General features: G+C 46.3%; 44 protein-coding genes (2 of these 44 running past the window's edge). 4 read left to right on the forward strand and 40 right to left on the reverse strand.

All coding sequences use genetic code 11. The features are described 5' to 3' along the window. From ACSQ8O_RS34150 to ACSQ8O_RS34170, 5 genes are all read right to left on the reverse strand, one after another. A protein-coding gene (locus ACSQ8O_RS34150) for a peptidase domain-containing ABC transporter (protein ID WP_436245335.1) crosses the window boundary here: on the reverse strand, positions 1-1851 show its 5' portion. Its footprint begins 1191 nt before the window's first position; only the first 1851 of its 3042 coding nucleotides appear in the window; the start codon lies at positions 1849-1851; its stop codon lies beyond the left edge, outside the window. 34 nt (positions 1852-1885) lie between these two features. Next, complete coding sequence (locus tag ACSQ8O_RS34155; protein WP_436245336.1) at positions 1886-2644, reverse strand: peptidylprolyl isomerase; 759 nt, start codon at positions 2642-2644, stop codon at positions 1886-1888. Positions 2645-2707: 63 nt separating this feature from the next. Further along, a complete protein-coding gene (locus ACSQ8O_RS34160) occupies positions 2708-2875 on the reverse strand; it encodes a hypothetical protein (RefSeq protein WP_436245337.1) in 168 nt (55 codons plus the stop codon). 930 nt (positions 2876-3805) lie between these two features. After that, positions 3806-4360 carry a 2'-5' RNA ligase family protein gene (locus ACSQ8O_RS34165; RefSeq protein ID WP_436245338.1) on the reverse strand — a complete coding sequence of 185 codons (555 nt, stop codon included), beginning with the start codon at positions 4358-4360 and terminating at the stop codon, positions 3806-3808. 574 nt (positions 4361-4934) lie between these two features. Beyond that, complete coding sequence (locus ACSQ8O_RS34170) at positions 4935-5705, reverse strand: YheC/YheD family protein (RefSeq protein ID WP_436245339.1); 771 nt, start codon at positions 5703-5705, stop codon at positions 4935-4937. A gap of 130 nt (positions 5706-5835) precedes the next feature. On the opposite strand from ACSQ8O_RS34170, the gene ACSQ8O_RS34175 reads away from it, so the two are divergent. Beyond that, positions 5836-6834, forward strand: a complete 999-nt coding sequence (locus ACSQ8O_RS34175; protein WP_436245340.1) for a CapA family protein — start codon at positions 5836-5838, stop codon at positions 6832-6834. 412 nt (positions 6835-7246) lie between these two features. Then, positions 7247-8452, forward strand: coding sequence for an IS110 family transposase (locus ACSQ8O_RS34180; protein WP_436245341.1), 1206 nt, complete (start codon positions 7247-7249; stop codon positions 8450-8452). 1088 nt (positions 8453-9540) lie between these two features. On the opposite strand, the gene ACSQ8O_RS34185 is transcribed toward ACSQ8O_RS34180, so the two are convergent. From ACSQ8O_RS34185 to ACSQ8O_RS34265, 17 genes are all read right to left on the reverse strand, one after another. Beyond that, on the reverse strand, positions 9541-11994 hold the full coding sequence (locus ACSQ8O_RS34185) for a hypothetical protein (protein ID WP_436245342.1): 2454 nt from the start codon (positions 11992-11994) through the stop codon (positions 9541-9543). Positions 11995-12298: 304 nt separating this feature from the next. After that, complete coding sequence (locus ACSQ8O_RS34190; protein ID WP_436245343.1) at positions 12299-12502, reverse strand: aspartyl-phosphate phosphatase Spo0E family protein; 204 nt, start codon at positions 12500-12502, stop codon at positions 12299-12301. Between the two features lie 209 nt (positions 12503-12711). After that, complete coding sequence (locus ACSQ8O_RS34195; protein ID WP_436245344.1) at positions 12712-13119, reverse strand: sugar phosphate isomerase/epimerase family protein; 408 nt, start codon at positions 13117-13119, stop codon at positions 12712-12714. Beyond that, a complete protein-coding gene (locus tag ACSQ8O_RS34200) occupies positions 13116-19460 on the reverse strand; it encodes an Ig-like domain-containing protein (RefSeq protein ID WP_436245345.1) in 6345 nt (2114 codons plus the stop codon). The genes ACSQ8O_RS34195 and ACSQ8O_RS34200 overlap by 4 nt, the downstream gene beginning before the upstream one ends. 174 nt (positions 19461-19634) lie before the next feature. Then, positions 19635-21137 (reverse strand): sulfatase-like hydrolase/transferase, encoded by a 1503-nt coding sequence (locus ACSQ8O_RS34205; RefSeq protein WP_436245346.1) that lies wholly within the window; start codon positions 21135-21137, stop codon positions 19635-19637. 40 nt (positions 21138-21177) lie between these two features. Then, the gene (locus ACSQ8O_RS34210; protein WP_436245347.1) at positions 21178-22053 is read right to left on the reverse strand and encodes an SMP-30/gluconolactonase/LRE family protein; all 876 of its coding nucleotides are present in this window, start codon (positions 22051-22053) and stop codon (positions 21178-21180) included. Then, the gene (locus ACSQ8O_RS34215) at positions 22050-23360 is read right to left on the reverse strand and encodes a neutral/alkaline non-lysosomal ceramidase N-terminal domain-containing protein (RefSeq protein ID WP_436245348.1); all 1311 of its coding nucleotides are present in this window, start codon (positions 23358-23360) and stop codon (positions 22050-22052) included. The genes ACSQ8O_RS34210 and ACSQ8O_RS34215 overlap by 4 nt, the downstream gene beginning before the upstream one ends. Continuing rightward, complete coding sequence (locus ACSQ8O_RS34220; RefSeq protein WP_436245349.1) at positions 23357-24133, reverse strand: IclR family transcriptional regulator; 777 nt, start codon at positions 24131-24133, stop codon at positions 23357-23359. Before ACSQ8O_RS34220 ends, ACSQ8O_RS34215 begins: the two co-directional genes overlap by 4 nt. 45 nt (positions 24134-24178) lie before the next feature. Next, positions 24179-24967, reverse strand: coding sequence for an AAC(3) family N-acetyltransferase (locus ACSQ8O_RS34225; RefSeq protein ID WP_436245350.1), 789 nt, complete (start codon positions 24965-24967; stop codon positions 24179-24181). 28 nt (positions 24968-24995) lie between these two features. Further along, a complete protein-coding gene (locus ACSQ8O_RS34230; RefSeq protein WP_436245351.1) occupies positions 24996-25379 on the reverse strand; it encodes a RidA family protein in 384 nt (127 codons plus the stop codon). A gap of 27 nt (positions 25380-25406) precedes the next feature. Beyond that, entirely contained in the window at positions 25407-26240 is an 834-nt protein-coding gene (locus ACSQ8O_RS34235) for an amidohydrolase family protein (RefSeq protein ID WP_436245352.1), read from the reverse strand. Next, entirely contained in the window at positions 26237-27340 is a 1104-nt protein-coding gene (locus ACSQ8O_RS34240) for a hypothetical protein (protein WP_436245353.1), read from the reverse strand. The genes ACSQ8O_RS34235 and ACSQ8O_RS34240 overlap by 4 nt, the downstream gene beginning before the upstream one ends. A gap of 26 nt (positions 27341-27366) precedes the next feature. After that, on the reverse strand, positions 27367-28488 hold the full coding sequence (locus ACSQ8O_RS34245) for a mandelate racemase/muconate lactonizing enzyme family protein (protein WP_436245354.1): 1122 nt from the start codon (positions 28486-28488) through the stop codon (positions 27367-27369). Further along, a complete protein-coding gene (locus ACSQ8O_RS34250; RefSeq protein ID WP_436245355.1) occupies positions 28485-29255 on the reverse strand; it encodes an amidohydrolase family protein in 771 nt (256 codons plus the stop codon). Before ACSQ8O_RS34250 ends, ACSQ8O_RS34245 begins: the two co-directional genes overlap by 4 nt. A gap of 27 nt (positions 29256-29282) precedes the next feature. Then, a complete protein-coding gene (locus ACSQ8O_RS34255) occupies positions 29283-30023 on the reverse strand; it encodes an amidohydrolase family protein (RefSeq protein ID WP_436245356.1) in 741 nt (246 codons plus the stop codon). After that, the gene (locus tag ACSQ8O_RS34260) at positions 30020-31048 is read right to left on the reverse strand and encodes a Gfo/Idh/MocA family protein (protein WP_436245357.1); all 1029 of its coding nucleotides are present in this window, start codon (positions 31046-31048) and stop codon (positions 30020-30022) included. The genes ACSQ8O_RS34255 and ACSQ8O_RS34260 overlap by 4 nt, the downstream gene beginning before the upstream one ends. A gap of 15 nt (positions 31049-31063) precedes the next feature. Next, the gene (locus tag ACSQ8O_RS34265) at positions 31064-31996 is read right to left on the reverse strand and encodes a hypothetical protein (protein ID WP_436245358.1); all 933 of its coding nucleotides are present in this window, start codon (positions 31994-31996) and stop codon (positions 31064-31066) included. A gap of 132 nt (positions 31997-32128) precedes the next feature. Between ACSQ8O_RS34265 and ACSQ8O_RS34270 the strand changes: the two genes are divergently transcribed. Both ACSQ8O_RS34270 and ACSQ8O_RS34275 read left to right on the forward strand, forming a co-directional pair. Further along, complete coding sequence (locus ACSQ8O_RS34270; protein WP_436245359.1) at positions 32129-32923, forward strand: creatininase family protein; 795 nt, start codon at positions 32129-32131, stop codon at positions 32921-32923. A gap of 46 nt (positions 32924-32969) precedes the next feature. Further along, complete coding sequence (locus tag ACSQ8O_RS34275) at positions 32970-34418, forward strand: aldehyde dehydrogenase family protein (RefSeq protein WP_436245360.1); 1449 nt, start codon at positions 32970-32972, stop codon at positions 34416-34418. A 43-nt stretch (positions 34419-34461) separates the two neighbouring features. Here ACSQ8O_RS34275 and ACSQ8O_RS34280 read toward each other — a convergent pair whose 3' ends face one another. The 18 genes from ACSQ8O_RS34280 to ACSQ8O_RS34365 all read right to left on the reverse strand — a co-directional run. Beyond that, on the reverse strand, positions 34462-36906 hold the full coding sequence (locus ACSQ8O_RS34280) for a hypothetical protein (protein WP_436245361.1): 2445 nt from the start codon (positions 36904-36906) through the stop codon (positions 34462-34464). Between the two features lie 160 nt (positions 36907-37066). Further along, positions 37067-37324: a hypothetical protein gene (locus ACSQ8O_RS34285; RefSeq protein ID WP_436245362.1), complete on the reverse strand. Its 258-nt coding sequence runs from the start codon at positions 37322-37324 to the stop codon at positions 37067-37069. Between the two features lie 11 nt (positions 37325-37335). Beyond that, a complete protein-coding gene (locus tag ACSQ8O_RS34290; RefSeq protein WP_436245363.1) occupies positions 37336-38235 on the reverse strand; it encodes a Gfo/Idh/MocA family protein in 900 nt (299 codons plus the stop codon). Then, entirely contained in the window at positions 38211-39500 is a 1290-nt protein-coding gene (locus ACSQ8O_RS34295; protein ID WP_436245364.1) for a DegT/DnrJ/EryC1/StrS family aminotransferase, read from the reverse strand. The genes ACSQ8O_RS34290 and ACSQ8O_RS34295 overlap by 25 nt, the downstream gene beginning before the upstream one ends. A 24-nt stretch (positions 39501-39524) precedes the next feature. Then, the gene (locus tag ACSQ8O_RS34300; RefSeq protein WP_436245365.1) at positions 39525-40550 is read right to left on the reverse strand and encodes a Gfo/Idh/MocA family protein; all 1026 of its coding nucleotides are present in this window, start codon (positions 40548-40550) and stop codon (positions 39525-39527) included. Between the two features lie 105 nt (positions 40551-40655). Further along, positions 40656-41834: an N-acetylglucosamine-6-phosphate deacetylase gene (locus ACSQ8O_RS34305; RefSeq protein WP_436245366.1), complete on the reverse strand. Its 1179-nt coding sequence runs from the start codon at positions 41832-41834 to the stop codon at positions 40656-40658. 63 nt (positions 41835-41897) lie between these two features. Continuing rightward, the gene (locus ACSQ8O_RS34310; RefSeq protein WP_436245367.1) at positions 41898-43481 is read right to left on the reverse strand and encodes an extracellular solute-binding protein; all 1584 of its coding nucleotides are present in this window, start codon (positions 43479-43481) and stop codon (positions 41898-41900) included. Between the two features lie 93 nt (positions 43482-43574). Continuing rightward, entirely contained in the window at positions 43575-44447 is an 873-nt protein-coding gene (locus ACSQ8O_RS34315) for a GNAT family N-acetyltransferase (RefSeq protein WP_436245368.1), read from the reverse strand. Positions 44448-44479: 32 nt separating this feature from the next. Next, positions 44480-45223 carry a creatininase family protein gene (locus ACSQ8O_RS34320; RefSeq protein ID WP_436245369.1) on the reverse strand — a complete coding sequence of 248 codons (744 nt, stop codon included), beginning with the start codon at positions 45221-45223 and terminating at the stop codon, positions 44480-44482. 4 nt (positions 45224-45227) lie between these two features. Continuing rightward, the gene (locus ACSQ8O_RS34325) at positions 45228-46916 is read right to left on the reverse strand and encodes a hypothetical protein (RefSeq protein ID WP_436245370.1); all 1689 of its coding nucleotides are present in this window, start codon (positions 46914-46916) and stop codon (positions 45228-45230) included. Positions 46917-46982: 66 nt separating this feature from the next. After that, positions 46983-48260: a DegT/DnrJ/EryC1/StrS family aminotransferase gene (locus ACSQ8O_RS34330; RefSeq protein WP_436245371.1), complete on the reverse strand. Its 1278-nt coding sequence runs from the start codon at positions 48258-48260 to the stop codon at positions 46983-46985. A 39-nt stretch (positions 48261-48299) separates the two neighbouring features. Further along, positions 48300-49295: a Gfo/Idh/MocA family protein gene (locus tag ACSQ8O_RS34335; protein ID WP_436245372.1), complete on the reverse strand. Its 996-nt coding sequence runs from the start codon at positions 49293-49295 to the stop codon at positions 48300-48302. A gap of 6 nt (positions 49296-49301) precedes the next feature. Beyond that, positions 49302-51044: a hypothetical protein gene (locus ACSQ8O_RS34340; RefSeq protein ID WP_436245373.1), complete on the reverse strand. Its 1743-nt coding sequence runs from the start codon at positions 51042-51044 to the stop codon at positions 49302-49304. 54 nt (positions 51045-51098) lie between these two features. Continuing rightward, positions 51099-54818, reverse strand: coding sequence for a hypothetical protein (locus ACSQ8O_RS34345; protein WP_436245374.1), 3720 nt, complete (start codon positions 54816-54818; stop codon positions 51099-51101). Between the two features lie 49 nt (positions 54819-54867). Continuing rightward, entirely contained in the window at positions 54868-55626 is a 759-nt protein-coding gene (locus ACSQ8O_RS34350; protein WP_436245375.1) for an SDR family NAD(P)-dependent oxidoreductase, read from the reverse strand. A gap of 39 nt (positions 55627-55665) precedes the next feature. Continuing rightward, positions 55666-56061: a Rid family detoxifying hydrolase gene (locus ACSQ8O_RS34355; RefSeq protein ID WP_436245376.1), complete on the reverse strand. Its 396-nt coding sequence runs from the start codon at positions 56059-56061 to the stop codon at positions 55666-55668. A gap of 5 nt (positions 56062-56066) precedes the next feature. Next, entirely contained in the window at positions 56067-57362 is a 1296-nt protein-coding gene (locus ACSQ8O_RS34360; RefSeq protein ID WP_436245377.1) for a M20 family metallopeptidase, read from the reverse strand. Positions 57363-57364: 2 nt separating this feature from the next. After that, on the reverse strand, positions 57365-57671 hold the end of the coding sequence (locus tag ACSQ8O_RS34365; protein WP_436245378.1) for a hypothetical protein. 1010 nt of this gene lie beyond the right edge of the window; only the last 307 of its 1317 coding nucleotides appear in the window; its start codon lies beyond the right edge, outside the window — the gene reads right to left on this strand; its stop codon occupies positions 57365-57367.

The raw sequence follows: 57671 nt of genomic DNA on the forward strand, positions 1-57671 counted from the left end.
CGAAAAGAGCAGCACTAGCATGATATAACACGGAATAATGGCAAACGCGATAAGCGACAACTTGATATGATAGATGAACATAAGCGTTCCGTAGATGAGGATCGTCAATACGTCAAGTAACATTTGGACGGCCCCAGTTGTCAGCATTCTGCGTATTTTCTGGTTTTCGCCCACCCGACTTGTCAAATCGCCGATCGTGCGTGCCAAAAAAAACGATAAAGGCAAGCTGAGCAAATGCTTGTAGAAATCTCCTAGCATGGTGATGTCGATACGCAGTGCGATTCGAGCTGCTAAAAAATTCCGGAACGAATTGACTACGATATAACAAACAGAGAGCCCAAGCATACCGATCAACAGCATTTGTAGAAGATCCGTCTGCTTATCTACGAGCACCATGTCTACAATGACTTGCGTAATGATCGGTATCGCAAGGGCGATCAATTGCACGAGCAATGACGTGACTAGGAGTGATAGCAGTGCTTTTTTGTTCGGCATCACGTATGCGATAAACCGCGTTATCGGACTGCGAATACGCTCATGAGATGCTAGTCGCTCCGTTGGCGTGAGCGTTAAGATCGCTCCGCTCCAACCAGCCTGAAAATCTTCTCTGCTCTTTTTTTCCAAACCATAAGCCGGATCACCAACAGTAACATGACTTTTGGTCACTTCATACACGACGATAAAGTGCTCGCCCTTCCAATGCGCAATCACAGGCAGCTTCATATCGGCAAGTTCATCGAGCTGTGTTGTGAAGCCTTGCGCAGCCAGACCGAGTGATTCCGCCGTCTCTGTCAAGCCGTACAATGAGCTTCCGGAACGCGACATTTCCGTTTGCTCCCGAATCCGATTCAGATGAATGCGCGAGCCGTAGTATGCCATCACCATGGCAAGACAAGTAGGACCGCAATCCATTTCATTTTGCTGCATGAGAATCGGATATTTACGCAGCTTGAATCGTCGTTTTGCAGGCTTCAATTCAGCCGTTTGCCAGAGAGTTGGTTTACCTGGAGCAGCCTCCAATTCCATCGTGTCGTCTTCCCCATACTTGGATGCGCTTGATACATAATTGGTGGATATGCTCTCGATCGCCGTTTTCAGAGCAGGGTGCTCCACAATCATTTGATCGAAATCATCCTTGCTTAACCGAAACAACTGAGCATCCTCGCTGGCTACAACCGTAGCTTTACGCTGCGCCCCTGTAAGCAGCGCTAATTCTCCGAAAAAATCGCCTGGAATAAGACGGTTTATTATGGTGCCGTCTTCTTCCTTGATTACCTCACAATGCCCGGAGTGAACGATGTAAAATGCATCTCCTTCGTCTCCCTGACGCACGATCGGCTGCCCTTTCTCCGCTTTGGTCACAGTCATCCGTTCCAGAAATGTCCGAATGGCTTGATGATCATCGAAAGATAGCAAAGTCGTCCGTTTTAAAAACATGGAGAAGGCGCGAGATGACATGTAGGTCTTAAGCAGATGCTCAAGTCCGGGATTATGCAGCAGCACTTCACGAAGCTTCTCTGTTGGAATGGCTAGCAGTCGTACATTCCCTGCAGCGCTATAGGTGATGGGGGTGCTTGGTTGCTCCATCTCACTACCCCATCCGAAGCTGTCCCCTCCCGACAATAGACCAAGGCTAATCTCCTTCCCGTTCGACTGCTCTTCGATCATCCGGACTTCTCCCGAGACGACGCAGTAAAGAGACTCCGATAAGTCGCCCTTTTCATGAATCGTCTGTCCGATGGAGAATTGCACGATCTCAGCATGTTGGGACACCCCTTGTTTTTCATCCGAACGAAGCACGCTAAATAAAGATATTTTTTCCATATAGGTGAACTGTTTATTTGTCTCCATCTCTCACCTTATCCCCAATGACCTAATCTTGTTCCTAAAGCAGAATATGTACGCTTGCTTGCTTACGTCTGGAAGAAAGCCACTCTTCGAACAAGATCTGTTCAATTCTCGATCGAATGTCGGCGTTCAGCTCCGCTGGATAAACTTCATCAACCTTAATCACGTAAAATTGTTTGTCGATTTCAAGAGGTCCGATAACTGTCCCGGCAACCGTCCCGAATGCTTGCGTATGTACCTCTCGGGGAAGCTCCTTTCTTTCCCTGCGACCGACAAACCCTCCCGCAAGCCTTGATAACTCATCCGTCGAATATTCGCGTGCAAGCAAAAAAAACTCGGCTCCCTCCATCGTCTTGAATCTAAGCTCGCGCGCAAGTCCCCGTTCGTTCACTAAGATTTGCGAAATGGCCACGGCATCGAACTCAGAACGATGTTCTGCAAAGTAGCGCTCTACCTTGCCGGATGCTACATGCTCGCGAACGCGAACCATCAATAACTTCATTCTGGCGTAGTCAGCCAAGTCGGAAGTTGAAAGCGAGCGTTCCGCCAGCCAGCCTTCTACTTCCGTGGCTTGATACAGCTCGTACTCTACTCTCCAGTCATTGACCGCCGTCTGGATCTCCTCCGGACTGGCTGTGAGTTGATGCTCTTGGGCATAGGCGGCGATAAGTACATTTGATACATAATCCTCAATCGCGCTGAAACGTCCACGCATTTTGGTGAAGCGCAGAACAGTCGCTAATGAATAGCTAGTTCCTTCTATGTGAAGGGCAATGACCTGATCCAGAGACATCATGGAACCCCCTTTATTTTCGTCCTATTTCTAGATAAAAACGCGGGGGAATCCCCCGCGCCTTGGTTAATATGAAGCACGTGATTGATGCTTAAATGGATCACTAACTCCGCCGGTCACATTCCTTGTTTCTTCCTCAGACAACTTTTTAGACAAATTATCAAGCTTTATTTCAGCAGCTTTGTTTGTCTCTACCGTTTCTTTGTTCAGATCCGTTTGCTTTTGCTGTTCCATTGTTTTCACCTCCTTTAGAATTCATAATGCAAGTTTACTACAGCCAAATAAAAGAATAATGAAAGAATTCGGCCATAAAATAGGAGAAACCGCGTAGCATCAAGCCTTCGCGGTTTTTTTATTGATGTAATTAATTAATTTCTATCAGGAAAAGTATGCCTTCAACAGTTCGATCCCTGTCGCCGATTCGAGGGACTTTATTGTCGCTCGTATGTTTTATAAGGATATTCATGTCGTTAGACTAGATGGAAGAATGGAAAACCGAATATTGAGGTTTGAATCATATTTTTGCCAAAACGGCAAGAAATTGCTTCAAAGAACCCGAGGTAAAGTAATGCTTCAAACCAAAATAAAATCGGAATCTGCATCTGCAAATCCCGGTTTACTTCATTCCAAGTTTACTTCATTCCACTAACGTTCTGCGTTAGTAGAATGATATATCCAGTTAGACAGGTAATTTTTTTCTTTTTAATCGTAGAATCAATTTATCAATTAAAAAACCCAATAGGAAGTAAAACAAAATATGAACACAGTAGGATAAAAACGTTAACTGCAATAGGAAACTACTGCCTGCTTTCCAGTTATTGTTATCATAATTAAAAATCATGTGTCTTATCGATTCAATATCGCCAAGAGCATTTATTGGAGGAGTAATTCTAATCAATGCATTGGATAATCCACTGTCTAAGTAATCACTTAGACATACACTGATACTTAAAATAGAAAGCCAGAATGAAAAATTTTTCGAAAATGACAACACGATCACCATCCATTTAAAGAATAAATATTGATCCAACAATGTCCCAATACTCAACACAAATTAACAGGGTTGTTCCTTGCTGCATAACAGAGTACACAGAGTCTATATCACCGTCATCCCGCTTGCTCTTTGTTTTGGAGCTATAGTTCTGCGTTAGCGCAACGATTTGATTAGAACAACTTGGCAAGTTTGATATCTTCTAAAGGTACGTTTGTTTTGATATCAAATACCCGCACGAATGTTACATCGAAGCTTGGAAAAGGATGTAATGCTTCTCTCGTAGCCAATTTCATTTCTATAATTTCTGCTTCATTCATGCCCCATTTTGTTTGACCCAAAGTCAAATGTGGAATGAAGTTATCCAACTCTATATTACTGTCAATAAGTTCGGGCGGTGGGGAAACCGCATCTACTAAATTCTTGTGTAGATTATATATCTGTTTCGATTCAACGCTAAGGAATGTAACCGCTGTTCCAAATGTTCCTGGTTCAGACAAAGTTAACTGGAAGATTGGAAATGAAGAACAAGTTTCTCTTATCTTTTCAAGCCAATTCATATCCTCCGTAAGTCCATTTGAGAGTTTTACAGTAATATGAGGCTCCACAGGAGCCCTAAATCCGTTATTATCCCATCGATTTCGAAATGTCTTAGCCCATTTATTACGAAATACAAAAATTTGTTCTTTATAATCTTCAGGTGGAACGATTCCTATGAAAAAAGGCATTTTTACACCCCTTTATAAAATAATATGTATTTTTCTCGGAGCATTCCTATTCATTTCAATCATCAACTTTCCGAACATTTATGTTTTAGATAGTTTTCCTCAAATATTTTCCAAATCCTGCTTTAGTGTTAAACTGCCCGTTAGTTGAGAAAAGGCAACCGATCCCTCGTGGCGAGTTGCTCCCTGGATATTTCGCTATCGTTTTCAGTTACTTTAATTAAAACACAGTTCAATGAGTAATGTGACTACGTCAGGAATGTTACAATATTCTAGTTACCCATCGGGAATGTTATTAAGTTCTTGTCAATTCGTCGTGACAAGAACTTAATAACATAAAACAAAAAAACCGCAATGTATGCGTCATTTAATGCTACTATGTTCTTGTCACCCGACAAGTAGTAGTAGAAGCGGCGTTATATTGTGTTGTCGGATGACCAGAATTTTTTCCGATAAATGAGCTTTCTTAATCAATCGGAACAACTTCCAATATAGCACACCTCACTAAAATTGGATATTTTAACCACTCCAATTTAAATCTCACTCCCGTAATAGACAGCCCTTTTGTATTAGTTATTCAAGGAATTTTGACTGAGATGTTCTTTTTGTAAAGCTTCCTCATACATTTCCAACAAATTTTCTCGGGTCTAGTGTTCACCTCAATAACCCATGGTTTTAAGTTTTGATCCATGCCAATATCAATCCCAAAAAGCTGAATACCAGGATAATTTTTTTCGAGCTGCTTGCATATACGACTTCCCAATTTATTTAAGTTCATGATGACTTTTTTTTGAGTAGTTGGATTGGTATGCGAGGCTAACAGGTCCTCGACGGATAATGCGGTACCTCCACTGCGGATATTCGTCACAATTTTTTTGTGATGCGCAACGCGACCAACAAAGCCTTCATTTCGCCAAGTATGATCCTTTTGTTTTGTAATCATTAAGCGAAGGTCAAACGGGCGTTTGTTCCATCGGAGCAGGTCTATGCCTTGTTGGATGAGATAATCGGCGTTCACTCTTTTGCCCAAAAAAAAGGCATATACTTCTTCTTTTGCTAGAAACTTATGTTGCTGGGTTCCTGAATGGATACGAAAATACGGTTTTTTTTCATGCACAATCCTTCGAACCTGCATGACCCCCACTCCAAAAGCTCCTTGATTAGGTTTCAAATAAACAGTCTTATAACGAGAAAGCATTGCAAAGAAAGATTGTTTATTTAGTTTCATCGTTGCGGGAAGGTGTCTGTTAACCTGGCTGTTCTTCATTAATTCACGATGTTGCTCCCACTTTATACCTTTTGTAGGTTTTTTCGGTTTGATAGGAACGGCGGCATTACTTTGTCTCATCGATTAGTCTCCTCACACTAGTATTTCCATATCATATTCAGCTAGCTGTAACAGGCTTTAGGACATCGCCTATTCTGCAAACAATAATTCCTTTCATTGAATAAATTAGTCAGGGAAGGAGTGAGTGCATGTGATCAAAATAACGATTGCCGCTGTCGGAGATTTATTGATGAAAAGTGAAATCATTGCCTCAGCTAAAAGATCAAGCGGATATACGTTCAGTCCTATTTTTGAAAAAGTTAAACCTTATCTAAAAAAACACGATTTAACGATCGGGAATCTGGAAACGACGTTCTCCGGTAAAAGGAAATTGGGCGTTATCGGAAGCCATCCAAAATGTAACTGTCCGAGAGAGCGAAGGAATCCGAAAACTGGTTTTCCATTATTCAACTGCCCTGATGCGTTGGCGTCAACTTTGAGAAATGTCGGGTTTCATGTATTAACTACTGCAAACAACCATTGTATGGACGGAGGAGTAACCGGTTTAAAACGAACACTGAATGTCCTCGATAAACAAGGACTCAAGCATACGGGAACCTTCCGTTCCATCCAAGAATCTAAGCGTCATCTGATTATGCGTGTAAAAGGAGTGAATATTGGGATTCTATCGTATACGAAAGGCACTAATTCCATTCAAGTACCTAATCGGTGGTTGGTTAACCTTATCGACCAAAAGAAGATGATAGCGGATATCCGTGAAATGAAAAATAAAACAGATTTCATCGTTGTTTACCTCCATTTCGGGAGAGAATATCGGCCATTTCCGGGCAAAAATCAAAAACAATTGATGCATTTACTTTTTAAACAAGGCGTGAATGTGGTTTTAGGTGCACATCCTCATCTGCTATACCCGGTAACTCAGGCAAAGGTGAAAGACATCTATGGTCAAGTACGAAATCGAGTGGCAGCTCCTTCTTTAGGTAACTTTGTATCAACGAGGCTAATAAGAAATAATAATACGATTCGGGGAATGATTTTGTCACTGACTCTATCTAAAAATGAACGAGGGATAACAGATATCTTAAAAATTGATCGTATTCCTACGATTGTGGAGAGGAGAAAGACTAATAAGAAAACTTTTACAGTTATCCGAAGAAAGGAACATAAACATGTCGCTCAACGGAATTAAGAGTATAAACATTCCTTTTATCCTGAGCAAATAATTACTGGATTCTGAGGTATTAGAAGAAGAAATAAACCCTTTAAAATCTAACTTATTGAGCTCCTTAACCGAATTTATGTACTTAACACCGGAAGTAATACCTACCACATATTGCAACTAAACTGCCCGTTCGTATTATGAGGTTAACCAGTTTTTACTGGTTGACCTCTTTTGTATTTTAGAGGTTTAGTAACGGTAGCCGGGGTCGAACGTCACTGCCCGTGGGACCGTTATCCCGTCAGCTAAACTGTTCACCCCCTACTTGTAGAAACATGTTTGAGGCTGGTTGAGACAATGATCTCGAATAACAAGCGAAGCTATGACACTGCAAGAAGGACTAGGGGCTACCGGCAAATTCAGTTTTAGGAGGGATCAAAGAATGAATCCAGTAATTGGTCTGGATATTGCAAAAGGAGAAAGTCAGGGACAGGCCTTCTTAGATAAAGGACAGCCCTACGGAAAGAGCTTTACGATCATTCATACACGAGAGGGACTGCAGCTTTTCCAACAGCTTTTAAAGGATCTTGAAGCCACGACTGGACAAAAACCTACTGTTATTCTAGAAGCTACAGGCCATTACAATGCTCCTGTCACCCAGTTTCTAGATGCTCAGAACTACTTCTACATTGTTGTTAATCCGATTCTGTCTTATCAATCTAAAAAGTCTTCGAGCCTACGTAAAGTAAAAACAGATGCCATTGATGCCTATGCCTTATGCGAATTCTTTTATAAGGAGGACTTCGAGCATCGTAAGACTAGAGGTGTGCAGTTACTAAATCTGCGCAATCTCACAAGACAGCATGAATCGGTAACGGGACAATTCGTTCAGATCAAACTTCAATTCCAGGCGGTGTTAGATCAGGTATTTCCGGAGTTTAGGGGCGTTTACGGGGCATTGTACTCTGTGGTGTCACTGCAAACCTTGTTAGCCTTTCCAACTTCTGAGGACGTTCTCAGTGCCGGTGAAGCTAAATTAACCGAGAAGATTTCGGTATTATGTACAGGTCGTTCAGAAAAATGGGCTAAAGAAAAGGCTCAGAAGCTCATGGCAGCTGCAACTCGAAATCCGTTCCGAAAAGCGCCATATCAGAGTCACTTATTTAGTATAAATATGTATATTAGAATGCTCCTCCATTATAAAGAGCATCTATTGACCCTAGAAAAGCAAATAGATGCACTCGCTAATGAAGTTGAAGAATATGAAATTATCCAATCCATCCCCGGCATCGGTGAGAAAATCGCGGCAACGATTATCTCTGAAGTTGGTGAGATTGATCGGTTTAATCATCCTAAAAAGCTCGTTGCCTTTGTTGGCGTAGATCCCAGTGTACACATCTCGGGAAAGTTTACGGCTACGATTAATCGGATCACAAAACGTGGCTCCAGTAGACTCAGGCACGCCTTATACATGGCTGTGCTCTGCGGGCTGAGGAGTACTGGGAGTAAGAAGCTGAAAGCTTTTTACGACAAAAAAATGGCCGAAGGAAAACCTCACAAAGTAGCGATGATCGCATGTGTGAACAAGTTACTGCATTGGATATTTGCCATGCTTAAAAGAAAAGAAGCATACCTAGAGTTGATTTGATTGGAAATCAAACGAAATCAATGAAAAACTTTCCAAAGCAATTTTGGAGGGTTATTTGGCATGCTCAGTAATTAGTATAGCACCATCTTCTCGATTTTCTATTGAAAAATCTTGACAAGTTATTAGCTGGTTTAGTTGAGCAAGTTACCGGTCACTCAGTCTACTGCTTATCGGCAATCGGACAAAGTTCTTGTCACGAATCGGGAATCGGCTCAAGTTCTTGTCATCGCCAAATGACAAGAACTTGAGCCGATAATTAAAAAAGCCCGCGGTTTACGCGGACTTCATTCGGACAATGTTCTTGACAACCGACTTATACTTATTCGTACTTTTGCCGTAAAACTCCATAATACTTTAATTCGCGCTTTGTCATCCTCTTAACATCAGCCTGTGATTTTACCAATCAAGATTTTGTATAGTATCCACCCGAGAAATAACGCAATAAATATCCCAATAACTAACATTATTTTAATTTTTCTGGATAAACCGTTCCTCCCAAGTTCTACCCATAATCCTTTAATATCTCTAGGTAAAATCCCGAAATTCAACATGGATAAGAAAAACAGAATTAAAAAAGCGATTAATCCGACAATAATTCCCATTATAACTCCCATACATACACTACCATTCTATAGTTCCCTTTATTATTGGTATACCCCAAATAGTCTGAAAAACACTCCAAAACTATGAGGGATCAACCGCCTCTTTTTAATATATATTTATGCCAAGCCTGATCGAAAAGCTAATATACTCCCCCACCCTTAAATTACATTTATATTAACATTACCACTTGGGTCAATAGGCTCTTTATCGAATCCATGGAAAGTATCCCGAGTGATAAATCGCCCTGCCCCTGCATCATAATAACGAGCATTGAGGGGATTAGCTGTTTGTTTGCAGGTATCCGAAGCCGCAGCTGTAGGCTGCCTAAGGTAAATATACCCATTCACATGGTAGCGAATATACGTTCGTTTGTATTGAGGGATTTGATGTTAGAACATTATGCAACTGAGTGAGTAAAATTGTTACACATCAAAAAGAGATCGCCAAGGGAAATACCCTTAAGACGATCTTCAATAGAAGCTGTATTAACGATAATCAGCACGTATGCTGAGCTTGCCTGTAAGTCCTGTCAGATCAATTGTCTCGTTATTAGCATTGAATTTAGTGTAAGTCTGTCCGTTTATCTTGACGTCGATTAGCTGTTTGTTTGCAGGTACCCGAAGCCGCAGCTGTAGGTTGCCAATTGGTTTCTGACTAGGAATATCCATGTCAGCCATTACTTGATTATGGTCGATTTTGGACGTAATGGTATAGCTGACCGGTCCGAATAAGGTAGGAGCATCCTTAACTTGAATTTTCTTATCTTTCTCTAGCCAACCCCTTGGGGTGGAAAATCCCAGCTGCAAGCTTTGCGGCTCCCCTTTGTTGTTGGTCACTTCATTGATCAGCATAAGCCGCAATAATCTCAAAAAGAAGCCGTTGTTGGCGGTGTTCGGCGAGAGGTACATTCCCCGGTAATACTCGTTTGAACCCCAGCCGGCATCAAAGCTAGGCGGCGGGCAAGGATCTTTTGCACAGATGCCGAACTGCTTGGGCCATTTGGAGGCAAGTGGGCCAACATTAGCTGCTTCGCCGGTAATAAAGGTGTTTCTTGTCATACCGTGAGCCAGTTGATTGTAAAGGCTCAGGACCATCTGATCGGGTTGGTCGTTATCTGCCAAAAACTTAATGTGCTCAGCCTCGTAAACATTGTTGATCGCGCCGTCCCGAACCTTCAGCAGCCCCATTAAACGAGAACCATGGTTATAGAGATATTGGAGCGTTGCTTTCGCTTCAGGAGTTCCAGGCGTGTATACCTGAGCTGCAAAACCGTAATGAGCAACCAGATTCCAATAACTGCCTAGTACAGTTACTGGCAGATGGTCATAAGGATCTTCCTTATCCAGAAGCATCGCCTGCGTGAATAGGCTGCCATCCGACATTAAAGTGCTAGATTGTTTTATGGCTTTATCAAACCAGTCTCGCAGATCGTCTGCAATCGGGCCGTATTGGTTGGCCAGATCTGTTTGACCAAGTTCTCTCCATACGGAAACCATATTTTGCAAACCGAAAAGTGCCGTCCCGATTTGGTGCAGTCCATAGACTTTGTTCGGAACATCGCTGGAGTATTGCTGACGTTCAAGCAGATGATTGGTATCTACAGCATGTTGGGTTGCTAGATCGATTGCATAAGCTTTGTACGCATCCAGATTTTCGATAATCAGAGAAGAGTCGCCCGTTAATCGGTAATAGTCAGCAGCATAAGAAAGTTTCTCCCCAATTTCCCAGTTACGACGGGTGACGCCTTTGGATTTGGGCAATAAGTCCTGCAGCGCTTGTTTATAAACGTTGGTGAATCCATAGCGTCCAAGCGTCCCCATTGTGGTACTGCTTTCAGGCTGATAAAAAGCCTCGTAAGCATTTCCCAAGCTATAGCGCCAATTCATAAGCAAATCCTGAATCAAAAGGTTACGCTGGGCATCCATGATATTACTCTCAGGGACTTGGAATATCTTACCTTCCGACAACCTATTCTCCCAGTATGTCGTAGAATCATCCCGGGCCTGTTCCTGTCCGCTTTTATCCGCTTGGAGCGCGGGAGCATTGGCGATCGGGGTGACCGGTCTCACGATGTAGACGGAGTCACCAATTCCATTATTTAGTTTATCGAGGTTGTAGACCAGATCAGAATTGCTGAACGTGGCACCGGGGCTGAAATAAAGATAGGTGCGCCCCTGATCGTCGATCAATTGATTCCCCTCTTGATGAAGATTACAATTGCTACATACCTGAAATCTGATGTTAGTAGGCTTGTGGTCCGTTTTTCCATGGCCGCGTTTGGCAGTAATTTTTATGTAGCTGGCTACAGTAACGGTACCTGGCAAGTTGGTTGCAAGCGACTCCTCTTGATACTCGATCCCGTCATGATCCCGGTATTGCAGCTGCAGGATCGGAAGATATCCCTTGTATAATGCAGGAGTGCTTAGGTTGGCTAAACAAGAACCGAACTGTTCTTCACCACTCGCACCAACAAAAATTCTCGTGCTAAGACTTAGGTTATCAGCTTTGTTCGAGAAAATCTGACTACCATCGGCTACGGTCAGTGCCAAGTCTCCGCGCTCGGTTGGCTGTTGCGGCTGCCCAAAGGGGATATAGTAGACTCCTGTATCCGTTAAAAATCCTCCCTGTGCAGCCGGTGCAATTGCGTACATTATGGGTGTGAAAAAATCCTTCACATTGTCATAAGTGGATCCTTCAGGTTTGGCAAGAATCTGTTGGCCGTAAACATCTTGAGTCGTAGTTAATGCATCGACTATACGATTCTTGTAATCGGTGCTCAGAGTTGGTTGCTCTGTACCGGGCTGGCATCCAATATTCCCAGGTTTAAGTCCTATCACGATAGGCGATTCTGATCCTGCCGCAGAAGCTGAAAAAGTTGACGTTAGGAATAGGCATATAAGCACGAAGCTCATGAAAATTGATTTGACTACTTTTTGCATAATTAAAAATCACTCCTCTACATGAAGGATACATAGTTCAAAGGCAAAAGCGACCAATTTACATGGCTGATCACATCCCTTCATCCATACATGAGTCAAGAATTATTGTTAGTTACCGATATATTCAGAGTAGTCAATGAGAGTGGGTTTGAATATGTTTTTTAGCGGGTAAAATATGTCTTTTTGTGTTTCTAAAAGTCTGTATAAAATATAAATGACCCGAAAGAGTGCACTCTTTTCAAAGAGTCCAACTTTTGGGTCACAGTTCAACCTTTATAGATTTATGTTCTTGTCCTTTATATGCCTAGTATGAAACTAATATCTTCTCATTTTGTTTGGGCACTCGTATAGCAGTACCCAATATTAGTTTCTGATATAAAGCGATGTATCTATCCAATTCGTGGCTAATTGCAATAACATTTTCATGTGTAAGATTGCTATGCTTAAATGATTCTTGAACCATTTGAAGACGCAGTGTTTCTATTTTTTCTAAGATGAAATGCTCCATTACATATCTCCCGTTCCTTGTTCAATAAGTCGACAAAGATATTATAAAACAGATAGTTTCAATAAAGCTGTTACTATTTGTCGAATATCTAAAATAAAATTTCGAATAAAAATTAACGTTTTGAATTTATGTTTCAAACTATTTTGTCGAATAAAAAAGAAATAAAGAGCATATCAGCGTGATATCCTCTTTATTTCTTTTTTATAGCTTTAATTTTGTTGAACAAGACCTTTCAAAAACTGTATAGATCGGTTCACGTTCTCGATCATCGATCGCTGTGGGTTCGTCTTTTGAGTAAGCCATAATTCCAAGCCCATCCATCCTGTGTATCGGATATCACGCAAAATGCCGAAGATCATGGGGATGTTAATTTCCCCATCAAGCAAATCCTCAGTCGGTGTAGTGCCAAACTGATTTCTTAAATGAAAGGCTGATATGCGCTCAGGGTAGCTAAGCACCCACTGAATCGGGTCATGTCCCGCTGTATGCGCCCAACCCGTATCTACACATAGCCCTACAAGCGGATCGGAAAAGTCGACGACGGAGCGCAAGTCTCCCTCAGCCAACGCGAAAGCAGCTGCATGATTGATGTAAAGTACGCAGTTAAACCGAATCAAGGAGCATATTCCAGTAGTAATCGCGGAGCTAAATTCGAGTTATTATGGTCAATAGCATAGTCTCTGGAATAATAAATTACTTTCCCACTTGCTCCTTCATCTGTCTTTTTAATTAGCCACCCAAAGCCAGCTCCAGCTCTAACATCTTCAATAACATCCCAAGTGACGTAACCACTTAGACCGTTATAATGACTAAAACCAGCTGCAGTAGCATCGGCATATTTCCCTCCTTGCTTGCTCACTTTTCCTGGATTGAGCATATTCCATTTGTTCCCATCATCATTTTGATTACTTATGTCTGTATCACTTGGGCTGTTCCATGTCACTCCATAACCGGTCCCACGAACCTGCGGGTTAACTTCATCATTCGAACCATTACCCTCCGTCCAATTCTCTAGGAGGCGATGTGCATCTACAGTGCGAGCGTCGTTTCTTCCCCAGTTATCTGAATTGTCCATAATAGTAAGTACGAGTGTGGCACTTTTCAAGCCGACCGTATTTAGTTGATCTAGACCTTCAAATCCAACCAGGACACGGTTATTACCACTTGCTTGAAGGGTCAGATTTGGATTTCCACCTTCGTTGGTATTAGGTGAGCCTTGTCGTAAATAGCTATCCTTACTACTGAGGAGATTCCCGTTTACCGTGATTGTAAAACTGCCACTTGCTGTGTTACCAGCGTGGTCTTGAACCGAACAGTTCACTGTTGTAATCCCCAATGTGAAGGTGGAACCAGGGCTTTGAGTGCAGGCTACAGCGATTGAACCATCCACGATGTCATTGGCTGTTGCAGTAAAGGACACTGCAGCACCTGTAGGACCGTAAGCCTCAGCTGTCATATTTCCCGGAAGAGAAAGCACTGGCGGTGATGTGTCCAGAACACCTTCCGTTTTGAAGGTCGAACCAACGGCAATCGTATTCACAAATGAATACGGTATTGAAGTCGGAGCTGGTCTGACATGTCTTAATACGTTTGGCTGAACTTCAACATAATAATCCGTATTCCGTTTAAGTTCATTCGGAAAGCTGACAACTAGCTTCTTATCTTTATACGTATAGCCTACCCCTGTCTTGAACCTAACCACATAGTCAGTTCCCTCAACAAGCGCTGTACCGCTATTACTTGTTCCTTTGTAAACTTTCACAATCCCTGCGAAATTAGGTCCTTCCAAAACTTGCGGCGTGCTTGTCGGTTCGATCTTGTTGATGTCGCCAATCCCATCCCTGTTCAGGTACTCGACATTAAAACCGATCTCGACATTTGCTTCTACCGATACCCCGTTCGTGCCGTTAGATGGGGTTATAAACACATCGGGAGTATTGTCATAATCCCATACATCCTCCCACCTTGCAGAGTTTAACTGTCTTGTTGTCAATACAGCATACGAATTCCCCTTAATACCTGTAACCTTATAGACGCCTCCAGTGGCATTGGAAGATTGCGCTGACGCTGTACCAGATGGGGAAAGCTCGCCCTTCTCGGTTATCTTGCCATCACCGTTCTCGTTCCACATATAGACATAGTAGGTCTTGGAAGTGTCAAGGCCTTCGACACTTATGTTGGTTACCGCCGTTGTAGACTGATTAAGAAGGAAGAAACTTTGCTCTGAACCGTTCGGGCTCTCAAGGGCCGCGACCATTTTATTATTGGAACCGCCGTCACCAGTACCACTACGGACTTTTACGTTATTCCAGCCCGATTCCGACGTCATGGATTGCAGCAAGAACGCCCAATACTCAGGACGAAGCTCATACCCATCCCTTGCGTCCCTAATCATGCTGTGGTCCTGAATGTCCCCGTCATATTTGGCATGGTAGATGTCCCATTTGCTAGTGCCGTCAAAGCCTAGCGCAGCAGACATAATATTAAAACCTGATGTCTCGTAGGCGTATTTGATCAGATTAGCCTGGCTTCCGCTGTAAGCTGCGTTCATATAACCTTTATTTGGACCAAACTCAGTGATTTGAACCGGCTTGCGCTGGTTTTCGGGCAGAGCGTTAATAATCGCCTGTACAGTGAGCAGCATGTTGTATCTCGTTGAACCGTCGAACCAATATCTGTGGATCGAGTATTCGTCTACCACGTCGTTAAGATTCTCCCCCATCAGCTTAAACCATGCCGTCTGGTTTCCAGTTAATAGGTCGCCGCCTACAATCTTAACCAAATCTCTTATCCCCTCGTTCTTAAGAGCTATGTCAAGCGCCCTGTAAACCTGCACATACTTATCCATTGGAATGCCGTCGTTCGGCTCATTGTAAATCGTGAGGGCTTTAATGTTGGTAAATCCTTTATCGACAATAAGTGTCTTCAGATGTCTGGCCCAACGCGACATACCTGTGCTGATATCCCAACTGGTATCACTGCTAGCCACAACCTGACCGTTCAACTCTGTGGCTGGATGCCAATAAGTGAGATTGACGGCCGAGTGAGTGTCCAAAGCAAGCTGTAACGTTTTTTCGAGCGATTCGAAATTCAAGTCGCCGTAGAGCGCTGTATATCCCGAATTGCCGCCAGCAGCGTTATTGACATATGGAACCGCCCTTTGCGGGTCTGGGTCATAGAAAATGCGTGTATACTTCGGATTCAGATTAACGAGTTTATCTTCGAGATTCTTAAGATTCGCATCTGTAGCGTCGTAAACCGTCCGATTGAGGTCGGAGAAAAGCTGATGGTTGTACTGTCCACCCCAGCCCATAAAGTCTTCAACTAGGATATTGTTGTTGATCTCTTGCGAAACGGCTGGCTTGTAGACAAAGTTTGCGTTGGTCCCTTCAAGGGCCGAATCAGGTGCAGTCGGCGGATCGCCGTCAGGAGCAATAGCCTGTAAATCAAGTATATTCGCAAGATATGGCTTCGTAATCGGCAACGGCGATAAGCTGAAGTCCGCTATGTTGGTGCCGTTTGCCAAAGTATTGTAAGGATTAGAACCCCATGTGTAAAGGATGTCGCCTTTCCAAGCGATTGCAGTATCATTAATTCCGTAGAAACCTTCTACGTCCTTAAGTGCGGTATTTTCGGTAGCAAACGGAACAACAGAAGTGTTGCTAACGTCAGCAATACCTAGACCAAGCTTGGCGCTTTGGTTACTGCCCCATACGTAGACCCTGCCGTCGGAAGTCTTGACCATATAGGTGACATTGGTTCCGGTTCCGAAGGCCAAGATATCGTCAAAAATAAGACTTTCAGCATTCGGTATGCCGTTAGAAGCGTTGTAGATGGCAGTATGCTTCTGTGGAACAAGACTTGTTTTATTGTTCGCGAAGTTGCTGGCAAATAAAGCATAGACCTGACCAATATCGTCAAGCAAGATCGCCGTGCCGCCCACTGACGCACTGATCTGGACAAATTTGCGTCCCGAAACGGGGTGAGCTACCTTCGCAAAGCGATTAGCTGGATCGGATGAGAATTGATTAGTACCTGTTCCTCCAAAAGCGTAAATATTTCCGTAATTTGTCAAAATAAATGCCGAGGTCGTGCCAGCACCTGCTAACTCGATTGCTTTTTCATACGGATCAGAAGTGAATACAACTTTTCCGGGCTTGGCCGAATACCATGCTTTACCTGCATCCAAGTATTTGATCCCACTGGAGGCTTGCGCTTCCCAAGTTGATCTTAATACGCCTGGAGCTACAGAAATTCCTGTTAGGTCACGACCAAGCCGATAGTCATTCGTCCATCCGTTGGACTCATTGCCACCGTTGGCGGCCGATGCTTGACCCCACGACCATACCGCACCGTCCTTGTCTATTACATAAGTGCTGCCAACACTTGCTGTAAGAGAACGTCGACTTCCCGCAAAGTTAATGGGAGTACTGTGGAAGGTAGATTGCGTTGCCCACTGAACAGATGCAGCGGAGTTCAAAATACCTGAACGCTCAAAGCCGTTTTTCCCCCAAGCATACAGTTTATTGTTTTCATCATCCCAAGCATAAAGCAGATTGCCCTGGGATGTGTAAATCATGTCAATACTGCTAAGTTCGACTCCCATACTCGTATAAGCTGGTCTGAATACGCCAGTTAATCCGCCATTCGGCATTGAAAGTGAACCGTTCGCATAGATGCCGTTAGCGTTATTGCCGTTGACATATACTTTGCCGTCGGTAGTTAGAAGCGCAGTTGCGTTTCCGTCGGAGTCCGAGCCGCTAAAAGTAACAGCCTGCTTGATGACAGTTGATGAGAAAGCTGGCGGCGCCGTTGTCGTAAACTGGAAAACCATGTCTGTCGTTGGATACATCACATTATTGGGATCTTTAAATGCGCTAGCCTTAAGGACAATAAAATAGTCCGTATTATAGGAAAGCGCGGATTCAGGTGAAATTCTCACTACAGTGTTCTGAGATTCAAACGATGTGGTTGATTGGACTAGCGATCCAGCGGAAGTGCCCTGGCGCAGCTCAACCGATGTATTAAGGTTGCCAATGTTTGTTAATGCGCCTGTGAAAGTAAGTGAAGGCTTTATATGGATGGAGACACCAATTGTATTGTGAGCTGGCTGAGCTGCAGCCGATAACTGTCCAACTGTTTTAAAGGTTGACCCTTGTGTCGCAACGGCTGCCCCTTTAAAATCCTTGAGTGTCCCCCCTTGAATTTCTATATAATAATCGGATACTTCTTGAAGCGCGTTTGCAAATCTAACCGTGAGTACTTTACCAGAATTGGTAACCGTATAAGCACTGGGGGCAAGTAAAGTTCCTGTATGATTCGTACCCTTATATACCTTTACTGTATCGGCAAGCGAACTTCCGTTGGCAAGATAAAGGATCTTATTAAAAGTAATACTCGGAGCAAAATCAAGAGCAACTCCATTTGTATTATTTGCGGGCAAATAGGAAACTGCAAGCGGCAATTCGTCATTCACATGCGCAGCGAGCGATGGAATATTCACAAGTGCCGCTTCGTTAATGGGCTTCGGTGTACCTTGTGAAGCGGTTGTGCCTATACCAGAGCCGTTTCCAAGTTGATCCACGCCTGCATTATATCCCCACGTATAAATGACATTGCCCTTTACCGCGGCAGCCGTTGTCCGGAACATACTCATAGATTCAGCATCTTGTAAATAATCGTTTTTTACCGCAGTTGATATGTCTTTACTTACCGCTGTCCCGTCGCCGAAACGTACGCCATGCGGAGCCCCGCCATTTGTCGATGAACCCCATTCATATACCGTGCCGTCGTTTGCTATGGCGAACATGATATGGTTGTTCGTTGGTCCGATCGCATACACATTTTTAAATGTTATACCTGAAGCTGCATTTCCGTTAATACCGCCAGTTGTCCCGTTGCCATAGACAGCAGAAGGACGCGTTGCGGTGCTCGCTGCAGCCGAATACACATTATTTGCGCTGCCTGAGTTAAATGTCGTATAGATATAACCCTGATCGTCAAGCAGAATAGCTATTCCACTGGAGGATACACTCATTTTTACAAATTTTCTGCCTACATCTTTGTCAGGATGCTCGACTTTAACAAATATCGCGTTACCCGAGGTTGATAGCCCTTTACCAAACCCATATAGGGTACCTGTCTCAGAGAGGATATAATTGACGCCTGGCGTCTCGTCCGTACCGGCAACCGCTATCGCGCGCTCGTTTGGATTTCCTGGATTGAAGATAACTGGAGCTGGCAATACACTGCTAAGTGTTCCGTTCATCGTATAAACAGCTTCAGTAACACTGATGTCGCGACCGAGACGAAAGTCATAAGACGCCAGGGTACTGCTGCCACTGGAGCCCCAGGAATAAACCTTTCCATCGGTTGCGATTGTCATTATCGTGCTGGGCGTGGTGTTGGCAGAACCAGCTATGCCACCCAAAGTCTGTTCGTGAGATCCATCAAAGCTTATTCCGAGTTCCGATAGTGTCTTATTACCAAAAAACTTCATTTCGGTTGCATATGAAACATCTGCTGGAGTTGCACCCGTACCACCGAGTACACCCAATTTACCTCCGTAAGCGCGCCCCCATCCATATAGTTTGCCATCGGTCTGACTCCACGCGTACATCGTACCGCTATTTTGGTAAATGCGCGTGATGTTGGTAAGCGGCGTACCTGCACCGGTTAAAACCTTTGTAAAGACTGTGCTTGCTCCGCCTGTCGTACCATTTCCAAGTTGTCCGTTCCCGTTTCCACCCAACATGTACACGCTTCCATCTACCAAAAGTGCCGTACTACCGAATGTAGCGGTGGAGTTCGATGTATTCGCAACGACTTGTTGGATATGCTTTGTTGTGCCATCTTCGTTAGATAGACTAGGATGCGCCGAGACGGGTATGACCATTGTCATTATAATGGCAATTGCAATGATCATACTAAGTACCTTACGAGTGAAACCTGCCCTCACGTTAAACCCTCCTTAAATAATCGTAGTAGACCTCCAAGCAGACACTTTCACCCCTTATCGTAAATCTCCCTCTTATTTTGAGGTATGGGTGAAACTTCAGAAGCATGGCATTTTATGAATTAATTTGAAAAAATGAGAAAAGGGACGACCCCCTTGGTCATCCCTAGTTATTGTTCACACTTCCCTCATTCGTTTGAAAAGCTTTAGCAATCCGTCTTGATGTTCGTTCATCCATTCTGTCAATTTTCCTCTCATTAACGCAAGAGAGGATGCGTATGTTGGATTTACAACTAGATTGGACATTTCATGTGGGTCCTGATCAAGGTCGTATAGTTCGTCTAAGTCACCACAGTTGAATACGTACTTTAGATTGCTGTGCCGAATCATCCGCTGTGTAAAGAGCACATTTTCAAGGCCGGAGCATTCCGTCACAACGCAATCCGGCCAATCGGTGACAGTTTCCCCTTCCAAAAGCGGCACGAACGAACGACCATCCCGGGAGTTTGCTGTTTCACGAGGTACCCCAGACAGTTCCAGAATCGTGGAATACAAATCGCAGGAGCCGACGAACCGATTTTCTCTTCGCATCTCTTGTTTGAACCCGGCTGGCTTTACGAGAAGCGGTATGCGGCAAGTCTCTTCATACATGAAGAACGCTTTATCGCTCAAGCCACCGTGTATGCCTAACGATTCGCCATGGTCGGCTGAGAAAATGATCGTCGTATGATCAAACAAATCGTGTTGTTTCAAATAATCAAGAAGTCTCCCAATCTGTTCATCAATCGAGCTCATAAAACCATAATAGTGCTTGACATAAGGTTCAAACGCCGACCAATCCTTGGAAATGGCCATTCGAGCTTTATGAATCGACGGCTTATTCTCGTTGTTGTCGTAAAAGTTAGGCCATGGTTCCAGCTGCTGATCCCGGTATAGATCGAGATGCTTCGTAGGTGCCATATAGGGCTCGTGAGGCCCCCAAAAATTCAAGGCGAAGAAGAACGGGCTCTTGCGCCTTCGGAAACGGTCGATGTAATGAATAGCCCTCTCGGTTAAATAATACTCCACTGTCGATTCAATTGGAGATACGACCTCCGATGCGGTATGTACGTCAAAATTGCCGGATAAAGTGTTTACCGTTTCGAATTTGAGATTGTTTTCCTCCAAGTAACGTAGATATTCCGGATAATCGTAACCACCGTCACCGTGCCCTGGGAAATCGTCGCCTTCGTACCCCAAGTCGGTGGGCAGGCTGCGGATATTGTATTGAAATTCGGGGAACGTAATCGATTTCTTGCCATATCGACGAAAATCCTCGGTTTCGACAATCTCTTTTCCATGGCCTAGATGCCATTTCCCGGTGTATCCAACACTATAGTCTTGCTTCAAGAGCTGGCGGCTGAGCAGCATCGGATCATCAGGCAGCTCGCGAATTAGACAATGAGCTCCATAAGTATTGACCTGCATGCCGACATTGAACGGATAATATCCTGTTTGTAAAGACGCTCTGGCCGGCGTACAGATGGGGCAGCTTGTATACGCATTATCAAAAATAATGCTCGCTTCCGCCAATTGGTCGAGATTAGGCGTCTGACATACCGTGCCCCCATAGCATTTCATCGTATCGATACGCTGCTGGTCAGTCAAAATCAACAAAATATTTTGCTGTTTCTCGTTCATTCCCGTTGCTCCTTTACCATCTAAATATGAGCTAAGAATGCTACCCTCTGAAGAGATGTATGGGGCGGCCTTTAATGCCGATTTTGGCGCGGAACAAACCGCCTGCCGATGGTTGTTCTGCGTGGGCAGCCTCATTTAAAGGAGAACTGGCTGACGTGATGTACAATTCGTCCATATCCTTACCGCCGAAGACGCAAGATGTTACATATTTTACCGGCAATTCAACGACGGCCAATCGCTCTCCTGTAGTAGGATTCCACCTGCTCACTTTCCAGCCCCCCCACTCGGCCACCCAGATCATCCCCTCTTCGTCAGATGTCATCCCGTCAGGTAAAATCTTCGTTCCCTCATAAGGGATCACCGTACGTTTACCGGACACTAGTCCCGTATCTATGTCGAAATCGAACGCATCCACTCGGTAAGCTAGTGAATCGATATAGTACATCGTTTTTTCGTTAATAGACCAAGTAATACCGTTGGAGCAACCAATGCCTGAATCTAATTGCCTGTAACTCCCGTCAGGATAGAAAACATACAGTGCCCCATCCCACACATTGCCCTTAGATGCAGTTCCTGCAAAAAAACGGCCCTTTGGATCACATTTTCCATCGTTGAACCGAGTATGGGGAAGGTGGCTTTCGGGATCACATACAAATTCCATAGTTTCATCTGCTGAATTGTAAAAAGCCAATCCTCGATCGCCAGCTATGAGGAGGCCTCCGCCCACCCTTAGTGCAAATGAAGCGACCTTCATGGGCAGCTTTCTTATGCGGTGAACCCCGCTCGAAGGCAAGTAATCGTGCAGTATGCCTTCGTCATAATCGATCCAAAGTACCTGTTGCTCGGAGGAGTCCCATATAGGCCCTTCACCTAAGGAACAATGTGCATCAACAGCAAGTTCAGCCGTGTATCTCATGGCGTCTCCCCTATTTTCAATTTTGACAATACGGTTTCCGCTGTATATTCAAACAATTGCTCAATGTTACGATCCCAACGAGACGGATAACCCCACGTCCTCCAAGCATCCACTTCGTAGCCCCCCTCATCGTACATGGATCTGCGCGGAATATAGCCGATCTGAGCGTGGCAATAACCTAACGTGATCAAACGTAGTTTGGGATGACGCTCCTTTAGACGCAGACCATATGCAGCTACAACTTCACCCGGATGACCTAGCATGTAAATATCGCCGAGTCGAAGTCCGTGAATGCGTGCTTCGATGTTCATTGGCCAGACGGGTTCTCCTGGATAGCGCTGCAAAAGAAAGTTCGCCCAGCGGGAATCTCCAACATGCTCCCCTTTTGCACGTTCTTCAAGTTCACTTCTCGTGGGAAAATGCTCAAAGGTCGGATAACAACTTTCGGTAAAGCCAGCCAGCGTATCGTCGTTCACAGGTTCCATTCGATGTGCTAATGTAAGCAGCACCTTCCAGGCTAAACTCCGTCCGGCAGCCTCTACATCCTCCCACTGATCTTGGAGAAGATAGCGTTCCTTCTCGCTGTTGAGTACACCAACAACGGCATCAGCCCCGCAGCCTTGAAGAAACATCGCTCGGGTACCTGGGATGCGTTTCTCAATTAAACTCCGCGCCACACCAGGAAATTCTGCAGAAATGAGAAGCCCATTGGTCATAGTAGGGTGACAGGCATAGCTAAATAGGACGAGTTTGCAGCTTCCGTCTGAGCGACTAGCTCTCACCACAGGAATTTCATGATCTACCACACCGTAAGGATTAGCGGCAAATACATTTTGACCGTCCACAGTGAGACGTCGGGAAACCGCTAAATCGCTGCTCCCCGTTCCGAAAAATAAAGAGACTGGTTCCATGTCGTCCCTAGCGGATCGGCTAAGTTCAATAATTGCATCTAGAAGTCCATTGAAATAAACCGATGAAAATACCGCGTGCTCAAAGCCCGGAGTTGGCTCCCGATACAGCGGAGCACAATGGGTGTGTGTCCAGTGAACCAACACTTGATCAGAACGAAGACCCCATTGTTTTTGGAGCCGCTCCTGAAGCGAATCTGTCCAACTTCGGGTTAAGCCAACTTGATCGACTACGACGACTACATGCTCTTCTTCACGATTTGATCTTTGCAGCCACATAACTTGAGCTCGTAGGTGATCTCTCACCCCTGTTGACGGTGACGTCCGGTTGGAAAAACCACCGAGCCAAATCCCAACGGGAGGTGTAACGGTGCATTCCGAAAATCCTAATTTTATCATCCTGTTCCTCCGAGTGCTGATGATATCTGCCTGGCCGTATGAATAATCTTAGAGCTGAGCTCGGAAAACCGAGATGTCGGCATGTCACGAGAAAGAGCGATGATGCTGATGGAAGCCGTCACATCACCTATGTGATTCCGTATTGGTGCTCCCATACAGCGTACGCCAAGTACTTCTTCCTCATCCTCAATCGCATAGCCTTTCTCTCGTACGGATTGCAGCATCGCCTTGAAATCGGCCAAATTAGCGGCCGCTTTTTCCGTTCCTCCTCCGAGACCTCGAGCTGCAAGGATTTCATCCGTTTGCGGTTCGGATAGAAAAGCGGCGATGGCCTTACCTACTGCTGTTAAGTGTATTGAGGAGCGCTTGCCAATATAAGTGTCGAAGCGGATGAAACTCGTGCCCTCGACTTTTTCCAAATAAACGACATCCAACCCGTCCAGCGAAGCAAGGTGGACCGGATAACCTGTATCGTCACGTAAAGCTGTCATAAAGGGGAGCGCGATCGCGCGAATATCCATACTTTTCAAAACTTGACTGCCTAAATGAAAAAGCTTCAATGTCGCCCGATATTTACCCTCGGACATTTTCTCCACGTACCCTTTCATCTCCAAGTTATCTAGGAGTACAAAAGCGCTACTTTTAGCAAGGGAAAGTCGTTCATAAATATCGACAAACCGAAGGCCGTCAGGGGAGGCACTTAAAAGCTCAAGAATTTTGAAAGCTCGATCAACATTTGGGATTAATTGGGATTTTGATACTCGTTTATTCATTTGAACCCACCTTCTCTATCTCTATGTTGCGATTAAACCAACGTTCTATCTCCATAATCTCTCACGACTCCTGCTGCAGCGATAACAAGTTGGATCACTGCAAAGAAGGGCTGCATCGTCTACGCGTAAAAGCTCTATCGTGGCAGAAATGACTTCTTCGCCCGGTATCCACTGGACTAGCGCTTTGCCAATAAGGCCATCCTGAATGGCGCTGCGCTTCCGTAGTAAAGCCTCAATGACGCCAAAAGCTCGGCTGCACCCAGGAGGATCAAGTAATTCCACGTCCATTTGAACGGAGCCGAATATCGGAATACGACTTGAATCACTCGGACGAAAAGGAATGTCCAAATAGGGCATTTTGGCATAAGCTTCACCTACATGGACCGTTGAATTGCTCGTATGACCAACACCAAGTAAAAGAATTCCGCCGCCCATTTTAGCCACTAGATCTAACGGACTGTCTATACCAAGGCCTGGTTTCAAAAAATGATTTTCGCAAAGAGCGGCAGCCCCGTCCCCTATCGCAGTAACGGAATGCGTAGGATGTAGGGACCGCACAGCACCGGGGCGTTTGCGAAGCACTTCGGATAATATGCCAGTTTTACTAGGGGAAATGGCTGGATTAAATCCTTCGTTCTGGTAGGTAAACGTCGGCATTACAAGCAAGCCTTCGCTGCCGACACAAGATAATAGTGCATCTATGACAGTATCTGCACCGCCGTCAATAGGTCCAAGATTCCGCAATGAACTATGGACGACAAGACGAGTTCCCGTATGAATCCCCAAGCTTCTAAAAGACTTGATAAGTGATTCTATCGTAAGTGACTCCATCATCGCATTTCCCCCATTCCGACTTTAGAAGCTATTTTTGAATCGGTGCATAGGCAACGACGTCAATTTCCACCAACGCTTTGGGTAAATAACTGCCAACAGTTGTCCTTACAGGTTTTGGATCCGGAAAATAGCTTTCATATACTTCATTAAAAAGAGCAAAATCACTCATATCTTTCAAATGTACAGTAGACTTCACCACATCTTCAAAAGACGCTCCGCCTGCCTGAAGAATAGCATGGACATTTTCCAATGTTCGCATTGTTTGCTCCTTTATACCCTCTGCAAGCTCTCCGGTTTCGGGATGACGCCCAACTTGACCGGAAACGTACACAAAGTCTCCCACCCTCAACCCTTGCGAGTAAGCCCCAACGGGTAACGGAGCACCATCGGTTAGTATGGCTTGTTTTTTCATCGTACCTCCTCCTTTTATTCTAAGAATCTATACTAAATTCAGCTGTGCCAAAATATCGTTGTTCAGCAACGCTTCCATATCCTCTGTCGTAAAGCCAGGAAATGGCATCTGCTGAGCGTATTCTGTCATTTTACGAAGTCCTTTAACCGAGTCCTCAAAGTTGCAAATCGGATAATCTGTTCCGAAGATCAGCTTTTTCCAAACGCCATACTCTTTGCAAAGCATTAGGGAATTATAAAGTTGCCACGGTCTGTAGTAAAGTGCCGATACATCGGCGTACACATTTGGATGTTTGCGAATTACACTGATCGTTTCGGCTTCCCACGGATGACCTAGGTGAGCGATAATGATCCTTAGCTCAGGGTAGGCTAGAGCAACTTGTTCCAATTGTTCGGGGTGAGCCCATTTCATCGGAGCCCTTTGTGGAAAGGTTGTGCCTTGATGGGTGAGAATCGGAAGCCCGTTGTCCTCGCAGTATCGGTAAATGCGCAGCATACGCTCATCCATAGGATCGTAAGCTTGATAAATGGGGCTTGTCTTCAAACCCTTCATGCCCAGATGCTGATGGCATTCCTTCAATTCGTCCAATGCATTGTAATCATGGGGGTCGACGCAGGCAAATCCGATTAGCTTCTGGGGATCCCTTTGACAATACTCCGCTACATATTCATTAGGGACATTGAAACCCAGATGCCGGCTGCGAAAAGCTAATACAATACATTTGTCCACATTTTTCATCGCTTCATAGTGTTCATCCGGAGTCGTGCGCTGGACTGGCTTGCCTCTCATTTTGAAGCCCTCTGCCAAATACGCTGGGCTATAATGCTTAGGCTCACCCAAGTGAGTGTGATAATCAATCATCGATCCTCGCCTCCATCCTGATATTGTACGTTCCCATCCGGTGTAATCCGTTGTAAATTCCCTTCATAGGCAAAAGCTACCGCGTTAAATGTGATGGATTTCTTTTCGTATGGGGTAAAAAGCGAAGCGGTGCCATTGGCAACCGCGCCCGTAAGTCCAGGCAACTCCGACCCTGGAATGCTGCTGAAAGGCTCGATCCCCATCGTGTAGGCTCGACCGAACCATGGAGCGCTGGTTGTTCCGCCGAATTCTTGCCAAATCCACAGATGCGGCCAAATCTCGAGAGGCCAACTCATGCCAAAGCCCATTCCAAGCTTTGGGTTACATGCTGCTACCCAACCTTCTTCTAGCTCAGCAGCAAAAAGCATATCAGCAGCCAGCTGCTCGCGAGGCGGCATTTGTCTTAAATCGACTTTCTGTCCGTCTCTTCCCGGCAGAAAAGGCCATTCGCCCGATGTCCCAGGCACAATCCGTCCGGGCAAGTCTTCTCCGCCTGGCGAACGAGTAATTCGACAAGGGGGTAAATGCAACTCCAATTCCGGACCGAGGAAAGGCTCACCAAGCGCCGGATGTTGCCCCCACATGCAATGAACTTCAACGGGGCTTACATTTTCAACCGTTTCCCGAATTTGCAGTGCACCGCTTTCCCGCTTGAGCCGCAGTTCTCTTTCCATTCGGAAAGGCAATCTTTGCGTCTCTACGCGCATCAGCAGGGCGACCTCGTCGGGTGTATCCAAGATCACTTCGTACTCCCAAGCCATCAGACTGGCCTCGCCATGCATGCCCTGCTCAGCACCCTTGTAAGTGGAAGCTGAACTTCCCGCCGGAAAGATCACTTGCCAGCCACCTGGATAATGGTCTATCCAGTTACCTCGAGGGTTAGATGTGGTTGGAACCCAATTCCCCCATTTCCGCATTCCCCAAGGAGCTCGATACATCACATCGACATCCAAAGGTTTGTAACGAAACTCAACAATACTGCCCCCCTGATCTAAAAGCAGGGTTACAGTTAATCGTTCATTCTCCAGTACAGCCATCCGATGCCCCTGATACATGACATCACAGCTAATACGCGCTCCGTTGCTCCTTGGTAAATACACGGTCTCTCCTCCTAGTCCCTCGGGATTTATTTGATTCGGTAATGCTCGACCTTTTCCTCGTCTAACTTCACACCTAACCCAGGCCGATCGAGAGGTCTAGCCTCACCTCCTTGGATTGGCAACACTTCTTCTAAAAGCATATCTGCATAGAAAAAGGGTCCCAAAATATCACAAGGGTACTCTTCCGCGCCGATCCCCGGAGTAGCCATCGCAAGGTGAATCATCGCGCTACTTGCTACGCCAAGCTCAAGATTGCTGCCCACCGTGCAGGTAAGTCCAGCTGCTTCCGCAACTGCAGCAGCTTTTCTTGCAGGCCCAATGCCCCCGCCTTTTCCAATATAAAGGGAAAAAACATCTGCTGCTCCAGAACGAGCTAACGCCATAGCATCTTGGAGAGAATATAGACTTTCGTCGGCGATGATCGGTATGTTCACTTGATTTCGCACATCGGCTAACCAAGACATGTCAAGTGAAGGTACTGGTTGTTCAGCAAAATAGATGTCTTCTTCGGCTAGACGTCTAATCGTAGTAACCGCCGTACGGGGCGTCCAACCGCCATTCGCATCAATGCCTAAACGGATCGATGGTCCAATCGCATTCCGAACCGCTTTCACGCGAGCAATATCATTCTCGGGTCCTGTTCCAACTTTGACCTTCATAGTGCGGAAACCTTGTTCCACAGCCCATACAGCGATTTCCGCAGCCTGTGCTGGTTCAACTCCCGTTATAGAAAATTTAGTAGGCACGAAATCTCGTACGGGTCCTCCTAAGAGTTGATAAATCGGCAAATTAGCGACTTTTCCCAAAATGTCCCATAAAGCCATTTCCAGTGCAGCTTTCGTGAAGACGTTATGTGCAATTCGTTTCTGCATTTTGTGTGTTAACCGCTCAATATGCAACGGATTTTCCCCGATCAGCAAGGGACCCAAAAAATTGCGAATAAAATGAGCCGCTGTAACACTATCCTCTCCGCTCCAACCTGGGGTGCAGGACACTTCACCGAGACCGGTAATCCCTTCATCCGTATGGACTTTAACCAATAGGAACGGTGAAACCAGATGGCTTCCCCTACCTGATCGAATAGCACGCTCCGGATGAATGGGAACCTGAACAGGAATCGTTTCGATACTGGTGATCTTCATATTCATTGCGATGTCTCCTTCCCATGCATCCCTAATAGACGTATGGCATTGGGACCTAGAATTTGTGTTTTCGATTCTTCAGGAATATCGAGTAAGTCAAATTCTTGGAACCGGTAATCGACATATGGTTGTTGCGGCTTATGAAACAATCCTCCGTCTGTGCCGAATACGATCTGCTCTAATGGAACTTCAGCCACTATCTGTTCCATGGCAAAAGGGGGCGTTGAACACATGCATAGGTACACGTTACGATGCCGTCTTCCTGCAGCTATCGCTTCCAGCCAAAGATCATGCAGCCCTGCGTGGCCAAGCAACACCTTTAGCTTTGGATGCCTAACAGCCAGCTCAGCGATTTGAAGTGAGGAAGCGTATGGCGGTGTACCGTCGTGAAAAAGGATAGGAATACCCAGCTCTGAGGCTATTTCGCATACTGGTGCCATGAAGGCTTCTAAAGGACTGAACCCCTGCAGCCAGTTGTGCAGTTTTACGCCACGCATCCCTAATTCGGTTACACAGCGATATACTTCCTCAGCTGCTCCTCGCCGCCTAGGGTCTACTGTGCAGAAGGGAACGAGGCGATCCGGGAATGGCGAACACCACTCGGCTAAATAATCGTTGCACGCTTTGGCGTTCTGCCAAAAGCCGTCAATGGTAAATATCACACTCATGTCGATGCTGAGCTCATTCATATACGCAACATACTCTGCTGCCGAAAAAGGATAGGTACCGTCTTCCCGCCTAGCGGGTTGGTGTACGTGAAAGTCTATTCTCATATCATTGTCTCCTGTCAGGGGAGTCACTTATTGGCGAAATCGTTCAGCTAGCAATTTCTCTACATTTCCACCTAAGATGGCTGTTTTATCTGCATCGGGCACATCCAAGTCTCGTACCTTATCGACTTCAAGCCCCATGCGGGCAACAGGGTGATTACTTGAAAAAATCATTCGTTGTGAACCAATCCCTTTGTACATACGCGTCATCCCTCGTTCTGGAAAATCATGGGCTGTGTCGCCGTATATATTAGGCGCTCTTTCAAAGGCTGGCATGACATCCATCCAAAAGTCCGACTTCCCATTTTTACCCATAATAAATGAGACTTCAGGATAATTCAGTGCCAATTCGGTGAGCTGTAAAGGAAGTGCATTTGCCGGAGTTCCTGTATGCACATAGACTGGCGCACGGTGACGTGCTGCCACTTCAATCAATGGATAGACAAGCTTCTCAAGAATCATAAAACCTTGTAGAGGTGGATGAAGCTTGACCGCCGCCGCACCTTCACCCAAAGCTCGTTCCAGTTCAGCTACAGCTTCAGCCTCATACCATGGATTCGCTGTGGCATAGGCGAGAAACCTCCCTGCAAACTTTCGAGATAGAGCTAGCACACGGTCATTACCTGCTCGGTTATGAACCGCCATCTCACGATCTATCGGGCTAATTATGGCTTTGTCAATCCCGCTTCGGTCCATCTGATCGATCATTTGATCTGGATCTACTTGATGATACTGTCCTACACCAACAAGCACATGCGCGTCAATAATCAAGGTTCTCTCTCCCCACTTAACCGTACCGACTCCCCGGTTTCCATTGCTTGAACGAAGGCTAGCGTTAGAAGCAAGCTTGATATACCTTCCTGGCTGCCAGGTACTGGCGTTTGGCGTAACTCGATAGATGTTAGAAATTTCTGTAACTGAACCCGAAAACAAGAGGTAACTCGGTTCTCAGACAATTGCAGGCGTTCGGTTAACCGATTACTGATCAATATCGCTTCGCCTTTGGCTCGATCTAGATAGGCCATTCCTTTAGGACCAAGAATCTGAAACTCACCTGGAGGAAATCCAGGAAAAAACCATCCAATTTCCAGCTTCGCTTGATCTCCATTAGCGAATTCAATCAAAGCGGAGTTGTAATTAGGTGAAGGAAACTCGGGTCTACTAGTCAAACCCCGAGCTGTAATCCTGATTGGGGTGGATCCCGTGAGGAAAGCAAGGTGATCAGCTGCGTGAGCACCGTCATGTATACAGGGCGGTCCGTGACGCAAGGTGTTTAAAATTCGCTCATAGTGCTCCGGATTACCTTCAGGATCCCACTCTTCATCAAATGTGCTTAATCGAATTTGCAGCGGTCGCCCGAGCCTTTCGCTCTCAATCCATTCCCGCAATGCATCCATTAATGGACCATGTCGATAGGTGAAACCGACCTGCAGAAGACGCCCGCTTAAGCGTTCGGCTTCTGCCATTTGTTTGGCAGCTTCGAGCGTAGTAGCCATTGGTTTTTCACAGAGTACATCTTTACCAGCCTTTAGCGCCTCAATGGTAATAGCCGGTGTTGCCCAAGGTGGTGTACAAACTAGAACAGCCTGCACTTCTTTATCTTCTAAAATCCGTTTATGGTCGGTTGAATGATAGGAGCTGCCGAAAGCAGCTCCTGCAGCAGCAGCTCGAACTGGATCTTTATCACATACCGCCATAACGTGAACAGACGGGTTTTCAAGGAGAGTCGGAAGATGCTGCCCCATCACAATATCTCCGCATCCGATTACGGCTAGTTTTACAACGTTTACGGCCAACTGAATTCCCCCTTATTATCGGAGTACCGGTACAGCCAAACCAGCCGCCCCAGGCTTGGATATGATGGCTTCAGGATAATAGCGTTCTAAAATTTCCATTCCTAATGCAGCCCGACGAACCTTCTCCTTACATTGGGCTATGGCCATTTGTTCAATGTGCATACCGCTTGGGTACACATTTGCGGCATTTCGTAGCCCGAATTTCACATAAACGGGTGAAACAACACGGACAATTTCCGGAATTTCATAAAAGCGAACAGCACCGCCAAAATCATCAGGAGCTTCCACATAAATATCAATTGGCATATCAACAGCTTCGCGGATTGCCCCCAATCGGGCTAATGTAAGTGATGTTGGTACATTGTAGGTGTCTGCGCCGAGCGTCTCCATTTGCTTTATGGAGACAGGGTTTGCTGCTCCCAGTGAAACAGAGCCTTTTACGACCAGATCAGCTGGTAATTGTCCCGCCTTCCTCATTTGACCCACAATGGCAAGAAGTCCTTCATCGGCAATGAGTACTCCCCTCAGTCCTAAACGGCAGCCCCGCTTAATATCTTCGATGGCATAGATCAACTGATCCATCCCTTCATGTCGCAACGCTTGACCTTTGCCAGCTGGAGTGTGACTAGCTGCCGTTATGTCCCATGTTGTACGTGGTCCGACAAACAGACTGACCTCCACACCATCAGCCACTGCAAGCTCGAGCATCTCACGAATTTCCGAATCAGTATGCATCATAATTCCGCTGCCTTGCGATACACGGTGTACGGTTACACCGTATTCCTTGGCTGTTTCCAAAGTAGCCGCGAGAGCATTAGGTCCTTCTACACTTGGGATTTCAAATCGAACCTGCGCTCCATCTGGAAAACGTTTTGATGAAGTCGGAAGATGATGAGCATCTCCCATTGGATAACCTAAACTGGCCAAAAACTCACGCGTTTCTTTCATAACAGCACCCCCGGTTTTATTGTAAATAGATCTCACAAATAATTTGGTTCAGCATATTGAAATTCACTTCAAAAATTATGATAATCCAAGTATAATAGGAGTGAGATCGGGTGTAAAGGAGGATTTTTCCAAATGTATACGCTATCAGATCGACCAGGAAGCCTGCTTTTTCAAGAATTGAACCGGGACGAAATCGGGAAGTGGGCCCCTGAAGCAACCGTCATCTTACCCGTTGCTGCCATTGAACAACACGGACCGCACTTACCTGTTTGGACGGACTCCCTTCTAGCAGAAAGCATTACCCTTCAAGCCGCAGCACGCGCAAGTGATGAGATCCCCATCTTGGTGTGCCCTGTCGTAACCTATGGATCCTCGCACCATCACCTAATTTATCCAGGAACGATGTCGCTTTCGGGTGATACGTTAATAGGGGTGCTGCGCGACCTGACGGACTCCTTGGTAAGCAGCGGTTTCCGCCGGATTTACTTGATCAATTCCCATGGCGGAAATGAAGAATGTGTTCGACTCGCGGCCCGTGAACTTGCATTACGCCACCCCATTATAGCTGGAGCCGCCTCTTATTGGACGATCGCATGGGACCAAATCGTACACGAAGGGCAAGCTGGAAGTCTAGGAATCGTCCCTGGCCATGCTGGTGGTTTTGAAACTTCATTACTTCTTGCATTACGACCTGATTTGGTGAAGACCGAATTGCTGCCTTTACCTAACAGCCGCACCCTCCCTTCATCACCTAGAGATCCTTCTACTGGCCCGCTTATTCAACGCCATGGTAGTTGGGCAGCGATTGACGGCTACAGCGACGATGCGGGCTCAGCAAGCGCAGAAAGTGGGCAGAAACTTCTCGAAATCATCTCCCGAACACTTGCAGCTGAATTCGTTAGATTCCATCAACTTAGAATGAACTAAATCAATTATTCTAAATGTTAATCCACTATGGAAGGTGTTGGAATCATTGACAAGTTATCATAATCTTATTGCCGGCCGCTGGGTCGGAGCCCAATCCGGACGTTTGCGTCCTAATGTAAACCCTACTAAATCCTCAGAGATTATAGCTGAATTTCCAGAAAGCGATGGCCTTGATCTTCAGAATGCCATAACAGCTGCCGCAGCTGCTTTCCCCAAATGGCGCAGCGTGAGTATAGTCGCTCGCGGTGAGATTCTATACCGTGCCGCCGATTTACTTACAGCTCGTGCTGAACTCATTGCAAAAGATTTGGTTCTGGAAGAAGGCAAAACATTACCCGAGGCCATTGGAGAAACGATGCGGGCTGCAGCGATTTTCCGCTACTACGCCGGCGAAGCGCGTCAGGAAACCGGCGAGGTCTACGCTGCATCGGATCCGAGCACCCTTCTTTACACACGCCGTGAACCAATTGGTGTAGTTGGTGTCATAACACCATGGAACTTCCCCATCGCGATTCCAGCATGGAAAATCGCGCCTGCACTTATTTACGGCAACACCCTGGTCTGGAAGCCGGCAGATCTGACTCCGCTGACAGCCTATCATTTGACGAGTGCGCTGGTGGATGCTGGGCTTCCGGAAGGCGTGATCAATGTCGTGTTTGGCCCGGGATCTGTTCTCGGTCCCGCTCTTACCACAGACAATAAAGTGCGCGGAATATCCTTCACTGGCTCCAATAAAGTGGGTCGAAACATCGCTATTGCCAGTGCTGAACTTGGCAAGAAATATCAGCTTGAAATGGGCGGAAAGAATGCCGTCGTTGTTCTAGCAGATGCTGACTTGGACTTAGCCGTTGAAATGACGATTCGCGGAGCTATGCGCTCGACCGGACAAAAGTGTACCGCTACCAGCCGTGTTATCGTTGAAGCTCCATTGTTGAACACATTTACCGAAGCTTTGGCTGAGCGTTGTCGGAACCTTGCCGTGGGTAACCCTTTTGATTCGCAAACTTACATGGGACCTCTTGCTTCGCTTGATCAGCAACGAACTGTATTGGACTACATCCAAATCGGAAAAGAAGAAGGAGCTCGACTAGTAACGGGAGGAGAAACTCTCGGTTCAGAAGGATTCTTTGTAACGCCAACGGTGTTCACAGATGTCGATCCTAATAGCCGTATAGCTACCGAGGAGATCTTCGGACCCGTCGTCTCCGTTGTGCCCGCAGCAAATCTTAGCGATGCCATCGGACTTGTTAACACAAGCCGATTTGGCCTAAGTACAGCTGTGTTCACTCGTGATATCGGTAAGGCCATGCGTTACGTCGATGAGATCGAATGCGGTATCGTGCATGTGAATTCCGAAACTGCAGGTGCAGAACCGCATGTCCCGTTCGGTGGCATGAAGGAATCAAGTTCCAATTCCCGAGAGCAAGGTAAGTCGGCTCGTGAGTTCTACACCCAAGTCAAGACCGTTTACTTTGACAAACCTTCGCCTGCATAGGTTGTTTCAATCAAGGTGTCCTTTAAGGACACCTTTTCTTGCGCTATAACTCCAAAACTTCCGTTAAGCCTGGCACAAGCTCCAACAATTGCCGATGTCCGTCCGTATGCTGAAGCACAATCGAGACACTTTCCTCTCTCCGATTTGTCACATAAAGGCGATCAGCTAGCAATGAAATCTCGATTGTACATGTACGGTCTGGTCCACCTCCCAGAATTTCTAGTATCCAATCACAATTTCGAAACCCACTCGTAAACGCATCCAAACTGCCGTTCCAAAAGTAGGTATGCCCTTCAATCCGATTAAATCCCTCATATAATGGGACTCTTTTGAGGTTCACCCTACTTTCCGTTTTGGCATGGACGCTCACAGAAGTTGAGTTGAAATTCGCAAATATGAGCTGACTCTCACAACCAAGCAATATCACACTCTCTTCTTTACAAGTAAAAAGTTGTGTCAGATTCGCCATGGCTTTCGTCTCTTCTTTGGTTCGGTTTGGCAAGGTGAATACTACGAATGGCTCCAGTATCTTTGGACCTTTGAACGACACTTCGCTGCGTCGATTTAAAATGAGAACATCCTCAACGCCCTTCCATTTTTTATACACATGCTGATTGATGTACCTTATTCCTTGCGAACCGAACAGGACATAACCGATTTCATCATCCACCTGTATCCATTTGGCAGGGGCAAAGTCTGTAATCTCATTCGGTTCACCCCCATAGAACCCTTCGTAAGTAGCTGAACGATCTGGCAAGTGTAGCGTTCTTCGTCCCTGGGCCAAGTCTGGCATGACACTGTAATGTTCATTGCGGATTCCAATCATTCCCGTATTCATTTCAGTAATCTTACATGATCTGAACACCTGAATACACTCTATATAGACGCTTTTCCCATCTGGCAAAGAAACGAAAGCCACATCCTGGCGAAGCTCTTCGACCCCCCGTTTTAGCGTAGCAATCGCACCAAAACCATCCCCATAGTCTCGGATATTTTCCTTCTCGGTTTGCAGAACATATGGCTCGTTCCCATGTAAGGATCTCTGTGAATCCACCTCAAACTGGGCCGTACCCGTATAACTAGCGGGCAGTGGCGTGATGCTCCAACAGCCTTTTGCAGGGAGTGTGAGTCCCATCACACGGTTGCGCCAACTGAAGCTTGAGAAGCTGTTACGCGTCCTGTGAATCACGGAGCACCCATAGGGATACACATAAACGCCACTCAGCCTTGCATTCATTTCGTCACCATCGCTGGGCTCCACACCTACTCCACCAAACAGATGAAGCAAGCAAGAAGCGACCAAATCCTTCGCGGATGTATGCTCCATATCTTTTGCCGTTTGATAACCGGAGATGATGCACTGCTCCCCATTTCCCTCTAGGAGGCAGCCCTGCGTATTACTGTTCTGAATCCCTTCAATGATGGCCAGTGCCTTGCGTTCTAATAATGATGCATCCCTGTCCCTATGAATTACATTCATAAACGCATGGGTAAATTGACGTTCATGCTGCCTGTTATACCACCAATCCTGACCTTGAACAGGAACAGCCAAGCCATCAAACTGAGCCCACACTTTAATCGTATTTTTGTAGATACGTTCGTTGTTATACAGCACTGTTTCCGATATGACATCATCACCAATTAAGGAAAACACGGCATGAATCCCTCGTAGATTAATGCCTGCACAAATATAGCCAGGGTGAGCGAACCCATGGTTTTCCGTTGTATAGTCAGGGTGAAACGTAACGGTTTTAAAAGATTTCGGTTCCCTAGCTCGATCAATTGGTGTCGTGATGGCATTTAGTGACCAAGCATCAAAACCTTTTTCCCAAACTTCATGCCGTGGGTGGTTAGGAAATAGCGCAAGTGCCGCTGCAATTCCACCTGCCGTCCAAGCGTTTTCCTCGGTTTGTGTGTCGTGATAAGCGCCATTTCTCGGATCCTCTTCGCACCAGCGGTCTGCATAATCGATCAGTACATTTTGGATCAAAGCGTGTGTTTCTGCGTTTAGTTCATCCCAAAGCAGCCATGCCGCTAATCCGAGGGAAGCAACTGTCACGCCGGTTTGACTGGCGGGAAAAAACTTTTGCCCTCTTCCGCCCCATTTCGTCAAGCTGCAAAAACGGTTCCTCCCTTCAGCCCGCACGCAATCCTCAGGGCCAGTGTCATGGGTGAAACCTAAATAGCGGATAGCTGCAATAGCTTTCCGCTTGACCTCTTCTCGAGGGATTCCAGTTAGGTTTTCTTCATAATTCGGAAGCTTCGCAAGCAAAGCATAGACAGATGCCGTATAGGCGGTTTCAAGCCCATACCAATAGGCACCGCCAAAAAAATGTCCGCACGAACTGCGCCCAGACCAGTCTGCATACTGCTTGTCGGCATAAGGCAGCCACTTTTGCAAAATGCGGCGTATTCGTGCGGACATCTCGTTTTCGGAAGCTTTGTGCCAAGCAATTGTTCGAATACGCATGTTCTCTTCGTTGGACATGAACGAATCCCCCATCTATATTACGATGTTAAAGATTGTTTCCTGCTGTATGTTGTACGAGCTCTACACGTCCTTCAAAGCATTTGACCGTATAGGCCTTTTTGGGCTAAAGCTTCATAGTAAAAAAAAGGACATGAACGGACTTCCAACCTGCACAAACTCAGAAGGTGAATCCTCGAGGAACAAGCCGTGTCCACGGTTCTATTCCAGTTCCTATAAAGGTTGCCTGCCCACGGCCCAATAACTCCCCGTTTATGTAAAGCACGTATCGTGAATCGGCTGTGATTGCTATCTTAGCTGAATCCCAACCTTTACTCGGGACGTCAAACGATTTGCGAAAACATCTCCACTCGTTTCGGTGACTCTCTTCACCGTCTGACCAGATCCATTGTACGAAGCCATCCGATTGAATTTGCATACGAAATCCCCCTAGAACGATACGGTTTTTCCACTTACACGGCTTTCGTTAACCGCTTCTATGAACCGGATAATTTCCAAAGTCTCTTGCGGGTTAATGCGGGTCTCTCCAGTTCGAAACATATGCAGAATATCCTGCATTAAATTGGCATACTTTCGCAGACCATCAGCAGCTGTGTCAACGTACTCCGAGGATTTGTCCCTGTGAATCCAAGTTCCATGTGTGCCATTATGCAGATTCCCCCGTAAAGTCCCGATACGACCGTCCTGCCAGACCGCAGTAACCGTTTCATGGCCATTCACAGAAAAGGCTGTGACAGCACGGCAGCCAATCCCGAGTACCCGATACAGCACGTCGACAAGATGAATGCCGTACCAGTAATAGCCAGGCTGCGTAGGTGTGAACTCGATCGGACCATAGCAGTCAGCCCCAGTAATGTTACTGCTATCCTCCCTGTTCAGCGACGCGTTCAAAGCATCCGCATAGCGTCGTACTGAACCGCTCATCCATCGAATACCGAAACGCTCTGCAGTATTGGCTATTGTTTGGGCTTCCTCCAGACTGACTGCTAAAGGTTTATCAATAAAAACAGGCTTTCCAAAAGGAGCAATCTTGGCAAATTGCTCCGGATGCACTCGACCGTCTACTGAAGTGATAAGTATCGCGTCACAGCTCGAGGCCACTTCTTCAGGAGATTCTGCAATATGAACTCCCAGCCCGTCTCGAAGCTCGGTTGTGTAGCCGTCCACACGTGTTGCGCTCGCTTTAAAGTCTGGTGACCCACCGGGATAAGCAGCAATGATGCGGCCCCCCGAAATATGATTCGGATCATTCGGATCGTTCAAAATTTTGGAGAATACTTTACAATGGGAAGTGTCTAAGCCTATTAAGCCAAGCTTGAGTTCGGCCATGAGATTCCCTCCAGCTTCAGACCTTTACATACTTTAACCACTGCGTTGATGATATCCTGCGTATCCTCGTCTGTCATGATTGGGCTTACTGGCAAGAGCGTAGTCCGCTGTAGTAAGTCTTCCGCATGCGGGCACATCCCTTTGCTGTAGACGACTGGTTTCTGAAAGGGATAGTTGAATGGAAAGTTATCTTTATCCGTTGTTCTCTGATTCAGAATAAAGGATTGCATATAGATCGGCTCTCCTCCGTACATTTTGAAGCAGAAGATATTCTCCGCGTTCATCGCTGCCACAAAAGAATCCGCAGCCGCTTTCGTTGCATGCTGCAGCGCAAAAACGCAGTCGACGTCGCCATGCAAATCAACCGACGGACGAATTCGAATGCCTGGTATTTGCTTATTCAAAGCCTCGCGAATCGTTAGATGATGCTTCTTCATAGCAGTTATGACTGTATCAAGCTTTTTCCATTGTTCAATCATGACCGCGCCGGTCATTTCATTCATCCGGTAGTTTTGACCGATGAACGAAAACTGAGGCGTAATTTGATACTTGCCTTTGTCTCGGAAATTACCCTGATCATGATATCGGGCAGCCCTTTCAAACAATTCCGGCGAATTCGTGACCACAGCTCCGCCTTCTCCAGCAGTGAGTATCTTCTGCATTTGAAAGCTATATACACCGATATCCCCGATCGTACCACAGTAGCGTCCCTTATAGGTACAGCCAAGTGATTGGGCGACATCTTCAATAACCGGAAGATCGTACTTACGAGCAAATGCCATTACCCGGTCCATATCGCAAGCGCTGCCATTGATATGAACCGCAATGATTGCTTTCACTTCGTCATCCATGACTCTTTCCAAGTCGTCAACGTCCATATTTAACGTGTCGTCCATATCGACAAATACCGGAACAGCATTCGCACACACGACCGCTCCCGCTGTTGCAGTGAACGTATTCGCAGGAACGATCACTTTATCCCCATAGCCAATTCCGAGTGCTTTTAAAGCAACAATAAGTGCCGCTGTACAAGATGAAACGCCAAGAACGTATGAGACATTCAACCGTTCCGCCATAAGACGCTCAAACTCCTCAACTGCTCCCAACAGTTGCGGTCCGTAATATCGGAAAGGTGAGCCTGCGGCAACGACCTTGGCTACATGTTCGGTCTCTTCTTCCCCGTAAAGCATTGCACCTCTTAGCATCGGCGGAAGCGGTTTACTGCGAACCGGTTCTCCTCCATTAATAGCCAACTGCTCTTCCATGGACTATTCCTCCTTGATTGTTTATTATTCAAATGGAACTGGATTGCCGCCTTGCTCCGATGAGCGGTGAATCAATTCTATCAGGCGAATTGCGTCTCTGCCGGCTTCACCCGTCACGGCTGGCTTGCGCTTTAGACTGACGGATTCAATAAAATCAATGATCTGCTTGCTATGAAAAGTGGAGTTAATATTTCGGGGATCAGCACCGGCATTTCCACTTGTCTTGTCATTCTCATAGTTGGGAAGCGGGATACCAGGAACCGTCCAATGGGTGATCTCTTGACCTGCAATTTTAATTGTTCCTTTATCCCCGTAAACGTTAATGCTTGGCGGAAATCCAGGTACTGCGGAGGTTGTGCACATCAGGGTGGCAAAGCCTCCGTTCTCCATGGTTAATATAGCGAGCCCCATGTCTTCGGATTCCATATGATGCGTTTGGGTCGCAGTTCGACCAGCTACAGACTTCACCTTTCCGCCAAGCCAGAGAAGCAAATCAATCGAATGGATACCTTGATTAAGCAGCGCTCCGCCATCTTCAGCTTTCGTACCTCGCCAATCTGCTTCATCATAATAGGATTGCGTTCGATAGAACGGTCGAGACACCTCGATAAGCAGCAGATTGCCGATATTTCCCTCTTCGATCATCCGCTTGAGCAGCTGATGGTGCGGAAAGAATCGCGTCTGTGACACAACCGACAAAGTAAGTTGTTTCTCCTCCGCTAAGTTGATCATCGCCGAAGCCTCATCCGTTGACATGGCGATAGGTTTCTCAACCAGCACGTGTTTTCCTGCATGCAGTGCTTCCATAGCGATGCGCCCATGACTTCCACTGCCTGTCGTAATGCAGACAATATCAATTTCCCGGTTAGCCAATATCTCATAGTAATCGGTCGTCCAAGCGCAAGCATACCGTTCGCTCGTCTCCCGTGCACGTTGCTCTGTTCTACTGGCAACCGAGACAATCCGTGCTTGATCGATACCGCTTATTGCTTCTAAATGAACATTAGCAATGGAACCACAGCCAATAAGACCAAAACCCCACTTTTTCATGTTAACTGCCACTTCTCAATCTGTTCACCATCATATAAAGCACCCTTTCCCTAAATTCATATTCAGATTAGTCAATTTGAGCTGGTTTGACCATGTTTTTTAGTATTAAAACATGTCATTTTGTGCTTTAATTGCATATCGGGAAATCCCTTGTTTATAGGTCTCACGGATGCAAATCGATCCGTCACCTGCTTGCTTAAAAAGTACAAGATCAGCTGGAGCTCCTTTTTGCAACCCGATGCTAGTGGGCAAATTCATCAAAGTCGATGGACGAACAGACGCCATGTCCCAAGCTTCATGCAAGGAACTAAGCTTCTTACGAATCAGATGTGCAATCCCCCATGGAAGCATCTGTGCGGAACCGGCTAGAAGCTGAGGTTCATCTGCTAAATGAAGACGGCCTTCGTTCGTTTTTACAACATGAATGCGATTGTGAGAATAGTAATTACCAGGAGGCATCCCACTTAGATGAACTGCATCACTTACGAGAATGGCACATTCCTGCTTTACACGCATTACGACTTTAAGGAAAGATTCGGGCAAGTGAAACCCATCCGCAATTAAAGAAACCCAAAGAGAGTCTTGGGCCAGCTGTTCCCATATGTAATTAGGGTGACGTGGAAGTGTCAAATGGGCCCCGTTTCCAAAATGGGTTGCCATTCGGGCACCGGCAGAGACCGCATCCCGAATTTGCTCCGGAGATGCAGCAGTATGTCCGATAGCGACTATAATTCCGTTTTCTGAGCATCGTTGAATGAAGTCCATTGAATTTGGCCACTCAGGGGATAAGGTAACTATCCTTATTCGTCCTCCCGCAGCTTCCTGCCACCGTACGAAGGCATCCCAATCAGGCTTGCAAACATATTCCCGTTTATGAGCTCCTCGAGGTCCGTTCTCAAGTGAGATGAACGGTCCCTCTAGATGAATACCGCCTAATGTGTCATGCGTTGCTGAATCTTCCTCGCATGCCTTAGCAATCGCTGTCATCGCTTCAGAAATGTTAGCCGCCGAATTCGTCGTGATCGTTGGGAAAAATGTCGTAACTCCTTCTTTCCAAACCTCACGAACAATCGAGTGTACTCGTTCTGAATCTATGGGAAACACGTTTAAATCAATGCCCATACAACCATTCATTTGCAGATCAACTAGCCCCGGTGCAATGTAGCATTTATCTTTGTAATTACTGTCACCAGGTTCGTTGCGAATGTCAGTAATAATTCCCTCATTCACAGTAACGACGATGGATTCACCGGTTATATAATGTTTACCATGTATCTCATCCATAACGATCTCCTCCTATGAAAATAACCCGTTTATCGATTGCATAAACGGGCTGTTAACAGATTATTATTTTTTGTAATAGCTTTTATACCAATTTGTTGCTTCTTGAATAACCTGTTCCCCGCCTTGCCTTTTCCAGTTCGTAACGAACTTGTCAAAGGCATCATCTAGGGGTTCTCGATCCGTCAACACTTTGATGAACATGTCCATATATAACGAACCATCTCGATATCCCAACTCAGGCTTCGCTTTTAGTATGGCTGGGGTCGGCATATACATGGACTCGTCTTTAAAGAAATTCATTTTCGTATATTCGATCCCTTTCTGGGTCAAGGCGGCAAATTTACCTGCGTTAATGACTAAAGGAGACATACGGGCATCGCCGCCTGGGTTAATCATAACTTGGTAAAAGACCCTCGTACCTTTGTCCATATTGACTTTCGCATTCGGATCCCAGTTGATAGTGCCATTCGTTACCTTATAATTGATCCCTTCAATCCCATAAGCAAAAAACTTGTTTTTAGCTGGATCTTCCGAATGTACCCAGTCAAAAAACTTAATTATATCCTCTGGATGCGCTGCATTAGACGATATAGTATAGACGTTGTTCACACCTGTTCTTTCTGGTACCAAATTCACTTTTCCTTGCGCATTCATTGGGCCAGGCAGTACCCCCACAGTGGCATTCGGATCAGTGAACAAATATTCTTGACCTCCACTAGTCAAAACTTGCACTTGATGAAACCACATGCCCACTTCGCCCTGATGAATCAGGTCTCCCCAATCATTATCCTTCATTGTGAACATGTCTCGGTTGATGTAGCCCTTATCGTAGAGCATTTTATAAAAACGGATTGCATCCTTCATTTCAGATACAATCAAATTCGGGACAAAGCGTCCGTCGCGATATTGCCAGGCATCTGGATAGGCACCGAAATATCCGAAAAAGGCCTCGGAGAATGCAAGACCTTTGCGCATAGCAAAAGGCACCTCATCGTTCGTGTTGCCATCGCCGTTCATATCGAGATTCTTGATTGCATCGAAGAAGGCCAAATAGTCATCCATCGTTTTCGGTTCTTTCATGCCTAGCTTGTCCAGCCAATCTTTGCGATACAACAGCACAAGCATGTTGGGAAGTGCAGACATTTTGGGAATTCCGTAAATTTTTCCGTTTTTGCTAACACGCGGATCCTTCCAGGCTTCAGCTGGAATGTCCTTTTTCAAGTTCGGACCATATTTGTCAATGAGCGGACCAAGTTCTAGAAACACACCGTCCTCGACCGCGTTCGCGTGACTCGGATTATCGATTCGGGACGACCACATAACTTCGGGAATATCACCGGATGCAAAACGAATGGCAAGCTGTTTATCATAAATGTTGGAGCTGACCATTTCAAACTTAACATTATAGGGGGTACCGGTATATTGGCTGAAAAGCCTCGACATTTCCTTGAAATACTTATCGTCCTCGGTTAAGTTCTGAGCGTATTGGTTACCGCCGTCCTGCATGAGGATGGTGATGTCGATCGGCTTTTTCAAAACCTTGTTAACATCTTGCTTAAGTGATGTAGTTTCCGTACCTTGGCAAGCTGATAGAAGGCTGGTCGTGCCCATTACTGTAATCAAAAACAAGAGAAGACGTTTACTCATGATCCTTTCATTCCCCCTTTGAAGAAAGTGATCTGCATCTCCTCTAATACTAACGAATAAGCTATCATTTCGTAAACAGATTTATTTGAATTTTTAGCCTTTTTCTGCACCAGATGTGCCATAGATATGCTCTGGATGCCCAGGATATCGGTTCTCTCCTAAAAACATGCGCCAAAACCCTCTCTGCTCTTCAAAACCGTACTTTTTCATCAAGGCAGTACCTGAAACATTCGGTTTGGGAACGTCCAAAAATATCCCTCTGTCTGGGATGCTTCGCAAGACCTCAATAAATAGCACTTCTGCCACCATATCATTGACAGCTGCCCATGGGCCGATCTGTACCGCATCGAAACCAACTCTGGCAAGTAGATAGCCAATTACAACGCCGTCCTGCTTAATATAAAAGGCCAGTTCTTCATGACGCTTATATAAAGTACGTATAATTTCTTCGCGATTGGCTCCAAAGCAATGTGCATCAAAGGCAATGATCTCATCCAAACTTCCCAGTTTGAGGGGCTTTGCTGATAGGTCCGTGACCAATCGCTGAAGCGGCAGCTTCGGTGCCTTTCCTTGGTATCTCGTAACTTCATACTCATCCTGAAAACCGAGCGGAATGTAAACCTTCTTACCCATTTGCGTGGCATCCAGCTTTATACAGTCCACGCCATGATCCTCCAAAAAAGCAATCGTCTTCTGAAGAAGGGCAGTCCCTATCCCGAATCTTCTTTGAGATGGATGCACGAGTACCATGCCTATCCAGCCGAATCGGTTCTCAAAGGGGATAGCCGTCGCAGTTCCCGCTTTTTCTCCTCCCATTTCCGCGAGAAAACAACCGTATTTGGCAAAACGCATATATCCTCTCCAATCGTTCTCCACTTGATTCCATCCAGCTATATTTTTCAATTCCATGGCAAAAGGAAGATCTTCCTCTGTCATTGTCCTCACGATCAAACCGCTCACCTGCATGACTATTCCTCTCCTCTTCGTTGGACGAAGTTTTATTGTTTCAGTTTGCGGATTCTTTCTTTTTCCTCCTCTATTTGTTTCAAATACGCCAAAGAGCATTCTACCATTAAGTCCATCATTTTTAGGCCCTTCTCTGCACTTGCAACCTCCGGATACCCCCAGTAACCGTCTTCCGTCAATTCCGTAACGTCAAAGTAATCCATGAAATCCTGAGGCACACTCGTTGGTGCAGCTTGCGGGACATAATCCTTAACATGCTCAGGACACAGATGCAGGATGTGCGAGGTTTCCTTTTCCCCTCCGTGGATATCGTGCTTCGTATGTTCCATGACTTCATGCTGCCGTCCTAGAGCGACCGATGTGTGGATGAGAATAACTTCCATCTCATTTTCGCGGTCTGCGAAGTCCCGATTAAGCTGCCGAATCGTTGGCTTTAGTATCCAATTGCCACCGTGTCCGTTGATGAGAATAAGACGTCTGAAGCCAGAATATAACAGTGATTCAGCAATATCCCTGATGACAAGTGCAAGTGTATCTGCCTTGAGATAAACGGTACCTTTAGCAGCTCGGTGCTCGATCGAAGAAGCAATACTTATTGGAGGGAGCAGATAAGCATTCAGCGTCTCCGCTATTCTCTCTGCCAGCGCCCCGGCAATAATATTGTCTGTACCATAAGGAAGATGACTTCCGTGCTGTTCCAGTGCGCCAACTGGCAAAATCGCTGTATCACATTCGGTATTCAGAAAATCTGTTCGATTATTATACATCGTTAGCATAGGTTCACCCTCTTTTCAGTTGTACGCACTTAACGCCAAAGCGTTCTTTGATAAGCTGCTCAACACCTGGTTCTTCTTCTGAAAGCATCGGACGCCAAAAAACCGCCTGATCAGCTTCTTTCACATCGCACTCGGATCTGAGGATGACATTCCCTTTTTCATCCAAACCAGAAATTCTTATTTGCCTTCGTTTACGCTCCCAGCTATTAATTTGTTTCCCAGTCCAGAACGTGAATCCACGTTCTTTTGCTACATGCACCGTTTGTAGCAGAGCCTCACCAACCTCCGGCGAGCTGTGAATACGTCCTTGATGGTATAAGAAATGCGCTACACCGCGAACTTTCTCCACTTCTTCTAAAAAGGGGACAATTACGCTTGCATCGGTAAATTGTGGAATATCTTGCGTCAAAAATCCGATTTCCAGCACATCATAAAGTCGATTAGCCTCATTCGACCAAGCTATCGGATAATACGGATGGCAGGTTCCGAAAAGGAACCCAGCCGCTCCCGATTTGCTCGGTCCTCGTGTCTGATCCGATTCGATGCCGCATGCTTCACACCACTGAAACAGCTCTCCCCAGCCTTCAAATCGGGTAAAATGGTTTTTATTGCTGGTTACCTTGCCATGGACCGTATCCTGAAGCCACTCGAATTGCCGATTGAAGTCTGCAAGATCCCATCGGCCACCCTCATTCATATTCGAGTTGAAATGAAGAGCGAGCTCATGTCCAGCTTCCTCAATTAGAGGGTAAAGCCAAGCACTGTACCCTGGTTTCATCATGCACCAAGAGGAATGAATGTTAGCAATCGCTAGTGTTTGTAGTGTAGTTACTGCATCTTCATCAAAATTTCGGTCGCTATCATGAGAAATCATGGCTACTCTATCTACACCTTCTGGCCAATAGTCGGAAAAAGGTAAAGGTTTTTGTTTTTCAACCATTCGTCTGAGAATTTGTGACACAACCGCTTCCCGCCATAAATCCGCGTAAGGATGTGCGAAGTAAGCCATTCCGGTTTCTGTCGTATTTCTGTCATACACCCAATTCATCTCTAGCCCATCTTCAGCTTTAAGCAGCCCATCGTTCAAGTTCCCTGTCCCATCAGCAGCTGGTGTCCCGTCCTCCAGAACGGGTCCTGTTCCTTGCTGCAAACCAACAATCGTTCCCATAACATCGACGCTCCAGCGTTCGAGTGTTCCTAAACCGATTGTAAATTGTTGCATCGAAGCTCCAGAAGAAACTCCAAGGGGAACATTTGCAATTGTCCCCCATTCCTTGCATGCTACTGCAGGCTCTTTTTGTTTCACCCAAGTCGAAGCACTTAGAAAGCGCAGCGGTCTCGTGTCCCCCATCTCCTCCGGCAGATGAGCATATCCTGCTGAAATCGGCTCAGTCCCGGCGAAGCCGAGCCGCCGGGCCATACCATTTAATCCGGAGAAAGAAATGACAATACCTCCACGTTCTACATATCTCCAAATAGTATCATTGGCGGCCTCGTGACTTGGCGCTGCAGCAATGAGGATGAGATCAAACTTATTCTCCAGAATCTGATGCAATGCATCGATCCATTCGAATGGGATGCCTGCATGGGAAAGCACTTCACCAACATAAAGGCCGAATGTATTCAGCCCATATGTCAATCGCTGCTCAATGGCCCCTTTGTCCCGAAGAATCCCGATTCTCGCCATGTTCATGCGTCATTCTTCCTTTCCAATCAAGTAAGATGACTTCGGTTGCCTTCAAACTCGGCAAGATTCTCTTCAACCGCGAGCCTTGGCGCTTTCTTTGGTTTCCAACGCCTTTAATACTTTAACGGCTGCGGTAGCGATTTCATCCGCTTCATCCTCAGTGAGGATTGGGCTGATCAAAGTTATCGTTATTCTACCCAGCAGGTCATCGCATTTTGGACACATGTCTTTTGTATATACGACTGGGTTCTTGAACGGGAAATTGTATGGGAAATTGTCCTTTTCGGCTGTACGTTGCTCGAAGAAACAGGGAATCATATAACAAGGTATACCATCGTACATGGCATGCGTAGAGACATTCTCCGCTTTCATTGCGGCTGCGTATTCTTGAGCCCGTTCCAGTGTTGAATGAACGATGCCAAGTACACAGCCAGTATCGCCGTCATCGTCAACAGCTGCGCGGAATCTAACATTCGGCATCTGAGCTGCGATGGTCGAGCGAATTTTTCGGTGATGCCTTCTCATCGTTCCGATCACGAGATCGAGCTTCTTCCACTGTTCGATCATGACGGCGCCAGTCAGCTCGCTCATCCGGTAATTTTGTCCGGACATGATATATTGCGGTTCGATTTGGAAACGTTCTTTATCCCGGAACATGCCTTGATCGTGATACCTAACGGCACGTTCGAACAGCTCAGGGTTCGAGGTGATAACCGCTCCACCTTCGCCTGCTGTCAACATTTTATTCATTTGAAAGCTGAACACGCCAATGTCCCCGATTGTGCCGCAAATCCTTCCTTTGTATGTGCAGCCTTGGGATTGGGCTACGTCTTCAATTACGTAGATGTTGTGCTTTTTGGCGAACGCCATAATTTTATCCATGTCACATGGACTTCCATTGATATGTACCACGATAATCGCTTTGACTTCTTCGTCGTAAACCCGTTCCAAATCGTCAGCATCCAAGTTGAGCGTTTCGTCCATGTCGACGTATACGGGCACTGCATTACTACTTACGACGGCTCCTGCCGTTGCGATGAACGTATTTGCTGGTACAATCACCTTATCTCCGTAACCGATTCCAAGCGCCTTCATAGCAACCACCAAACCTGCCGTACAAGAAGAGACGCCAAGCACATAGGGGATATTCAAGTCCTGTGCGATCATGTCTTCCAAAGCCTTGACGGCATACTGCATATCCGGGCCATAGTAACGGAACGGTGATTGGGCGGCAAGTATCTTTGAGACCGAATTCATTTCTTCTTCCCCGATCAGCATTGAGCCCCTGTAAGGTGGAGGCAGCGGCTGGCTCCTAACTGGTTTCCCTCCGTCGATCGCTAACTTTTCCATATCTCAGTTCCTCCTTTAACTTCGTAATTAAAGTGGTACTTACACACTTGTTAGCTTTGTGCTCGCGCTGTCGATTTTCAAAACAGCCTCATTCGCGCGATATACGTCCTCCGCCGACAAACGGTGCGGTTTTCCAGCGATTTGATTTAAGAAATCTGCCGCCAGTGTGGCGGGAGGAGTCTTGATCTCCCAGCGAGTCGTCTTGTTATGATGATCGGTAAAGGCAACGAATGGTCCCGGTTGTCCGAGTGGGTCTCCGGACGTCCGGATTTCGGCTCTGCCTTTCGTTCCGGATACGAATATGCGGCCGTCTCCCCAAGATTCGAACGCTTCGGGCATCAACCAATCTGATTTCATCGTAACGGTTATATGGTCCTCCAGGAGCACGTTAACGACAGCATTTTCATAAAGACTTGGATACTCCGGAAACCGATTTTTGATTAACATGCTAGTGTGCCCAACGATTTTCTTGCCCGTAAACCACCACAACATATCGACGTCATGAATCATCAGGTCGATGATCAGACCTCCGTTCAGCGATTTATTGAAAAACCAATCAGGTCTTGTAGCTGGATGAAGTTTATGTGGCTTCAAGAAAGTGAAATCCTCGATTTCGCCTAACAGCCCTTCGTCAATCATTGCTTTCAGTGTAAATTGAGCCGGAGCAAAACGGGCGGTCAGCATCATCCCTGTCTTAATCCGGTTTCGGTCAATCACCTGACGGAGTCTACTCAAACCGTTCTGGTCGATGACAATCGGTTTATCCGTCATGACGTGGATCCCATGTTTTTCAGCCCATTCAATCACGTCGATTTTGCTATTGTTGGGTCCAGCGCTGCCAATGATTTCTACTCCTTGTTCAAGAAGTTCATCCATGGACTGGAACAGCGGAACTCCATAAGAAGCCGCGTACTGTCCCGGAATATGGTACTTGCTCTGGTCGTAGATTCCAGCAAACTGATGCCCTTCCTTGATCATTTCTTCAATAAATGACTTGATATGGTAGTGCTGACAACCGACAATTGCAAATCTCATGTTTGTTCAACTCCTACTTTGTATACTTCTCGTCATTCGTTTGCACACAACTCCGAATTTTATTTCAACTTGGTCTTCTGGGCCTGCCTGTTCATTCTCGCGAAGCGGCCGCCAGAAGACAGCCTGATCTGTATGGTCGTCCGTGCCCAGGATAACAGAATCATTTTCCGTCACACCGATGATGCGAATCGTTCTCCGAGCTCGTTCCCACTCGTTGATCTGACTGCCGGTCCAGAAAGTGAAACCCCGCTCCCGCGCTTCTTTGACAACTCGTCGAAACGCTTCCCGCACTTCGGGGAACCTTTGTATACGCCCCTGGTGGAATAGGAAATGAGCTACTCCCCGAACCTGGCTTACTTGCTCCAAGAATGGAACGATTACACCCGTATCGGTAAATTGGGGTAGGTCCTGAGTAAGAAAACCGATTTCCAGAACGTTATACAGCCTGTTCTGTTCATCCGCCCAGGCAATCGGGAAATACGGGTGGCACGTTCCGAACAAGAAGCCGGCATTTCCTTTCTTGCTAGGTCCTCGCGTCTGATCCGATTCGATGCCGCAATCTTCACACCACAAAAATAGCTCTCCCCAACCCTCGATGAGGGTCATGTGATTTTTGTTGGTGACTGCTTTTTGTCCAACGTTATCTTGCAGCCATACGGCTTGGCGCTTGAAGTCCTCGGATGTCCATCTTCCGCCTTCGTTCACGTTTGAGTTGAAATGGAGCGCAAGTTCATGTCCCGCTTCCCTAATTCGGGGGTATATCCATGCGCTATAGCCCGGCTTCATCATACACCATGTCGATTGGATCCCGTGTTCCTCAAGAATGTCCAAAGTCGCAATAGCGTCTTCGTCCCAATTGCGGTCACTGTCATGGGATAGCATGGCTATCTTTGAAATTCCTTCGGGCCAATAATCAACAAATGGCAATATTTTCCCCTTCTGTGCCATTCTTCGCATAATGTGAGAGATAATAGCCTCTCGCCACAAATCTGCGTACGGATGAGCAAAATATGGCGCCCCTTGTTCCGTTAGCACGCGATCATGCGTCCAATCCAGCTCTACTCGGTCGTCTGCCTTCCACAGCCCTTCATCGATGGGTGCGCTGCCGTCTGGAGCGGGAACTCCGTCGTCGAAGACAGGTGCTGTCCCCTGCTGCAGACCGACGATTGTCCCCAGGAGATCGATGCTCCAACGTTCGATTGAGCCCGAGCCGACCTGAAATTGCTGCAGCACCGATCCAAGCTTCTTTCCTTTCGGTTCGCAGGTGATCGAGCCCCATTCCATACTGCCATGAAGCGATCCATTCGTTTCACGGATGCCAGGTCCCCAGTCCCCCCCTTCCGCATACTGCATTGGGCGCACCCAAGGAACGGCGCCGAGAAATCGGAGCGGCCGCGTGTCCCCTAGGCTCTCTGGCAATTCGGCGTAGCCTGTCGGGAGCGAGACTGATTTCATCAGGCCGAGCCGCTTCGCCAATGCGTTGATTCCCGCATAACTGACGACGATCCCACCACGCTCCGTGTAAGACCAAATCAATTGAGATGTCGCTTCATCATTCGGGGCTGCTGCTATGATCATCAAATCATAGAATCTCTCCATCATATGATGGGCGCTATCCAACCATTCAAACGGAATGCCAGCATGGGAAAGCACTTCTCCGATGTACCGTTCGAACACGTTCAAACCGTATTTCAACCGTTGTTCCTCTATGCGTCGATCCAGTAGAATTCCGACTCTTGCCATGTTCATATGCGGTTCCCTCCGTGAAATGCTCCAGCCTTACTACGATCCCGATTACTCGCATTAACTTAATAAAAGTCGAAGTACATTAGAAAGTGTGAACGAATCACCGGGTTTCACGTCCATGTGCACCCTTTTACCACGATATTCGATGACCTGTTTATTCCCCAATCCAAGCCGCTTATGTGGAGAAGACCAGCCTTCTTCCAACTTAATGAGCGTCATGTCGGAGCGAAAAGTAAGTGTGCAACCGTCAAGCTGTGTCTCATTAAGGTAGTACGCAGATGGCTTCAAGTAATCCGAGGAGTCAATTAATGCAGCCTGGCCTTGGAACGCTTGTTCCAAGCCCTCGTCAACTCGATCGAGCTCAACTCGAATAGCTCGGGTTTCGGCATCGACTCCAGTTATGATCCCTTGATAGGCAGGCGCGTCCGCTGTCCACTCTCCATCCGATGTGCGGATAATGGAGTAACGAACAGCTTCAAGCTGAACGAGCCGGTCATCTCGATAACGCAGTACTAGAGATTTAGCATCCGTCTCAAAGAAACGACCTTGGGAGTCACGATAACAGACCTTTTCCCCTTCGGTATAAGAACTGAGAACAATATCACGATGCTTACCGTCCACATATCGAATCTCGATGCCAGTCGACATAGGGTGATGAGAGGCTGAGTCCAACATTAATTTCAGCGGAAATACTGTTTGCAGGAACGACGTTCCCTCGAACGGCTCCAACACGCTTATAAAACCTGTTGCATGATTGGCAACGTCTTTGTTGTCTTCGTCCCGCCATAATACATAGGGTTCCCAGCGGGATTTTCGCATTTCCTCCCCGCCCTTTTCTCCTAGGCATAGGATGAGTTCGCGCTGCTCCCCTTTAGGAACTGTATGAATTTTCAAGGACGCACTTCCATAAGGGAACGTCCAAGAAACGGGTCGATTCACCTTAGCCTTGCGTAAAGCTTTCATCCATCCGTAGCCAGACTTGCTGTATAAAGGAACATTGGAACCAGCAAGTGTACCATCCATAGGCTTCCATTCCGTTTCTTCGACACCTTCGAAATGTACGGATTCTGGTGTGCAGTCCAATCCTACCGTATTATAATCGAACGTTTTCCCGCCAAATAACCCATTAAAATCAACTACATAGGCATTCTCCTGATCAGGACCTTGAACGATCCAACACCAACGTTCGTACAGCGTTCCCGGGTAAGCAATCGTATTATCAAGTCCTGCCATTTGGAGTATATTACCCTCGTAATGACCTTTTTGCCGTGAATAAGAAGGCAACTGATCTTTACCATCGACGATAGCAACTGTACAAGCAGCCGAATGTGTTTCCCACGCCTCATATTTGGGACTGAGCCACGTAAACGGATATCTCCCACCAGATGCTTGCAGATGATACCCGTAGCCCCCAATCCACAAGCCCAGCTTATCACCATGATGGTGTCCTGCGGTCGGCTGTCCGTACAACATCACGTGCTTGCAATTGTGAGCATTCGTACCTGCACGGAACATACTCGTTTCGGAATCTTGCAGAAGGAAGGAAGGTTGAAGCTGATCGGAATTTGCTTCATACTGCTGATATTCTTCCCACTCGGCCGCCGTAGCAAGCAACATGAACGAGTGCTTATTATTCGTATCTCGAACGCTCCTGATGCGATAGGCGGTTAACTCCTCCTCATTATATCGGGATAAAAGTCCACCTATTACCGATCGAAGCGATGGCGAACGGCGGAAAATGATTTCATAGGAAGGTGTATAGGTGATTTTACCTTTCCGACGATCCTCAGATATCGGCTCTACATTATCCGCGAGCGTATCGCCAAACATAGGTATCAGGCTTCCTGAACGAAGCTTCGCAAACAGTCCGATCACCTGCTTCAGACTGAAGTCCGAGTCTTCAAACAGATCGATACCATTTGGGAAATACTCCTCATCGGAGAACCCGTAGTTATTGTTCGCCATCATGGACACTTGCTCACAGATGGCTGCTATATAGCCCAATGAATCGTAAATATAACGGCCATCTCGGAAAAAGTTATTACGAAACTTCGATTCCAAGCTATATTTTCCACCATACAAAATATGATGCATAAGCTTACCGCTTCCCATATATGAGGCGATAAGCAACTGTAAATAAATCCATCGCAGAGACCAGTCGGCGTCGCGAGTTTTCTCAATTTCACAACTGTACAATAGGTAAGGTATCATTTCGTGGACAGCGGCGTTCACATGGAATGGAACCGTTCTTTTCTTATTTTCTGCATCGGGTTTGGCTGCAAAAAACTGTTCTAAATCAGAACGAAACGCTTCCCCTGCTTCAAAAAGCAAGTCTGCTGCTTCAAAGAAGTTAGAAAGCCAGTGGGATTCCGTTGTAGTCGGTTCGGATATTTGCACCGTATCGTAGTAGCCTGATCCATAGTTGCCGTTCATATATGGAACCAATTCGGCAATTCGCCCAATTAACAGTAAAGCTTTGAAGGCATATTTTTTCTCCCCAGTCAGTAGGTAGGCATAAGCCAAATTATTAATCGCACCAGAGTTGTTCATGCCAGTCGTCTCTTCACAGACTTTTGTATCCTCCAAGACGGAGCAATATGGATTTCCCATCAACATCGATAGGATAAATAGACGGTACGAAGCCGTAAACATATACCTTACGCCTGGATTTGGAAATCCTTCTGGTGCCAAAAAACCTTGGCCATCGTCGTCTAATATGATCTCTTCACCCGTTGTTGGGTTTTGCAGCTTCATCCCGTTATACCACCATGTTTGGGTAGTTGGGTTGTAATATTGATAAGGCCGCTCTAAACAAAGCTGATAAGCCGTTCGTTTGCCGCCTTCGAGAGGATCTCCGAAATATTGGCCTACTGAGAGCGCCCTAGGGTTGCCTACGGGTACCAACTCGAACAGCTCATCATCGCTTTTGGCAGCCCAGTAATCAGCAATTTGCATGATCTCTTCTTTCACGCGTCCGCCCCAAAGTGTCGTGTTTGCAGACACACGAGCCTGTTCAACGTCGGCCCTAGATATTCTAGCCGTAAATCCCTTACGTTTCTCCGTCACAAAGCCGTATATTTCTTCAGGTATTTTCCACTTCACCCATCGAGTAAAAAAGAGCGTACTCTCCGCTTGAATAGTATGCTTCCTCGTTTTAATCTCCTCATCAGACAGACCTCGGGTCAGCAGTAAATCCCCCATTCCTAATCCCATCGTCGGCCGATCGCCTGGAATTCCCGACCACGTAATCAGCGTCAATTCCTCTCCGCTTTTTAATGTGCGAACCGCATTAAACCCAAGGATTCGCTGTTCAGTTGACTCAATCCGCAAAAGCCTTAGCGGCATACTCACTGACAGGTTTACAAAGCCTTCCGAAGTAGAAATCGAATAATCAATGTCCGAAGGAATCGCAAGCTGTTCAATTTCATAAAGGAATTCCTCATACACCACACTGCCATCTTGTTTAAATTTCAGCGAAAAGGCCCCATGTCGTTTCCTGCGCGTATGGCCAAAATCGAAAAAAAGCACGACTTCGCCGTCGGCTTCGGGAGGGACAGACTCAAAACGCAAATTCAGACAGAATTGATCTAATTTCGTATAGGCACTGAATGAAATAGCGTGATCTGAGTCCTTTAGTTTACTAATCTTCGCTCGGAAGCCCAGATCCGCAACCTTAAATTTCTCTGATTGGGTAACTTCGAAAATGCTATTGTGTTCATGTACCAGATAAATCGGATAAGTTTCTGGGTTATTGCACTTTTCCACGCGCGTCTCCATGCCATGTAGCACCCTTTCCTTTTGGCCTTTTCGAAAGCCGATTAACTGATCATGCGAGCTTGATGACTTGACCGCCATCCACCACGAGATTATGCCCAGTCATATATCGAGAATCGTCTGATGCTAAGAATAAGGCAGTATCCGCTATCTCATCTGGCTGACCGACCCTTCCCATCGGTATCGTTTTGATATAATCAGCAATTGCAGGAGGATCGTCAATCATCGATTTTGTAAGTCGAGTTTCAATAAAACCAGGACATAACGCATTCACCCTTATTCCGTATGGAGCTAACTCAAGCGCCATAGACATGCTAAGCAAATTCATACCGCCTTTTGTCACATTGTAATGCGCCTGCATGGCTTCCGCATTAATACCATTCACACTAGACATATGAATGATAGAGCCACCCGTCCGTCGTTCCTTCATTTCGCGAGCAACTCGCTGTCCAACGAGAAAAGCACCCTTCAAATTCACGTTCATGTGCTCATCCCAATCTTCCTCGGAGATGTCTAAGAATGCGCTCAATCCACAAATGCCCGCATTGTTAACCAAAATATGGACAGCACCCCAGCGTTCGATAACGTCATCCACCAATCGGTTAACCTGACTTTTGGCCTGAACATCAACCTGAACCGTCATAACCTCGCTGCTTTCGCGTCGAATAAGATTTGCCGCCTCTTCTAGAGCGGTAATGCTGCGTCCTGCAATCGCCACTTTAGCACCTTCTTTAGCGAAACGAAGGGCTGTTGCCAGTCCGATACCGAGCGAACCACCTGTAATGATCGCTACTTTACCTTCAAGCCTCATTGTGAGTCCTCCTAGTCAAAAGCCTTATCCTTCGGATTCTTAACCCTCTGGTATGACAGCTACAACGTCTACTTCCACCCGTACGGTCAATTGGCTGCCGACCGTTGTGCGAACCGGGCGAACAGGTCCTGGAAACAGCTCTTTATACACACTGTTAAATCGTTCAAAATCATTTAAATCTTCCAAATGCGCCGTAACTTTAACTACATCTTGCAAGGTAGCTCCTGCCGCATTCAGAATCGCTTCTAAGTTACGAAACACAAGTCGCGTCTGCTCCTCGATCGTACCCTCCACGATCTCCCCTGTTAAGGGATCTAACGGTCCTTCTCCTGAAGTATAAATAAGATTACCTACCCGAATCCCTTGCGAATAAGGCCCCGTATTTTGCGGCGCACCGGTTGTGCTAATCTCTTCTTTGACCCACTTGTTTGCCATTGAAATTATCCCCCGATTTCTACTCCGCACCATTCAACAATGGCGGTGATATAAATTTTGGTAAGCTTGATCAAGCTTTCTATGTCAACAAACTCGTCCGGAGCATGAGCATTCTCTCCAACCGGTCCAAGTATGACAGCTGGCGTGTCTGAATAACAATTGAACATAAATGCGTCACAAGCAAATGGCGCCGTATAGGCTCCAACAGGCATACCCCACTCCTCTTCCGCTTGCTGCAGCAAAATGTTCGTAAGTGGTGTTTCAGCACGGCTTCCAGGGAGAAATCGGGTGAGCAACTCCCAGTCGACCTCAAGCCCAGCCAGTTCTGGTTGTGAGCTTAACGAACGTATCGCACCAATGAATTCTGACTCCAAGACTGAGAACGACTCACCTGGTAAACATTCTACCCAAATTTCAATCATGCAAGTTTCTGGGATCCCGTCGGCCATTCCAGGCTCAAAGCCCCCAGCTTGGATCATCGAAAGCACGACCGCTGGACTTTGGGACTCGCCAGTTGGTGTAACGAAACATTTACGCGTCTGCATATCATTCTGGTAACTCTCAATAGCTCGAATAAGGTGTGCCATTCCGTAAACCGGATTTCGAAGTTCTTCACCGCCAAAACCCATGCCACCTTTACCGCGAACTCTAATCTTCCATGCAGCTCCACCCATATGTGAGTCACAGACCCGCATGTTAGTAGGTTCTGGTACGATCGCAGCGTCTGCTCGATTCCCGCGAACACGGCCTGCCAAAGTTCCGTTGGCACCGCCCATCTCTTCATCCACTATGCTCTCGAAGCTAAGGTCACCAAGCAATTGGACTTCTTTTTCCTGCAAATATTGAAAAGCAAGCAAGACGGCAGCGGTACCGCCTTTCATGTCGTTTGAACCGCGACCATACAAACGCCCCCCAATGATGACTGGTTGAAACGGGTTCTCCGCTGTTTTGCCGGGAATGCCTGGCACAACGTCTGCATGAACGGCAAAGAGAAGTGATCTTCCTTCGCCTTTTCCCTTTTTGTAAGCATATAGATTCGGACGATCCGTATAGTTGCGTTCTCCCCAGTAAGCCGGATGCGTTCTTAATCCATCTACGTCAGATAATGCGTATAATTCTGCATCGAAGTCGAGCTCCATTAACGCCTTCTCGAGGTATTGCTGCATGGGCAATTCATTCCCATTGGGAGGTTTATTTTCGCTCGGAATGGCTACCATCTCCATAAGTATCTTGACTAGATGGTCTTTTTGATTCCGTACCCAGCTTTCCAAATCTTGGTCGGTAAATATTGCTTTACTCAATTTCATAACCCTCCATCCGAATCGCACAATTGGTTTAAGAGCCCAAGCACCGTGTCGACCATCCGTTCACCGGAGTCAGGGGCTAGTCGCGTTCGAGATGTTAAACGAGTCTCGTATCCGCCCTGAACGAACGCTTCTCGGGTTGCTACATATCCGTTGACACCATTTGCATAAGCAGCGATTAGTGTATGGGGGAATGGTGATCTTTGTTTAAGGTCGTGACCGAATTCCACGAATAATTCACATGGAAAGGCTGCAATTGCAGTCGTCCCCATTCGAAGCGCCTGAATTTCAACGGATACTTCCTTT

The sequence above is a fragment of the Paenibacillus sp. LjRoot56 genome (assembly GCF_964253335.1).
Taxonomy (GTDB): domain Bacteria; phylum Bacillota; class Bacilli; order Paenibacillales; family NBRC-103111; genus Paenibacillus_E; species Paenibacillus_E allorhizoplanae.

Bases quoted from the DNA above. Each gene is read 5' to 3' on its own strand.
- ACSQ8O_RS34215 (WP_436245348.1), bottom strand. From the start codon at position 23,360: ATGATAAAATTAGGATTTTCGGAATGCACCGTTACACCTCCCGTTGGG.
- ACSQ8O_RS34300 (WP_436245365.1), bottom strand. From the start codon at position 40,550: ATGAAAAAGTGGGGTTTTGGTCTTATTGGCTGTGGTTCCATTGCTAAT.
- ACSQ8O_RS34220 (WP_436245349.1), bottom strand. From the start codon at position 24,133: ATGAATAAACGAGTATCAAAATCCCAATTAATCCCAAATGTTGATCGA.
- ACSQ8O_RS34155 (WP_436245336.1), bottom strand. From the start codon at position 2,644: ATGATGTCTCTGGATCAGGTCATTGCCCTTCACATAGAAGGAACTAGC.
- ACSQ8O_RS34280 (WP_436245361.1), bottom strand. From the start codon at position 36,906: ATGTCCAACGAAGAGAACATGCGTATTCGAACAATTGCTTGGCACAAA.
- ACSQ8O_RS34225 (WP_436245350.1), bottom strand. From the start codon at position 24,967: ATGATGGAGTCACTTACGATAGAATCACTTATCAAGTCTTTTAGAAGC.
- ACSQ8O_RS34355 (WP_436245376.1), bottom strand. From the start codon at position 56,061: ATGGCAAACAAGTGGGTCAAAGAAGAGATTAGCACAACCGGTGCGCCG.
- ACSQ8O_RS34160 (WP_436245337.1), bottom strand. From the start codon at position 2,875: ATGGAACAGCAAAAGCAAACGGATCTGAACAAAGAAACGGTAGAGACA.
- ACSQ8O_RS34165 (WP_436245338.1), bottom strand. From the start codon at position 4,360: ATGCCTTTTTTCATAGGAATCGTTCCACCTGAAGATTATAAAGAACAA.
- ACSQ8O_RS34340 (WP_436245373.1), bottom strand. From the start codon at position 51,044: ATGAACATGGCAAGAGTCGGAATTCTACTGGATCGACGCATAGAGGAA.
- ACSQ8O_RS34205 (WP_436245346.1), bottom strand. From the start codon at position 21,137: ATGAACGAGAAACAGCAAAATATTTTGTTGATTTTGACTGACCAGCAG.
- ACSQ8O_RS34295 (WP_436245364.1), bottom strand. From the start codon at position 39,500: ATGGAAGAGCAGTTGGCTATTAATGGAGGAGAACCGGTTCGCAGTAAA.
- ACSQ8O_RS34320 (WP_436245369.1), bottom strand. From the start codon at position 45,223: ATGCTAACGATGTATAATAATCGAACAGATTTTCTGAATACCGAATGT.
- ACSQ8O_RS34180 (WP_436245341.1), top strand. From the start codon at position 7,247: ATGAATCCAGTAATTGGTCTGGATATTGCAAAAGGAGAAAGTCAGGGA.
- ACSQ8O_RS34170 (WP_436245339.1), bottom strand. From the start codon at position 5,705: ATGAGACAAAGTAATGCCGCCGTTCCTATCAAACCGAAAAAACCTACA.
- ACSQ8O_RS34235 (WP_436245352.1), bottom strand. From the start codon at position 26,240: ATGATTGATTATCACACTCACTTGGGTGAGCCTAAGCATTATAGCCCA.
- ACSQ8O_RS34190 (WP_436245343.1), bottom strand. From the start codon at position 12,502: ATGGAGCATTTCATCTTAGAAAAAATAGAAACACTGCGTCTTCAAATG.
- ACSQ8O_RS34285 (WP_436245362.1), bottom strand. From the start codon at position 37,324: ATGCAAATTCAATCGGATGGCTTCGTACAATGGATCTGGTCAGACGGT.
- ACSQ8O_RS34210 (WP_436245347.1), bottom strand. From the start codon at position 22,053: ATGAGATACACGGCTGAACTTGCTGTTGATGCACATTGTTCCTTAGGT.
- ACSQ8O_RS34310 (WP_436245367.1), bottom strand. From the start codon at position 43,481: ATGAGTAAACGTCTTCTCTTGTTTTTGATTACAGTAATGGGCACGACC.
- ACSQ8O_RS34265 (WP_436245358.1), bottom strand. From the start codon at position 31,996: ATGAAAGAAACGCGTGAGTTTTTGGCCAGTTTAGGTTATCCAATGGGA.
- ACSQ8O_RS34325 (WP_436245370.1), bottom strand. From the start codon at position 46,916: ATGAACATGGCGAGAATCGGGATTCTTCGGGACAAAGGGGCCATTGAG.
- ACSQ8O_RS34330 (WP_436245371.1), bottom strand. From the start codon at position 48,260: ATGGAAAAGTTAGCGATCGACGGAGGGAAACCAGTTAGGAGCCAGCCG.
- ACSQ8O_RS34345 (WP_436245374.1), bottom strand. From the start codon at position 54,818: ATGGAGACGCGCGTGGAAAAGTGCAATAACCCAGAAACTTATCCGATT.
- ACSQ8O_RS34185 (WP_436245342.1), bottom strand. From the start codon at position 11,994: ATGCAAAAAGTAGTCAAATCAATTTTCATGAGCTTCGTGCTTATATGC.
- ACSQ8O_RS34335 (WP_436245372.1), bottom strand. From the start codon at position 49,295: ATGAGATTTGCAATTGTCGGTTGTCAGCACTACCATATCAAGTCATTT.
- ACSQ8O_RS34230 (WP_436245351.1), bottom strand. From the start codon at position 25,379: ATGAAAAAACAAGCCATACTAACCGATGGTGCTCCGTTACCCGTTGGG.
- ACSQ8O_RS34290 (WP_436245363.1), bottom strand. From the start codon at position 38,235: ATGGCCGAACTCAAGCTTGGCTTAATAGGCTTAGACACTTCCCATTGT.
- ACSQ8O_RS34350 (WP_436245375.1), bottom strand. From the start codon at position 55,626: ATGAGGCTTGAAGGTAAAGTAGCGATCATTACAGGTGGTTCGCTCGGT.
- ACSQ8O_RS34270 (WP_436245359.1), top strand. From the start codon at position 32,129: ATGTATACGCTATCAGATCGACCAGGAAGCCTGCTTTTTCAAGAATTG.
- ACSQ8O_RS34245 (WP_436245354.1), bottom strand. From the start codon at position 28,488: ATGAATATGAAGATCACCAGTATCGAAACGATTCCTGTTCAGGTTCCC.
- ACSQ8O_RS34250 (WP_436245355.1), bottom strand. From the start codon at position 29,255: ATGAGAATAGACTTTCACGTACACCAACCCGCTAGGCGGGAAGACGGT.
- ACSQ8O_RS34305 (WP_436245366.1), bottom strand. From the start codon at position 41,834: ATGGATGAGATACATGGTAAACATTATATAACCGGTGAATCCATCGTC.
- ACSQ8O_RS34315 (WP_436245368.1), bottom strand. From the start codon at position 44,447: ATGCAGGTGAGCGGTTTGATCGTGAGGACAATGACAGAGGAAGATCTT.